Origin of the sequence: Neorhizobium sp. SHOUNA12A, from assembly GCF_023006505.1 — a bacterium.
Taxonomy (GTDB): Bacteria; Pseudomonadota; Alphaproteobacteria; order Rhizobiales; family Rhizobiaceae; genus Neorhizobium.
This window is the reverse complement of sequence record NZ_JALBGV010000040.1, coordinates 1-53,612: the sequence shown is the minus strand read 5'-3', so window position 1 is coordinate 53,612 and position 53,612 is coordinate 1. Positions and strand designations below refer to the sequence as shown.

The 53,612-nt window shown below is 58.4% G+C and carries 51 protein-coding genes and 6 pseudogenes; 34 read left to right on the top strand and 23 right to left on the bottom strand.

Going from position 1 to position 53,612, the window contains the following annotated elements; all coding sequences use genetic code 11:
• The 5 genes and pseudogenes from MOV63_RS18435 to MOV63_RS18415 all read left to right on the top strand — a co-directional run.
• Window positions 1–674 (top strand): annotated as a pseudogene (locus tag MOV63_RS18435) (alpha/beta hydrolase); the annotation flags it as partial.
• A gap of 257 nt (window positions 675–931) precedes the next feature.
• Entirely contained in the window at window positions 932–2,071 is a 1,140-nt protein-coding gene (locus MOV63_RS18430) for an epoxide hydrolase family protein (protein ID WP_040125206.1), read from the top strand.
• A gap of 62 nt (window positions 2,072–2,133) precedes the next feature.
• Entirely contained in the window at window positions 2,134–2,523 is a 390-nt protein-coding gene (locus MOV63_RS18425) for an ester cyclase (protein ID WP_040125208.1), read from the top strand.
• Window positions 2,524–2,563: 40 nt separating this feature from the next.
• The gene (locus MOV63_RS18420) at window positions 2,564–3,319 is read left to right on the top strand and encodes a YafY family protein (protein ID WP_040125209.1); all 756 of its coding nucleotides are present in this window, start codon (window positions 2,564–2,566) and stop codon (window positions 3,317–3,319) included.
• Window positions 3,320–3,331: 12 nt separating this feature from the next.
• Window positions 3,332–3,856, top strand: coding sequence for a nuclear transport factor 2 family protein (locus MOV63_RS18415; RefSeq protein WP_157885325.1), 525 nt, complete (start codon window positions 3,332–3,334; stop codon window positions 3,854–3,856).
• Window positions 3,857–3,901: 45 nt separating this feature from the next.
• On the opposite strand, the gene MOV63_RS18410 is transcribed toward MOV63_RS18415, so the two are convergent.
• Window positions 3,902–4,825, bottom strand: coding sequence for an AraC family transcriptional regulator (locus MOV63_RS18410; RefSeq protein WP_247035517.1), 924 nt, complete (start codon window positions 4,823–4,825; stop codon window positions 3,902–3,904).
• Between the two features lie 73 nt (window positions 4,826–4,898).
• Between MOV63_RS18410 and MOV63_RS18405 the strand changes: the two genes are divergently transcribed.
• From MOV63_RS18405 to MOV63_RS18395, 3 genes are all read left to right on the top strand, one after another.
• Window positions 4,899–5,633 carry an SDR family oxidoreductase gene (locus MOV63_RS18405; protein WP_247035515.1) on the top strand — a complete coding sequence of 245 codons (735 nt, stop codon included), beginning with the start codon at window positions 4,899–4,901 and terminating at the stop codon, window positions 5,631–5,633.
• A 187-nt stretch (window positions 5,634–5,820) separates the two neighbouring features.
• Complete coding sequence (locus MOV63_RS18400; RefSeq protein ID WP_405029351.1) at window positions 5,821–6,270, top strand: MarR family winged helix-turn-helix transcriptional regulator; 450 nt, start codon at window positions 5,821–5,823, stop codon at window positions 6,268–6,270.
• Window positions 6,271–6,274: 4 nt separating this feature from the next.
• Entirely contained in the window at window positions 6,275–7,090 is an 816-nt protein-coding gene (locus MOV63_RS18395) for an NAD(P)-dependent oxidoreductase (RefSeq protein WP_247035512.1), read from the top strand.
• Window positions 7,091–7,471: 381 nt separating this feature from the next.
• On the opposite strand, the gene MOV63_RS18390 is transcribed toward MOV63_RS18395, so the two are convergent.
• On the bottom strand, window positions 7,472–8,041 hold the full coding sequence (locus tag MOV63_RS18390) for a TetR/AcrR family transcriptional regulator (protein ID WP_247035510.1): 570 nt from the start codon (window positions 8,039–8,041) through the stop codon (window positions 7,472–7,474).
• Between the two features lie 90 nt (window positions 8,042–8,131).
• Here MOV63_RS18390 and MOV63_RS18385 point away from each other — a divergent pair, with 90 nt between their 5' ends.
• On the top strand, window positions 8,132–8,875 hold the full coding sequence (locus MOV63_RS18385) for an SDR family NAD(P)-dependent oxidoreductase (RefSeq protein ID WP_247035508.1): 744 nt from the start codon (window positions 8,132–8,134) through the stop codon (window positions 8,873–8,875).
• A gap of 459 nt (window positions 8,876–9,334) precedes the next feature.
• On the opposite strand, the gene MOV63_RS18380 is transcribed toward MOV63_RS18385, so the two are convergent.
• Window positions 9,335–10,660 carry a PLP-dependent aminotransferase family protein gene (locus MOV63_RS18380; protein WP_247035506.1) on the bottom strand — a complete coding sequence of 442 codons (1,326 nt, stop codon included), beginning with the start codon at window positions 10,658–10,660 and terminating at the stop codon, window positions 9,335–9,337.
• A gap of 103 nt (window positions 10,661–10,763) precedes the next feature.
• Between MOV63_RS18380 and MOV63_RS18375 the strand changes: the two genes are divergently transcribed.
• The 6 genes from MOV63_RS18375 to MOV63_RS18350 all read left to right on the top strand — a co-directional run bounded on the left by MOV63_RS18375 (window position 10,764) and on the right by MOV63_RS18350 (window position 16,725).
• Window positions 10,764–11,732 carry a nitrate ABC transporter substrate-binding protein gene (locus MOV63_RS18375; protein ID WP_247035504.1) on the top strand — a complete coding sequence of 323 codons (969 nt, stop codon included), beginning with the start codon at window positions 10,764–10,766 and terminating at the stop codon, window positions 11,730–11,732.
• A 60-nt stretch (window positions 11,733–11,792) separates the two neighbouring features.
• Window positions 11,793–12,680, top strand: a complete 888-nt coding sequence (locus MOV63_RS18370; RefSeq protein ID WP_247035503.1) for an ABC transporter substrate-binding protein — start codon at window positions 11,793–11,795, stop codon at window positions 12,678–12,680.
• Complete coding sequence (locus tag MOV63_RS18365) at window positions 12,677–13,603, top strand: amino acid ABC transporter permease (RefSeq protein WP_247035502.1); 927 nt, start codon at window positions 12,677–12,679, stop codon at window positions 13,601–13,603. Before MOV63_RS18370 ends, MOV63_RS18365 begins: the two co-directional genes overlap by 4 nt.
• Entirely contained in the window at window positions 13,600–14,379 is a 780-nt protein-coding gene (locus MOV63_RS18360; protein ID WP_247035501.1) for an amino acid ABC transporter ATP-binding protein, read from the top strand. The genes MOV63_RS18365 and MOV63_RS18360 overlap by 4 nt, the downstream gene beginning before the upstream one ends.
• 69 nt (window positions 14,380–14,448) lie before the next feature.
• Window positions 14,449–15,633 (top strand): M20 aminoacylase family protein, encoded by a 1,185-nt coding sequence (locus MOV63_RS18355; RefSeq protein WP_247035500.1) that lies wholly within the window; start codon window positions 14,449–14,451, stop codon window positions 15,631–15,633.
• Window positions 15,634–15,987: 354 nt separating this feature from the next.
• Window positions 15,988–16,725: a hypothetical protein gene (locus MOV63_RS18350; RefSeq protein WP_038543031.1), complete on the top strand. Its 738-nt coding sequence runs from the start codon at window positions 15,988–15,990 to the stop codon at window positions 16,723–16,725.
• Between the two features lie 6 nt (window positions 16,726–16,731).
• Here the strand turns inward: MOV63_RS18350 and MOV63_RS18345 are convergent, their stop codons facing one another.
• The 6 genes and pseudogenes from MOV63_RS18345 to MOV63_RS18320 form a co-directional block, all read right to left on the bottom strand.
• The gene (locus MOV63_RS18345) at window positions 16,732–18,159 is read right to left on the bottom strand and encodes an ISNCY family transposase (RefSeq protein ID WP_247035499.1); all 1,428 of its coding nucleotides are present in this window, start codon (window positions 18,157–18,159) and stop codon (window positions 16,732–16,734) included.
• A gap of 291 nt (window positions 18,160–18,450) precedes the next feature.
• Window positions 18,451–19,785, bottom strand: a pseudogene (locus tag MOV63_RS18340) (ISKra4 family transposase); the annotation flags it as partial.
• A gap of 161 nt (window positions 19,786–19,946) precedes the next feature.
• Window positions 19,947–20,435 (bottom strand): ureidoglycolate lyase, encoded by a 489-nt coding sequence (locus MOV63_RS18335; RefSeq protein ID WP_247035495.1) that lies wholly within the window; start codon window positions 20,433–20,435, stop codon window positions 19,947–19,949.
• Entirely contained in the window at window positions 20,432–21,478 is a 1,047-nt protein-coding gene (locus tag MOV63_RS18330) for an L-idonate 5-dehydrogenase (RefSeq protein WP_247035490.1), read from the bottom strand. The genes MOV63_RS18335 and MOV63_RS18330 overlap by 4 nt, the downstream gene beginning before the upstream one ends.
• 37 nt (window positions 21,479–21,515) lie before the next feature.
• Window positions 21,516–22,286, bottom strand: coding sequence for an SDR family oxidoreductase (locus MOV63_RS18325; RefSeq protein ID WP_247035488.1), 771 nt, complete (start codon window positions 22,284–22,286; stop codon window positions 21,516–21,518).
• A 13-nt stretch (window positions 22,287–22,299) separates the two neighbouring features.
• A complete protein-coding gene (locus MOV63_RS18320; RefSeq protein ID WP_247035486.1) occupies window positions 22,300–23,499 on the bottom strand; it encodes a mandelate racemase/muconate lactonizing enzyme family protein in 1,200 nt (399 codons plus the stop codon).
• A 172-nt stretch (window positions 23,500–23,671) separates the two neighbouring features.
• On the opposite strand from MOV63_RS18320, the gene MOV63_RS18315 reads away from it, so the two are divergent.
• The 7 genes from MOV63_RS18315 (at window position 23,672) to MOV63_RS18285 (ending at window position 30,507) form a co-directional block, all read left to right on the top strand.
• Entirely contained in the window at window positions 23,672–24,427 is a 756-nt protein-coding gene (locus MOV63_RS18315) for a GntR family transcriptional regulator (RefSeq protein ID WP_247035484.1), read from the top strand.
• Between the two features lie 24 nt (window positions 24,428–24,451).
• On the top strand, window positions 24,452–25,444 hold the full coding sequence (locus MOV63_RS18310) for a 2-hydroxyacid dehydrogenase (protein ID WP_247035483.1): 993 nt from the start codon (window positions 24,452–24,454) through the stop codon (window positions 25,442–25,444).
• Between the two features lie 61 nt (window positions 25,445–25,505).
• Window positions 25,506–26,309, top strand: coding sequence for a transporter substrate-binding domain-containing protein (locus MOV63_RS18305; protein ID WP_247035481.1), 804 nt, complete (start codon window positions 25,506–25,508; stop codon window positions 26,307–26,309).
• A gap of 73 nt (window positions 26,310–26,382) precedes the next feature.
• Entirely contained in the window at window positions 26,383–27,087 is a 705-nt protein-coding gene (locus tag MOV63_RS18300) for an amino acid ABC transporter permease (protein WP_247035479.1), read from the top strand.
• Entirely contained in the window at window positions 27,087–27,740 is a 654-nt protein-coding gene (locus MOV63_RS18295) for an amino acid ABC transporter permease (RefSeq protein WP_247035477.1), read from the top strand. The genes MOV63_RS18300 and MOV63_RS18295 overlap by 1 nt, the downstream gene beginning before the upstream one ends.
• A complete protein-coding gene (locus MOV63_RS18290; protein ID WP_247035475.1) occupies window positions 27,721–28,452 on the top strand; it encodes an amino acid ABC transporter ATP-binding protein in 732 nt (243 codons plus the stop codon). The genes MOV63_RS18295 and MOV63_RS18290 overlap by 20 nt, the downstream gene beginning before the upstream one ends.
• A gap of 507 nt (window positions 28,453–28,959) precedes the next feature.
• Window positions 28,960–30,507 (top strand): ISL3 family transposase, encoded by a 1,548-nt coding sequence (locus MOV63_RS18285; RefSeq protein WP_247035521.1) that lies wholly within the window; start codon window positions 28,960–28,962, stop codon window positions 30,505–30,507.
• Window positions 30,508–30,819: 312 nt separating this feature from the next.
• On the opposite strand, the pseudogene MOV63_RS18275 reads toward MOV63_RS18285, so the two are convergent.
• A pseudogene (locus MOV63_RS18275) lies at window positions 30,820–31,337 on the bottom strand (glycoside hydrolase family 19 protein); the annotation flags it as partial.
• A 132-nt stretch (window positions 31,338–31,469) separates the two neighbouring features.
• Here MOV63_RS18275 and MOV63_RS18270 point away from each other — a divergent pair.
• Window positions 31,470–31,670, top strand: a complete 201-nt coding sequence (locus tag MOV63_RS18270; protein ID WP_247035473.1) for a hypothetical protein — start codon at window positions 31,470–31,472, stop codon at window positions 31,668–31,670.
• 96 nt (window positions 31,671–31,766) lie between these two features.
• On the opposite strand, the gene MOV63_RS18265 is transcribed toward MOV63_RS18270, so the two are convergent.
• On the bottom strand, window positions 31,767–32,159 hold the full coding sequence (locus MOV63_RS18265) for a hypothetical protein (protein ID WP_247035471.1): 393 nt from the start codon (window positions 32,157–32,159) through the stop codon (window positions 31,767–31,769).
• 128 nt (window positions 32,160–32,287) lie between these two features.
• Complete coding sequence (locus MOV63_RS18260) at window positions 32,288–34,327, bottom strand: bifunctional diguanylate cyclase/phosphodiesterase (RefSeq protein WP_247035469.1); 2,040 nt, start codon at window positions 34,325–34,327, stop codon at window positions 32,288–32,290.
• Between the two features lie 356 nt (window positions 34,328–34,683).
• Here MOV63_RS18260 and MOV63_RS18255 point away from each other — a divergent pair, with 356 nt between their 5' ends.
• Together MOV63_RS18255 and MOV63_RS18250 are read left to right on the top strand one after the other, a co-directional pair.
• Complete coding sequence (locus MOV63_RS18255) at window positions 34,684–36,870, top strand: PAS domain S-box protein (protein WP_247035467.1); 2,187 nt, start codon at window positions 34,684–34,686, stop codon at window positions 36,868–36,870.
• A complete protein-coding gene (locus MOV63_RS18250) occupies window positions 36,867–37,283 on the top strand; it encodes a response regulator (protein ID WP_247035466.1) in 417 nt (138 codons plus the stop codon). Before MOV63_RS18255 ends, MOV63_RS18250 begins: the two co-directional genes overlap by 4 nt.
• A 49-nt stretch (window positions 37,284–37,332) precedes the next feature.
• On the opposite strand, the pseudogene MOV63_RS18245 reads toward MOV63_RS18250, so the two are convergent.
• The 3 genes and pseudogenes from MOV63_RS18245 to MOV63_RS18235 all read right to left on the bottom strand — a co-directional run bounded on the left by MOV63_RS18245 (window position 37,333) and on the right by MOV63_RS18235 (window position 39,379).
• Window positions 37,333–37,682: pseudogene (locus tag MOV63_RS18245) on the bottom strand (EAL domain-containing protein).
• A 233-nt stretch (window positions 37,683–37,915) separates the two neighbouring features.
• Window positions 37,916–39,001 carry a PAS domain S-box protein gene (locus tag MOV63_RS18240; RefSeq protein ID WP_247035464.1) on the bottom strand — a complete coding sequence of 362 codons (1,086 nt, stop codon included), beginning with the start codon at window positions 38,999–39,001 and terminating at the stop codon, window positions 37,916–37,918.
• Window positions 39,002–39,025: 24 nt separating this feature from the next.
• Window positions 39,026–39,379 carry a hypothetical protein gene (locus MOV63_RS18235; protein WP_247035463.1) on the bottom strand — a complete coding sequence of 118 codons (354 nt, stop codon included), beginning with the start codon at window positions 39,377–39,379 and terminating at the stop codon, window positions 39,026–39,028.
• Between the two features lie 138 nt (window positions 39,380–39,517).
• On the opposite strand from MOV63_RS18235, the gene MOV63_RS18230 reads away from it, so the two are divergent.
• Complete coding sequence (locus tag MOV63_RS18230; RefSeq protein ID WP_247035462.1) at window positions 39,518–40,510, top strand: IS481 family transposase; 993 nt, start codon at window positions 39,518–39,520, stop codon at window positions 40,508–40,510.
• A gap of 183 nt (window positions 40,511–40,693) precedes the next feature.
• Here MOV63_RS18230 and MOV63_RS18225 read toward each other — a convergent pair whose 3' ends face one another.
• Window positions 40,694–41,539 (bottom strand): class I SAM-dependent methyltransferase, encoded by an 846-nt coding sequence (locus tag MOV63_RS18225; protein WP_247035461.1) that lies wholly within the window; start codon window positions 41,537–41,539, stop codon window positions 40,694–40,696.
• A gap of 647 nt (window positions 41,540–42,186) precedes the next feature.
• Window positions 42,187–42,282 carry a class I SAM-dependent methyltransferase gene (locus MOV63_RS18220; protein ID WP_247035460.1) on the bottom strand — a complete coding sequence of 32 codons (96 nt, stop codon included), beginning with the start codon at window positions 42,280–42,282 and terminating at the stop codon, window positions 42,187–42,189.
• 51 nt (window positions 42,283–42,333) lie between these two features.
• On the opposite strand from MOV63_RS18220, the gene MOV63_RS18215 reads away from it, so the two are divergent.
• Window positions 42,334–43,815, top strand: a complete 1,482-nt coding sequence (locus MOV63_RS18215) for a pyridoxal-dependent decarboxylase (RefSeq protein WP_247035459.1) — start codon at window positions 42,334–42,336, stop codon at window positions 43,813–43,815.
• 102 nt (window positions 43,816–43,917) lie between these two features.
• Here the strand turns inward: MOV63_RS18215 and MOV63_RS18210 are convergent, their stop codons facing one another.
• Window positions 43,918–44,499, bottom strand: coding sequence for an NUDIX domain-containing protein (locus tag MOV63_RS18210; protein ID WP_247035457.1), 582 nt, complete (start codon window positions 44,497–44,499; stop codon window positions 43,918–43,920).
• Window positions 44,500–44,582: 83 nt separating this feature from the next.
• Between MOV63_RS18210 and MOV63_RS18205 the strand changes: the two genes are divergently transcribed.
• From MOV63_RS18205 to MOV63_RS18185, 5 genes are all read left to right on the top strand, one after another.
• Window positions 44,583–45,344, top strand: a complete 762-nt coding sequence (locus tag MOV63_RS18205) for a DeoR/GlpR family DNA-binding transcription regulator (RefSeq protein ID WP_247035520.1) — start codon at window positions 44,583–44,585, stop codon at window positions 45,342–45,344.
• Window positions 45,345–45,553: 209 nt separating this feature from the next.
• Window positions 45,554–45,889, top strand: a complete 336-nt coding sequence (locus tag MOV63_RS18200) for a hypothetical protein (protein WP_247035456.1) — start codon at window positions 45,554–45,556, stop codon at window positions 45,887–45,889.
• 58 nt (window positions 45,890–45,947) lie between these two features.
• On the top strand, window positions 45,948–46,394 hold the full coding sequence (locus MOV63_RS18195) for a GNAT family N-acetyltransferase (RefSeq protein WP_247035454.1): 447 nt from the start codon (window positions 45,948–45,950) through the stop codon (window positions 46,392–46,394).
• Between the two features lie 368 nt (window positions 46,395–46,762).
• Window positions 46,763–46,936 carry a hypothetical protein gene (locus tag MOV63_RS18190; RefSeq protein ID WP_247035452.1) on the top strand — a complete coding sequence of 58 codons (174 nt, stop codon included), beginning with the start codon at window positions 46,763–46,765 and terminating at the stop codon, window positions 46,934–46,936.
• 245 nt (window positions 46,937–47,181) lie between these two features.
• Complete coding sequence (locus MOV63_RS18185; protein ID WP_247035451.1) at window positions 47,182–47,460, top strand: hypothetical protein; 279 nt, start codon at window positions 47,182–47,184, stop codon at window positions 47,458–47,460.
• Between the two features lie 30 nt (window positions 47,461–47,490).
• On the opposite strand, the gene MOV63_RS18180 is transcribed toward MOV63_RS18185, so the two are convergent.
• The 4 genes and pseudogenes from MOV63_RS18180 to MOV63_RS18165 form a co-directional block, all read right to left on the bottom strand.
• Window positions 47,491–47,718: a hypothetical protein gene (locus MOV63_RS18180; RefSeq protein WP_247035449.1), complete on the bottom strand. Its 228-nt coding sequence runs from the start codon at window positions 47,716–47,718 to the stop codon at window positions 47,491–47,493.
• Window positions 47,719–49,367: 1,649 nt separating this feature from the next.
• A pseudogene (locus tag MOV63_RS18175) lies at window positions 49,368–49,601 on the bottom strand (IS630 family transposase); the annotation flags it as partial.
• Window positions 49,602–49,660: 59 nt separating this feature from the next.
• Window positions 49,661–50,799 (bottom strand): IS3 family transposase gene (locus MOV63_RS18170; RefSeq protein WP_247035447.1). Its coding sequence is split into 2 segments (ribosomal slippage): window positions 49,661–50,541 and window positions 50,541–50,799, totalling 1,140 coding nucleotides; the frame shifts between segments, so codons are not numbered across the junction.
• Between the two features lie 67 nt (window positions 50,800–50,866).
• Window positions 50,867–51,694, bottom strand: a pseudogene (locus MOV63_RS18165) (IS630 family transposase); the annotation flags it as partial.
• A 613-nt stretch (window positions 51,695–52,307) separates the two neighbouring features.
• On the opposite strand from MOV63_RS18165, the gene MOV63_RS18160 reads away from it, so the two are divergent.
• Both MOV63_RS18160 and MOV63_RS32625 read left to right on the top strand, forming a co-directional pair.
• A complete protein-coding gene (locus MOV63_RS18160) occupies window positions 52,308–52,718 on the top strand; it encodes a hypothetical protein (RefSeq protein ID WP_247035445.1) in 411 nt (136 codons plus the stop codon).
• A gap of 406 nt (window positions 52,719–53,124) precedes the next feature.
• Entirely contained in the window at window positions 53,125–53,250 is a 126-nt protein-coding gene (locus tag MOV63_RS32625; RefSeq protein WP_258719234.1) for a hypothetical protein, read from the top strand.
• 55 nt (window positions 53,251–53,305) lie between these two features.
• Here MOV63_RS32625 and MOV63_RS18155 read toward each other — a convergent pair.
• Window positions 53,306–53,612 (bottom strand): hypothetical protein (locus tag MOV63_RS18155; protein WP_247035443.1); only part of this gene is annotated, 307 nt, incomplete at its 5' end.

Sequence of the window (53,612 nt, the reverse complement as noted above, 5' to 3'; positions counted from 1 at the left end):
CCTGGGCGACACTCATGCAGCGGCTGAGCTACACCCGCTGGGTCGCCCAAGGCGGCGACTGGGGAGCCGGCGTGACCCATGCGCTGGGCCATCTGCGGCCAGCCGGGCTCGTCGCTGCCCACGTGAACTGGCAGTTGGTGGTTCCCGATAAGCTTCCCGATCATCCGACCCCTGAGGAGCAGCTTGCCATCGACGGCGTCAGGCGCTTCACCGGCGACGGCTACGGCTACTTCCGCGAACAGGCAACGCGCCCGCAGACCATCGCCTACGGCCTGGCAGATTCGCCTGTCGGACAAGCGACCTGGATCTACGAGAAGTTCCAGGCCTGGACCGATAACCGGGGAAACCCCGAGGATGCCCTGAGCATCGACCAGATGCTCGACGACATCTCGATTTACTGGTTCACGGGCACGGCGGCGTCCTCCGCTAGGTTCTACTGGGAGAACGCGCGGAACGGTCGCGGTGCTAATGCCGGCCGAATCGAACTGCCGATGGCGGCGACGGTGTTCCCGCATGAGATTTTCACGACGACGAAGGCCTGGGCTGAGGCGCTGTGGCCGAACCTGTTCTACTGGAACAAGGTTGATCGTGGTGGCCACTTCGCGGCCGTCGAGCAGCCCGCGATCTTCGCTGATGAGATGCGCAAGGCGTTCCGCTCGATCCGCAGCGGCTGATCGGCATACCGTTTGCTGAAGTGGACGCTCACGACAAAATAAAAGACGAGCTGACTGACCGATTCCCGCGCCTGCACTGTTTTACCCGCCAAGCAGGTCGAATAAGGTCGAACCGGCGCGCGTGACGAAATGTACGCTGCGCGATTGAGGCTAAGTCCCCGCGGCCTAGCTATTGTCCGATGAGACTCACGGTGTGCGCGAAGCCATCAACGAGGGCGATCCGCCCAATACTGGAGCACTAATTCAAGGAGGGAAAAATGGCGACGCCATTTACCATCCATATTCCCGATCAACGCCTTAATGAGATCAGGCGCAAAGTCGAAGCTTATGACTGGGATCAGCTGCCAGACGCCGGGGGCTGGCGATCCGGAATAGGCAAAGCGGATCTTCAGCGCCTGGTCAGGTTCTGGCTTGACGGATTCGACTGGCGCGAGGTCGAGCGTAGGCTAAATCGGCGTCCTCATTTCACCGCTGAGGTTGACGGCCAGCGCCTTCATTTTATCCACGAAGTAGGCGACGGGACCAAACCGCCCATCCTTCTTCTACACGGCTGGCCGGGGTCCTTCATTGAGTTCGAGCAGATGATCGATCCGCTCATCGCAGACGGCCATGACGTGGTCATACCGTCCCTCCCGGGCTTCGCCTTCTCCAACCCGACCACAGGCATCCTTGGTCCGATCCGGATTGCGGAGCTACTGCACAGGTTCATGACCGAGCTATTCGGCGAGCGGCGCTACTTTGTGCAGGGCGGCGATTGGGGCGCGGGCATCGCTACCCGAATGGCCTATGGTCGTCCGCAAGCATTGCTTGGCATCCACCTCAACATGGTCCCGATCACGGCCGCTGATGTGCGTCCGACGACGTCCGCTGAGGAGGACTGGCAGGCCCGTTTCGCTGCCAATTCCGATCGAGAGAGAGGTTACAGCCATGAGCAGGGTACGCGGCCCCAAACGCTAGGCGTCGCGATGGCAGACAGTCCCGTTGGTGCGGCGGCCTGGATCCTTGAGAAGTTCGGTGTCTGGTCCGACTTGCCGAAGCGCGATGATGGCAGCCCTGACCTATGGGAGCGCTTTTCCGAAGAGCAATTGCTGACCAACATTATGCTTTACGTGGCGCCCGCTGCGGTCGTGACTGCGACCTGGATCTATCAAGGCCAACGGGAAGAGGGTGCAGACAAGGTGCCCGCCGGGACGCGTGTGGACGTGCCTACAGGCGTCGCCGCGTTCCCTGACCCCGTCTTCATACCTCCGCCGCGATCGTACGCGGAGAAGACGTACAATATCGTGCGTTGGACTGAGATGACCAAGGGCGGTCATTTCGCAGCGATGGAAGAGCCGGAACTGCTGCTCGCGGATCTGCGTGCCTTCATCGCTAGTACTCAGGGACATCACCGTTGAGATCGGGATTTTTGCCACTAGCCCGCCGCACCATTCGCGAGACATCTGTGCGAGGACCGACAATGACCACAATTGATCTTGCAAACGTCTACCTCGGGTATATCGCCTGCCTGAACAGCCAAGATTGGGAAAATCTCGGACGCTTCGTCCAGGATGATGTTCGTCGCAACAGCACTATGCTTGGCCTGAGTGGATACCGGCGAATGCTCGAGGATAATTTCGAGCAGATGCCGGACCTCCATTTCGACATCCAGATCCTTGTCGCTGAACCGCCCCATATCGCGGCCCGGCTGTGGTTCGACGTTACGCCGAAAGGGCAATTTCTTGGCGTTCCTGTGAACGGTCGGAAGGTGGCCTTCGCGGAGAACGTCTTCTACGAATTCCGAGGAGGCCGAATCCAAGAGGTTTGGTCAGTCATCGACAAGGCTGGTATCGAGGGTCAACTTAGATAATCTCCTAAGAAAACGGCATTTGTCGAGAAAGAGCCTGTATATGTCGAGAACGGGGCGTCTATTTGAACTAATAAGCCTGCTACGAGCACGCAGGATGCCCGTTACGGCGCAATATTTGGCGCGTGAACTGGGTATCTCGCGGCGGAGCGTATACCGGGACATTGAGACGCTACGCTCGCTCGGAGCGCCTCTCGATGGACAGGCGGGTATCGGCTATCGTCTGGGAGAAGGCTTCTTTCTCCCGGAATTCGCGTTTTCATCGGATGAACTGGACGCGGTAATCCTCGGTTTAGGCTGGGTGCGGCAGCGCGCCGATCCCGCCTTGGCACAAGGCAGCGAGAGGGCTCTTGCGAAGATACTTTCCGCCAGAAAAAACGGCCCAGCGACAAATGATGCGCCACCTGCTCTCGTAACCGCGGCCTCGGCGTCGGAGCGCAAGGACCCTCCGCAGGTCGCTTTGTTGCGGGATGCCATCCGCCGGCAACACAAAGTCGCGATCAGCTATGGGGACACCCACGGCAGGTTGTCGGATCGGACCGTCTGGCCGATCGCCATCGTCTATTTCGATGATGTGCGCGTATTGGCGGCCTGGTGCGAACATAGATCGGCTTTCCGCCACTTCCGCGTCGATCGTCTGCAACTACGGACGGTTTCGGAGGAGCGCTACCCCGGTCGACGCCAATCCCTCGCGGCGCGGTGGCGGCAGCAGGATCGTGATTGGCGTTCGATGATGACGGTTTCTGACACGTCGAGGGGCTATCAATCGACGGGTGCAATCGCTCCACGCACCCTGTGAAAGGAAAGATAGATGGCCTTGCCCGGTTCGAACCCGATCGCGGCGCAACAGTGGGGCAGCGCAGTCCTGCGTTACGCAGTTATCCTGGTGAGTTTGGTGGTTTTACCAATCCCGGCTTCAGCACAGGCAGTTCCGGGTCCGGCGAAAAGAGAAGGATCAGCTATGACGAATCAAGAAGCCTGGAAGATCTACAAAAAATATCTAAGCGCTTGGAATACAACCTCGATCGAAGAGCGTTTGAAGATCGCCAACGAGGTTTTGAGCGAGAACATCGAATACCACACTGCAAGACATGACCTGACCACCGGTCGCTCGCTAGTCATCGAAGACATGGCCACGTTCCATGAGAGATTCCCGGGCGGACATTTCGAAATCGGCGATATCTCTTCGCACCACAATGTGGCTCTATTGACTTGGGTTATCATCCAGGCCGATGGCAAGGAGTTTGCTCGCGGAGGTGATCAAATCACAGTCGGTAGCAACGGACAGATCTCTAAAATAACGACCTTTGCGCCGTCTGTAAAAGATCCGAATTAATTTCTGCGAATTGAATTTGGCACTCGCGTCGCGCGTCTGCTTGCGTCACGATGCCGGGCCAGCTTTCGGAGGGCTTCCGAACTCGCGCTTAAAAGCGTGACCGAACGCGCTCTGGGACTCGTAGCCAACGCTCCTTGCTATAGTGGCAACATTCGCATCCCCCCTAGCCAGCGCCGTACGAGCAATGGTTAGGCGCCACGCCCGCAAGTAGGTGAGCGGCGGTTGACCTACGCGGCGGGCGAAGGCGGCGGAAAAAGCGGCGCGCGACATACCGGCGACGCTCGCGAGCCCGGCCACCGTCCAAGGCCGCGAGACATCCTCGTGGATCGCTTGGAGAACCCGACCTAGCCGGGGGTCTGAGAGCGCGCCAAACCATCCAATTCCGACTTGCTCGGGCTGGCTTGCGTAGGCGCGGATCGCTTCTACCAACAAGATGTCGGCCAGGCGTGAACTGACGACTTCTCCGCCAATTCTGTCTCGCTGGATCTCGTCGTTCATCAGATTGAGGATCGTTGCTATTGCTCCCGACGCAGGCGTGCCGCGGGGGACGAGCAAAAAGTCCGGCAGCATGTCGAGCAGGAAGTCTGCATTGTCAGCGGCAAAGCTGACCGTTCCTCCAATCCCTATTGTGTCATTGCCTCCGAAGCGGGCCACGTCGCAACCAGAAGCCCCATAAAAGACCTGTCCATCGATCGGCGTTTGTGCCGGGTCGCTCGCCACCACATAGGGAGTGCGTCCCAGCAGACCGACGTCACCTGCCTGCATCAACTGAGGCTCGCGTGAAGGCAGCAGCATCCAGCTTGTGCCGCGCAACACCGCAACGAACTTGAGCCGATCCATTGCGGGAAACGCGAGAGCCCATTCCCCCGCGGCCTCCATGCGCGTGCGCCGCGTCACCCTCGCACCAAGGACATCAAGCACATTCGATAGTGGGTCGGCCATCAATTTGGACGATTGCGACAACTTCATAGCCTAGGAAGCATAGATCATCTTGCCGCGCTTGGCTATTTTCTTCGGAAGAACTCGGCAATGGAGATCGGCAATGAGCGTCGAAGGCAAAGTCATCGCGATCACAGGGGCGAGCAGTGGCATTGGGTGCGCGACGGCGAAATTGCTGGCGAAACATGGCGCTTACGTTGTGCTGGGCGCCCGCAACGAGAAGGCCCTCGCAGCGATCACGGCCGAGATGACCGCTGCGGGCGGCAAGGTTGCGTTCCTAGCGACCGATGTCCGCCGCCGGCGCGATCTTGAAGCGCTTGTTGGATTGGCGGTCGAACGGGGCGGCAAACTTGATGCCATCGTTAACAACGCCGGAATTGGACCGATCTCGCGATTCGACGCGCTGCGTGTCGAGGATTGGGACGCAATGATAGACGTTAATCTGCGTGGCACTCTCTACGGGATCGCCGCCGCGCTGCCGGTGTTCACGCGGCAGGGAAGCGGCCACGTGATCAACGTCATCTCTACCGCGGGTATCAAGATACTACCGACGATGGGCGTCTACGCCGCGACCAAGAATGCAGTCCGGACGGTGACGGAAGCCCTGAGGCAGGAGGCGAGATCGAAGCTTCGCGTCACGGAGATATCACCGGGAATGGTAGCCACGAACTTCGGAGACTCGATTACAGACCAGGCAGTCAAGGAGGCCATCGGTAAACGCTTAGGAAATATCGCGATCCCTCCCGGTGCAGTCGCACGGGGCATTCTCTTCGCACTGGAGCAGCCGCCCGAAGTCGATGTCGGCAGCATAGTCATTCGGCCGACTGCACAGGACTGAGGAGCGGTGCTCGAGCTTCAGCGTTGAAGCGATGCCACTGGATGCGGAATTTCTCGTATCGGCGCGTCCCCAGGCTTGTTCGCAGCGACATCACCTTCGTCGGAGCAGCACCACACGACACTTGACAGTTCGTTCGGTACCTTGCAATATTCGCAAGCTACCAAACAAATGGAGGGACCTTGTCCTCATGCAGGACGAACGAGACGTCGAACATCTGACCGTGGGAGCATGGACAAAGCGATGCTATTTTGCGGGACGGGCCCTCATGGACGCGACCCTTCGTCCATACGATCTGGGTTCGACGCAATGGTACGTTCTCTGGCATTTGGCAAACGCTGGTCCGGCGGTGCAGCGCGATCTCGGACGTGCCCTTGAGCTCGAGCGAGCGACTTTAAGCGGGATCATCGCCACGCTCGTTCGCAAAGGCCTGGTCCAGCAGACCTCGGATGGAGAAGACCAGCGCCAGCGTCTTCTGACCCTGACGAGTTCAGGCGAGGCCCTGTGGCGCGAGCTCCCCGACCTCTCGTTTATCCACCAAGCCGCTTTTGACGGCATCGATGAGGCCGATCTGGCCGCGACGATGCGCGTCCTTCGATTGGCGACCGGGCGGCTACAGACCCTCTCACGGAAGGTGTGAGCTCATGACTATACTGATAACTGGAGCGACGGGCCTTGTTGGCGAGCGCCTTGTTCCGCGGCTGGTAGAAGCAGGTCTTGCTTGCCGGCTGCTGCTGCGGGCAGGGAAAACCTGCCCGCCGGGCGCAACGGCCATGACCGGCGATATTCTTGACCCTTCGACGCTGTCGGAAGCTGTTCGGGGTGTTTCGGCGATTGTGCACCTAGCCGCCGTCTTTCGCAGCCCGGATACGGATTTGATCTGGAGGAGTAACCTGGAGGGCACCCGCAATCTGATCGCCGCCGTGCAAGCCAATGCGCCCGACGCTCGGTTCATCATGGCGAGCACGTCGAATGTCTATAACAAGAACTCGACCCAGCCCGGCCGGGAGACAGATAGTGTTGAGCCGGAACAAGCCTACCCCGCCAGCAAGGTCGCAGCCGAGAAACTGCTGCGCGAGAGTGGCTTGAACTGGTCGATCTTACGGTTCCCGTTTGTTTATGGCGACGGCGACGGTCACCTGGAGATGCTGCCAAAGCACCTGGTCGCCTTCGGCTTCCATCCCGCCAATCGCATGAGCACGATACACCATCGCGATATTGCAACGGCGATGAGATTGGCGCTGGCAGGCGCCTTCGATGGCCGGATCGTTAACATATCCGATGAAGCGCCGACGACGGTCTATGAATTGGCGGGACTCGTGGGGCAAAAAATGGAACCCTCGGCCGAGGCAATGCAAAATCCATGGTACCTCCATGTTGATGCATCGCTCGCGCGGAGTCTTGGTTTCCGGCCGATCGTGAGGACGGTGTACCAGGCTGCGCAGGAAAAAATACTCTAGGGCAATAATGCATGTCCTGCAGGCGCCCGATTATGCTGCTTCGAAGCAACCGCTTCTATTGGCGCGCTGGCCGTATGCGGTCCCGGTTGATAGTTCGGGCCTGAGAAGCGTTCCCCCGTCGCGCGTCCTCGATCTGCTGGCGGCGACACTTTCTTTCGGGCCGAGACCGGCGGGGCCACGCCAGGCGGCAAGACCACTGACGGTGGGACGCACAAGTCGCCGGGCAATGGCGGGCCAAGTTGCGCCACGCCCGTATAGTCGCGTGGGAGCACTGACATCATAAGTGACCATCGCAATTACGGTCGGAACGACTTCTCCATAGGCAAGCCGAAGAAAGATCCAATCAAACAGCCAATGCTGGACCGGGATGCGCCGAAGAGGCTATTGCCGAGATCCACCGCGTGAGGCGACGCCACTTGTAAAGACGCTAACCAAATGCGCTATATGCGCTTCAGGCAAATTGTCCTGCTCTGTGGCGAGCGAGATTGCGGTCGCTACGCACACAAGATCATCGAAGCTGATGTCTGGTCGAACTGCCCCTGCCTTCTGCGCACTGTTCAACAGGCGAACGCCTTCGGCCGTGGTTGCGAGACATCCGGGCGTCCCGATTCTCATAACCATCCCGAGCGATGCTGCCAGACCACGATAGACGTTTGTGTGCTGAACGAGGTCTTCCAAATATGCGCGTAGAGCGTCCAAAGGATCAAGTTTGGATGCTCTGGCACGGCTCGCTTCCGCAAAAGCCAGAAATCGGGCGCTGTATGTGGCGGCCAAGAGGTCTTCTCTCGTCGGAAAGCGGCGATAAAGCGTCCCGATCCCGACCCCGGCGCGCTTTGCGACGTCGTCCAATGAAACGCCCGCGCCTCGCTCCAGAAAGACCTCCTCCGCTGCGGCAAGGATCCGCTCCTTGTTCAGCCGCGCATCGGCTCGCAATGGAGTTTCGTCCGCCAAAAAATCGACCTCACTGTGACTTGTAAGTGGAGGATATCTCCATATAGTAAGTGGAGCAATCCTCCATTTACTATGAAGCGAGCGAATGGCATGACGAAGCGATTTGAGAAGAAGGTCGTGGTGATCACAGGCGGGACCGACGGGATAGGCTTGGCAACGGCCAAGTTGTTTGCAGCAGAAGGTGCCCACACGTATGTCACGGGCCGACGGCAGAAACGCCTGGACGAGGCGCTAGAGGAAATCGGCAACGGCGCCATTGGCGTTCAAGGCGATGTCAGCGATCTCGCGGACCTCGACAAACTCTATGCAGAAGTAAAGCGTGATCACGGCCGCGTTGACGTGGTATTCGCCAATGCCGGCGTGTCCGAGTCCGCCCCGATCGGCGCGATTGAAGAAGATCATTTCGACCGGGTCTTCGATATCAACGTCAAAGGTATGGTCTTTACGGTGCAGAAGGCTCTACCGCTGATGCCTTCCGGCGGCGCTGTCGTGTTGACCGGATCGGGGGCGGGCAGCAAGGGCTTTGCCAACCTGTCCATTTATAGCGCGACCAAAGCAGCGATTCGCTCGTTCGCACGAACTTGGACGATCGACCTGAAAAGCCAGGGTATTCGTGTGAACGTCGTTTCACCCGGCATGGTCCTGACATCGGCAATGCAAACCTATCTGCAGAACAATGCCGGCGCTGAGGAGTGGATGCAGCAGGCTATTCCGTTCGGTAGGCTTGCCCAGACCGAAGAGGTCGCCAAGGCGGTGCTGTTTCTGGCATCGAACGATAGTAGCTTCGTTGGCGGCGAAGAACTATTTGTCGACGGCGGCTTCGTGGCAGTGTGAGAACCGAGTACCGGGACCGTCGAGACGTCTGGCTTCTATAGAACGGCGCCCCAGCACAGACCGGCGGCGCGAGGGGGTCGTTTTCGGCCGGCACATGCACCCGCTTGGGCAGACCTTGGTCACTGTCTCCGCCACAGTGTTGCTCAAAAGGAAGGTGGCCCTATTGAGACACCCCACCCGGGTGACGTCGAGTGGATCCCTCCTCAGGTGAAGCCGAAACGAGGAATTCGAACTCCGATTCCCGGCATCACCTGCACGGGCGTCACTGCTACCGGCCAGCGAACCACATGAATTGTGGAAGACCTTTTAGGTGCCAAAAGCCACGATATCCGCGCAAAGGCGCATTGGAACGCTGTGACGACCGCGCGTACCTACGTCATCAACAAACACCGCGTTCGGGCGGCAATGGAACATTGTGAGACCGTATGCCCCAGAGCTGTCAACGCATAGCGTGTGCAGCTACATAATGTGGGCGAGTGCAATCGCGTCAGCTACATCCTCGGAGCGCTCATCCAACATCGACGTTGCCACACGAATGTTATTGCTGTGAGCAATGCAGAATTTGCTTCCCGAGTTGACCGCAATGTTCCGGGCAGCGAGCGTAACCATTGCAAAGGGCTCAGAGACCACCGGCACCCACAAAGATAACCCGTCTCCATCTTCGATGGTTAGGCCGCGCACGCGCAGAGCGCTAGTGAGCATATCGCGTCGTTTTTTATAGATAGCCCGGGCAGATGCGATGCCTTCCCAAGTTTCCGGTTGGCGCAACAACCATGCGCCGGCGGCTTGAAGAACGCGGCTGGTCCAGGCGGCACTAAAACTACGATAAGACTGGATCTGTTCAACGATTGCCGCTGTGCCTGACAATACCGCCAAACGAAGATCGGGGCCGAGCGTCTTGGAAAACGAGGTAATGTGAATGACCCTATCGGGAAACTGCGCGCCAAGCGAATGACGCTCAACCCCCGAAATATCGGACATGCCGTCATCCTCAATTATGAGGGTGTCGCTGTCACGTAGTACTTCAGTCAGTTCGCCCAAACGTTGCGGCGTCACTGTCCGGCCGGTCACTGAATGCAGCCGCGGCTGAAACAGGAAAACGACCGGTTTGTAGCGCATCGCATCCTGGAGCGATGAGGGCAGCGGGCCGTACTCGTCACATTTCACAGGTAGTATACGTGCACCCTGATGCTCAAGAATATCGAGGAGCCGCATCGCCGTCGGTTCTTCGATGGCGACAGGCGCGCCGGGCGTCACCAGCGCATGAATAGCAGTATACACTGCATTATAACCGCCGTTGGTCGCAAGCATCGCTTCCGGTTCATAGGGCCATGTCTTGCGTACTTCGGCCTCCAGCTCCGGCAGAATACGGCTGCGCTCATAGCTGTTGAGGTTCTCTGCGGAAGCCCCGTATGCCAGCGCCTTCTCCAAAGTCGGCAGCAGCCTTGGGTCCGGAACGGCCATCGTCAGGTCGAGCACATCTGCACCGTAGTGGCCGGAACTCGCAAGACGCTCTGGCTTTGCGATGAAGCGGTCACCACTGACCCAGGTGCCGTTACGGCCCCTTCCTGTAATGATCTTTTGCCGTCTGAGTTCGCTCCAAGCTTCCGAAATCGTCGCCGGGCTGACACCGAGCGAAAAAGCGAGATCACGGATGGGAGGCAGCTTGGCGCCTACGGGAAGCGCCCCTGCCCTGATCAAGGCACTGGTTTCCAACGCGATTCCGTGAATTGTTCGATCGCTTAATTTTTCGGCAAACCAGATCGAATCGTAGGTGTCGCTCATTTTCTCACCAGTTTAAATGTTCAATAACGTAATAACATTTGATCATTACGATGTGAACATTTTAATCTCTCTTCATAAGCACTTTCCGACATGAGTATGTAGAATGACACTGGGCCTTCGAATTGCACTGCGTGACTGGGACTATATGACCCCGCTGATCCTCGGCGATGTCGCTTCCGACAAGCTCGACTTACGGGTGGACCGGATCGGAACGCTTGTGTCCCATCTCGGCAAGAGCCCCGACCACGAGGCCGCCGAGATTTCGTTCAGCCGCTATACCCAGCTTCGCCACGACGGCGATGACAGCGTCGTTGGCATTCCCAACTTCATCATGCGCGGCTTCCGCCATCGCTGCATCATGACCACTCGCGACAGCGATCTGACAACGCTCGGCCAGCTGGCCGGCAAACGCATCGGCGTCACCGGATGGCGCGACAGCGGCAACACGTGGACGCGTGCGGCTATCCGCCGCGAAGGCGTCGGGGTCAAGGATGCGATGTGGTATGCTGGCCGCCTGACAGAGGCACACCCAGTCACCGATCGCCTCGACGGCTTTGGCCAGCCCGGCCTGATCGAAGCCTGCCCCGGCGAACGCCCGATGGTAGACCTTTTGCGCGAAGGTGGGCTGGATGCGATCTTTACGCCCTTCATGCCCGATGGCTATTTCGAGCCTGGCTCACCGTTCCGTCAGGTGCTGGCCGATTTCCGCGCAGAAGAGCGCCGGTATTTCGACGATGTGGGATACGTTCCGGGCATGCACCTGATCGGCATCAAGGCTGATATCGTTGCCGAGAACCCATGGGTAATTGCCGAAGTCAGCAGACTGATCGACGAGTCGCAGCGCATGTGGACCACCAAGCGTCGCAAATATGCCGAAACCACGCCATGGATGTTCGACGAGGTCCTGAAAACCTCGCGCGAGCTGCCCAAAGGCTGGGATGCCAGCGGATTTGCCGCCAACCGCAAGATGATCGACGATTTTGCCAGTGAACTGCACGCGCAGGGCATCATGAAGCGCCACATGGCGCCGGAAGAGCTTTTCGCATTCGATACGGATGGCAGCCGGATCTGACCGGCAGCTGTAACGTTACTCTCTCAAGAAACGTAGCTTTGTAAAACAAGGGGAATGACCATGTCGCATAAGAAACTCATCGCTCTCGCCCTCGCCGGCGTAGCACTTGCGGGCGTCGCCAGGGCGCAGGACGCATCCATCAAACTGGACGTCAACAAGGCGCTCCACAATCGCCTGCCGGAAGACATCAAGTCCGCCGGCAAGATGATCTCCGTCAACAACGGTTCGTTCCCTCCCTACGAAATCGTCACCGGCACCGATATGACAGGCGCCAGTGCCGACCTGACCGATGCGCTCGGACAGGTTCTCGGCGTCAAGATCGAGCATGCGACTGTCGGTGGTCTGCCGGCCCTGCTGGCCGGCGTCAACGCGGGCCGTTACCAGTTCGCCTTCGGCCCGATCGGCGACTACAAGGATCGCGAAGCAGCAAGCGACTTCGTCGATTGGGTGCAAGAATTCGTGGTCTTCGCCACTCTCAAGGGCAATCCCAAGGGCATTGGCTCGCTGGACACGTCCTGCGGCCAGCGCATCTCGGTCATGGCCGGCGGATCCGCCGAACGGGTGATCAAGGCACAGTCGGACAAGTGCAAGGCTGACGGCAAGGAACCGGTGGAGGTCCAGTCCTATACCGATCAGCCGGCATCGATCCTGGCCGTCCGTTCCAAGCGCGCCGATGCCTTCTTCTCCTCACAGGCGCCGCTGACCTATTTCGTCTCCCAGGCGAACGGCCAGCTGGAACTGACCGGCGTCGGCCAGAAGAACGGCTTTGAAGACATCTTCCAGGGCGCCGTCGTGCCGAAGGGCTCACCGCTCGGCCCGGTGTTCGTCGATGCCATCAAGGTGCTCATGGACAATGGCACCTATGCCGCGATCATGAAGAAATGGGGCCTCGAGAACAACATGATCAAGCAGCCCGGCCTCAACCTTGGCGGGCAGCTTCCCAAATGAGCACCGCCAGCAACAACAACGCAGCGCCTTCGGGCGCCGCGGACTTCCGCGACGTGGCGACGGCTCACACGCCTTTCCGGGCTGGCCCTCTCGCCCTCCGGATCGTGATTGCGCTGGTCGTCGTCGACTTCGGCTGGATCATTGCCGCCAATGAAAACTTCGGCTGGCCGGTTGTTGCGCGGTATTTCTTCGATCCGACGGTTTTGAGCGGTCTTTACGTCAGCCTTGGCCTCACCGTGATCGCCATGATCCTCGGTGTCGCGCTCGGCCTGGTGATCGCTATTGCCCGCATGTCAGACGACAAACTGGCGAGTTCGTTCGCCTCGCTGTTCATCTGGTTCTTCCGCGGCACGCCGCTGCTCGTCCAGCTGATCTTCTGGTACAACATGTCGACGTTGTTTCCGGCGATATCGATTTCACTTCCCTTCGGTCCGACACTCATCAGTTGGGATACCAATTCTGTGATCACGCCGATGACCGCGGCGATCGTTGGCCTCGCACTCAACGAAGCGGCCTATATGGCAGAAGTCATCCGCGGCGGCCTTCTGTCGGTTGACCGCGGCCAGACCGAAACGGCGGAAGCCTTCGGCATGACCAAGGCGCGAGCCCTGCGGCGGATCATTATTCCGCAGGCGATGCGTTCGATTGTGCCGCCGACCGGCAACCAGCTGATCAGCATGATCAAGGCGACCTCGATCGTCAGCGTCATCGCCATGGCCGATCTGCTTTATTCGGTGCAATCGATCTATAACCGCACCTTTGAGATCATCCCGATGCTGCTGGTCGCGGTCCTCTGGTACCTGCTCATCACCTCGGTGCTGAATATCGGTCAGGGCTATATCGAAGCCTATTATGGTCGCAGCGACCGCCGCAATGGCGCCACGCCCAAGCTAGCAGCTGTCACAGAGGAGGCAAGCCATTGACCATCGTCGATATCACCAAGCCCCTCGTCCAGGCTCGTAATGTCCACAAGTCCTTCGACCGGCTCGAAGTGTTGAAGGGCATCGACCTCGACATTATGCCGGGGGAAGTCGTGGCCGTTCTGGGGCCGTCCGGCTCGGGCAAATCCACCTTCCTGCGCTGTATCAATCACCTCGAAGATATCCAGAAGGGATATATCGAGGTGGATGGCGAGCAGATCGGTTACCGCGTCAAGAACGACCGGCTGGAAAGACTGTCGCCCAACGGCATTGCCAGGCAGCGTCGAAAGATTGGCATGGTGTTCCAGCAGTTCAACCTCTACCCGCACATGACAGTCTTGCAGAACATTATCGAGGCGCCGGTCGGCGTTCACGGTCAGAGCCGCAAGGATGCCATCGAGAACGCCAAGGGCCTTTTGGAGCGCGTCGGTCTGTCGGAGAAGGCACATGCCTACCCGCGGCAGCTTTCCGGCGGCCAGCAACAACGCGTCGCAATTGCCCGCGCGCTGGCGATCAAGCCGAAGCTGATGCTGTTCGATGAGCCAACCTCGGCGCTCGATCCGGAACTGGTCGGCGAAGTGCTGGCGACCATGCGGGATCTGGCAAAGCAGGGCCTCACCATGATCGTCGTCACCCACGAGATCAGTTTTGCACGTGAAGCGGCCGACCGGGTGGTGTTCATGGACGGAGGGGTGGTCATCGAACAGGGAAACCCGGAAGACGTGATCGGCAACCCGCAGCATACGCGCACGCAGGCTTTTCTGTCGCGCTTCCTGTAAATCCTCCCCGACTAGCCCCGGCCGAAAGGCCGGGGTCTTTTGTTCAAAATCTTAAAGTCTGGATATTCCATGCCTAGCCAAGACAATCTCTACGCCCGCATCGCCGATTTCGAATCTATGGAAGCCGAGCTGAAGGCGACCCGCCAGCATCTCCATGCTCATCCGGAACTCTCTTTCGAAGAGGCCGAAACCGCCCGATACGTAGCCGAAAAACTCGAAAGCTGGGGTTACACGGTAACCCGCAATGTCGGCGGTCATGGGGTTGTGGCGACGCTCAAGAATGGCACCGGCACAAGGAGCATCGGTATCCGCGCCGACATGGATGCGTTGCCGATCGAAGAAGAGACTGGCGTCGCCTATGCCAGCACCGTGCCCGGCAAGATGCATGCGTGCGGTCACGACGGCCACACCACGGTTCTGCTCGGGGCCGCTGAATATTTGGCGCGCACCAAGCGCTTCAACGGCACAGTGACGCTGATCTTCCAGCCTGCTGAGGAAGCAGGCCAATTCAGCGGTGCGCAGCGGATGATCGCTGACGGCCTGTTCGAACGCTTTCCGATCGACGCTATTTTTGGCCTGCACAACCATCCCGGCATGCCGGCCGGCACGCTGCTCACCCGAGCCGGCCCAATGATGGCCGCCGGCGACACCGTCAAGATCACTGTCACCGGCAAGGGCGGACATGCCTCGCGTCCGCACCTGACCGTCGATCCGGTCCTTGTCGCCTGCAATCTCGTGATGACGCTGCAATCGATCGTCTCGCGCAATGTCGATCCGACCCAGACGGCGGTCGTCACGGTAAGCACCATTCATGCCGGAGAGGCATCGAACGTCATCCCTAATAATGCCAGGATTTCGATGAGCGTGCGCTGCTTCGATCCCGCGATCCGCGTTTTCCTCGAGGAGCGCATTCGCAAATTGACGGCAAGCGTTGCCGAAGGGCACGGCGCCACCGCCGAGATCGAATACGAATACGGTTATCCCGTTGTAGTAAATTCCGAGGAGGAGACGGCCTTCGCACGCGAGGTCGCCGAGGAACTGGTTGGCACCGACCATGTCTCGACCTGCCCGCCTCTGCCCGGCAGCGAAGACTTTGCCTATTTCCTTCACCATCGTCCCGGCAGCTTCCTGCGGCTTGGCAACGGCAAAAATTCGCAGATCCTGCATTCATCAAAATACGACTTCAACGATGGCAGCCTGACCACTGGCGCTGCGATGTGGGCACGCCTGGCCGAGCGTTATCTCAACGTATGAGGCCGTCTGAAAAATAGAGTTTCGCCTTGATGGGATTCGAACAGCGACCTCGGCAGACTTAATGCTTCAGACACTTAGGCATTCATGTGGCGGTGAAGTTGGAATGTCCGCGGTTGCGCAAAGTAGAAATGTCACTTTGGGCGCGGCGTCAGCCATTTAGACATGCGACACTCGACATCTCCACTGGCGCTGAGGCAAGCCCCCGACCGGACCGGCTGGCCAGGTTGCAAGGGAAGGGAGGGGGCGGGTGATAAACACCCCATTCGGCTTTAGCTTCCTCAGTAGCAATTGTTTCCTTGGCGGTTGATACTCGCTTGCGCCTGTATGTAGCAAGATAGGGATCTAAGCGGCACGATGCTTCCGGAAATCAAGTTGCAGGGTGACGTCGATGTCGCCGCGCTGTCACCACTTCTTCGCGGCATGCTTCTTTCCGTTGCCTATGCTAACGGTGAGGGTGGCATTGGGCTGACGGCGACCGGCGCCATGAACCGCAAGTTCGTGCATTGGGCCGCTGTGAACTTCCTCTGGCCCGACTTCACAGCAAAAGATCTCTACAGCATGAACAAGGTGCTCAATGAAAGCGACATGCCGCCGCTTTGGGTGGTGCGCGACATGACCCGTCATCTAAAGCTGCTGCGCCGGAGAAAGGATGTGCTGCTGCCAACCAGACGCGGCCGGGAGTTCCTGATGAACCCGCAAGCCTTCTTCGATCTGGTCGCCACGGATTACCTCTATTCCTATGTCCACGCCACCGAGCGGGAAGAGGAGGTCCAAGCGCGGTTACGCTGGTGGCGCATGTTCCTCAACCTTCTCAACATCAAAGCCAGAGAAGGTTGCACGCCATTAGATGTTGTGAAGATCCTCTATCCAGATCTGGCGCCTCTTTCAGAAACCGAAATGACCCTAGAAGCCTGGGAGTTAAAGTCCGATCTCCAGTATGGCGTCTTACGGCGCTTGTGCTGGCTCGGCTTGCTCTATGAAGCAAGAGAGGGGCTCACACTCTTCCAGGACGGATCCTTCCACAAGACGCCGCTTTGGTCCGCCTGCCTGCAATTGGAATCGGATACGCAGAGCGACATCGGCGTGCACTGACGATTTTTATTCCGCCGCTGGCTGCCTCAATAACGCTTTCTGACGCTTCGCAATCACCGCTGGATCGTTCATAAAATCCGTGCTCCGTCCCGGCTTGCGGCCACGCTTCTGATAGCCGTTTGCCGTGCTGCCGTCGCGAATGCCGAACATATGATCCGTTTGGCCCGTTCGGCGAAGACCGCTCTTGCTGCGCTGCTGTTCTCGGCCGGCCTGCAGCTCAGCGACGATCGACAGCACGTCGTCCAAACGCTTGTTCTCAACGACTTCGGATCGATGCACCGATCGCAACGTGTCGAAGGTTCTGTAGGGCAGGGCAAAGCTCTCGTGCATGATCTCGAGGCGGCCGTCCGGATAGTCGCAGACCACGACCTTCTTACCTGCCAGGGACCTGGAAAGGTCCGTCGGATCAAGAATGAACAGCACCTTGTCGTAGCGCAGCGTCAGGGCCTGCGACAGCGTGCGGACCTCCTTGCGGCACATGGCACCATCGAGGTTCTCATGATCGGCCAAAGGTCGGTGCACGTCTTTCGGATTGCGTGGCGGCTTGCCGAACCGCGAATTGAAATCCGCAATGAACTCAGGCGCATAGGCGTTGGCCGCCTCAATCGTATCGATGCCGCGAAGCCGCATCTCCTTCACCAACCGGTCCTGCAATGTCTGATTGGCACGTTCCACACGGCCCTTGGCCTGCGGAGTGTTGGCGCAGATGATGTCGATGTTCAACTCATAGAGCGCCCGACCGAACTGCGTCAGGCCACTCGTCCGGTCCTTCTCGGACGCATGGGTCGAACGAAAAACACCATGCTTGTCGCTGTAGAAAGCCAGCGGCTTGCCCCATTGCTGCAGATAGGCCTTGGTCGCGTGCAGATAGTCGAATGTGTTCTCCGATCCGGCAAACCGTAGATGCAAGAGCTTGCCGGTGGCGTCATCGATATAAACGAGTAGGGCGCATTTGGGGCCGCGGTTCTCGAACCACCAGTGATGCGACCCATCGATCTGCACCAGTTCGCCAAAGCAGTCGCGCCGGCCGCGTGGCTGGAAAACCCGTTTCTTGCGTTCCCGGCGCGAGATCCAGATGCCGGCCTCGGTCATCCATTGCCGCAATGTCTCCTTGGCAACAGAGATCCGGTGCAACTCGATCAGCTTCTCGCGCGCCAATGTCGGGCCGAAATCCAGATAGCGCTCGCGGATCAGATCCAGCGCCGCATTGCGGAAATCCTCGCTGTGACGCCGGTTGCTCGGACGTGATCGCTTCTTCGAAACGAGGCCGGCTGGACCATCCCGGTCATAGGCCTGCAACAGCCGATGGACCTGACTTCGACTGAGGTCGAGCAATTCGGCGGCCTGAACAACGCTCAGGCGTAGGTCAGGGATCTTCTGGATGACTTCGAGGCGATGCAATTCTTTCTGCGACATGGTGATCAAACAGGACATGACAACTCCAACCGCTCATGGTCTCGACCAGGCTGAAGATCATCATCCTTGCTCCCAACGTTGGCTTTGACCAGTGCGTCGAGAGGCGAGACTGTCGCATCTCTAACTGGCCCAACTGTCGCATTACTAAATAGCCGCTACATTCATGTGTGGCGTAGTTATTTTTATGGAACTGCTGTAGGAGGCAGACCCATGGGCGCTGAACAGGGAAGGCACGTTTAGCCCTGGCTGTCGGAACGGTGCCCGCAATCGATCGCGAAGTTCACCATTGATCTCGACCGCCCGAACCTACATGAGCATGTGAGCACCATTGAGCGTCCAGCGCATCTGTTGCTTCGTGAGCATCCGCTTGCCGACCAACGAGTTCACCGCTGACTCAGCGAGGGTGGTGGCGACACGAAGCCCGGCTCGGTAGCGCTTCCGTAGTTGACGATCGCACCGCGGTTCGATCGAATATAGGTCAAGAGTTGCGAACCGAGGCTGTGAAGCCCTTCGAGCGAGAAAACGTCTTCTTGCTGCGAGTGCTTCAGCCGTGCCAATAGCCCCTCGAGACTACGGATGGCGCGATCGACACGTCCGTGCCACAGACGCCATTTTACGGCTGTGATCTCCCTGTCGATGGACGAAAGGCTTTCGGAGAGACCGGATTGGGATCGTACCATACAGTCCGCGATCTGCTGCATGGTCCTGGACCCGCATGGCAATTTGGAACCAGTCGATAATATGAGTTGTCGGTTTTGGCAGAGCACGAGGCAGGCGCTTGAGGATTTCAGCGCCATCCGAGAGCACGATAACGTCGCCAAAACCGCGATATCCCTCCCGTCGAAGCGCATGCCAAGTTCGATCCCGGACTGCCCTCTGCTCGGTGTTGGCGGTGACGAAATAGCGGCCGCCGGCATCGCCCCTACCACCGCGACCGCATCGGCCTACAACAAGCTCGAAGCTTCGTGCTGAATTGGGTTCCGCGCTACGAACGTGGGCGGTGTCGATGCTGATGACGAACTCTTTGCGTCGATCACCAGGAAGCGGCATTTCGAGTTGATGTCACTCCTCCATCTTCCTTGTCGCGAGCCATTCTTCATTTGCAACATGGTTGTCGATCCGCTCGCCGACCCTGATGGTACGATTGCGCACGGTCGCGTGCGTCTCGATTGGCTCAACAGGGAGAAACTTGGCGAGTACATTCGCTGCCTGCCTGTAGGATATAACGCTTGCCAGCTGTGCCGTCAGTTCCATCAGCTCAGACGTCGCCCGATCGGGGCAGATTTCCTTCAGCGGCGCGAACGCACCCACCATGCCTGGATAGCAATCGCTGCACATCATCCAGCGGGGATTGCGAACCTTCACTGTGCCAAAGACGGTTCTGATGCGGCGCGTTGTGTAATCCTTGACCGCCCGGAACGTATGGCAATTCGGGCAGACTCGGCGATAAAGGGAATAGGTCTCGGCCTCATGGTTCACGACGGCGTTCTGCAGCGATTCCATAATTTTCTTGCCGTCCTCAATCGACAGGCCGAGGTCACCGTCAAACAGCCGCTCCCACCTCTTGTGGATGCGGACCTCCTTTCGGCAAATATCGCCGAACTCATTCTTGCCCTCGATCGTGATCTTCCATTCCACTGCCATCGTCGCCTCCTTCATCGAAGCAACCAAGATGGCCCGGCCGGCACTAACAGTTCATGCGCACCCCGGAAAAGTTACCGGTCTCGTTTTGCGTGGACCTCGCCGGACGTAGCGTCATCGTCCAATGGCGCGCCATATCGGCTGCGAACAACGAAAACCAATCCTCAGCCCGAGATCCAAGGCGCATTCGACACGGTGATCGGCGTGGATAGATCGTAAAGGACGGTATCGCCATCGGCGGAACTCATCATGGTCATGGCAAAATCGGCCGAGGCCTTTAATGGAGTTAGACGATGGTGCAGGACGCCACGATTGTAGGTGACGATCTGAGTCGGTTGGGCGACGAACGCTTTCAGCGTCGTTAGATTGGGCTCTCCGTCAGCACCGGTTTCGCAGACCACGACAAGCCACGGCGACATGTTGAGCGGCAAAAAAGTCTGCGCCGAATAAGGATGCTTCTCGAGGCGGGTTATTGTCAGTTGGCGGGGAACGCTCTCCACTTTGACGACTTGGAGGATAGGTTTCACGGCTGCGCCGATCGCCTCGTAGGCCGATGGCAGCGGCAGCAGACCAGAGAGATCGGACACGTCGCATACCGTGCCGAACGGTCGAAAAGCCTCTGCGGTCAGTGGTGCGGTGAGCAAACTTCTCATAACAGGCCTTCGCTGAAATCGAGCTGAACTTTCATGCTTCTGGTGCGATCGCTGGCAAGCTCAAATGCATCCTCCGCCGCCCTAAAGGGCAATGTCGCCGTTATCAAGGGCCTGACGTCGATGAGGTGTTGCCCCATCAGCTTGACAGCCTGCGCAAACTCGCTGTGAAAACGGAAAGTCCCTCGAAGCTGTAGTTCCTTGGCAACGATGGTATTTATAGGAAGCGTCATCTCGCCGCCCAGTCCAAGCTGCACAATGATGCCGCCCGGCCGAACTAGGTCCAAAGCGCCGGCAAGAGCAGCCTGATTGCCCGAGGCCTCGAACAAAACATCGAAGGAACCCTTGTCGGCACGATAAGGATCAAGCGCCTCGGCCGCGCTGGCAACATTGACTACCTGGTTCGCGCCGATTTGCCGGGCCAAAGAAAGCGGGGCTTCTGCGACGTCAGTCACCACGATCTTCGCTGCGCCGGCAAAGCGGGCAACGAGGACGCTGAGGATACCGATTGGCCCGGCACCGGTAATCAGCACTTTTTTTCCCAGCAATGAACCGGCCTGATGGGCTGCATGCAAGCACACTGCGAGCGGTTCGGCCATGGCCGCTTCGCCCATTGATAGCGTATCGGCGATCAAGACGGGCTGGGTTGCATGGACGACGACGGATTCCCGGAAACCGCCCTGCACAGGCGGCGAGCGCATGGCGCTTCCCATGAAGCGCATGTCGAGGCATTGATTCTGACGCCCTTCCACACAATATCGGCAGGTGCCGCATGCACGACTTGGATTGACCGAGACTCGCATGCCCGGAACCAAGTACGAAACCCCACTGCCAATCTCACTGACCACGCCTGCGAATTCATGGCCAAGCGCCATCGGTTCGCGGATACGGACGGTGCCGAACCCACCGTGGTGGTAATAATGCAGGTCCGACCCGCAAATCCCCCCCGTAGCCACCCTCACCCTCACCTCGTCATGCGCCAGGACGGATGACGCAACCTCTTCGATCCGCAGATTCTTCGGCGCATGTATGACAACTCCCAGCATGTCCTCTCCCTTCGATCTTCAAGTCTTCTAAGCGGGCTCAGAGCACGACCGACATTCCGCCATCAACGTAGATAATCTGGCCGTTGACATAGTCGGAGGCGCTCGATGCCAGGAAAACCGCAGCGCCGACCAATTCCTCCGGTCGGCCCCAGCGTTTCGCGGGGGTGCGTCCTTTAACCCAGGCATCAAAATCAGGATTGTCGACAAGGGCCTGGTTCATGTCGGTGAGCATATAGCCCGGACCGATAGCATTCGCTTGAATGCCATGCTGAGCCCATTCCGCCGCCATGGCCCGCGTCAGCATTTTGATGCCGCCTTTGGCCACGGTGTAGGGCGCAACCGTCGCACGGGCGAGTTCGCTCGTCAGGGACCCGATATTGATGATTTTACCACGGCCGCGCACGATCATTCGCGTCGCCGCTTCGCGACCTATCACGAAGGCGCTGGTCAGATTGGTGTCGATAACCCGCTGCCAGTCGGCGGTCTTGAGTTCGACCATTGGCTTGCGAAACTGGATGCCGGCATTGTTGACAAGAATGTCAATCGAAATCCCCTCGGTGTCGAAACGCTCAAAGGCTGCGATGATATCCGCTTCGGAGTTGACGTCGAACGTGGCGCCGTCAGCTGAATGACCGGCGTCCCGGAGCTCCGAAACCGCTTCTGCCACACGGGCGGCGTTGGTGCCGTTGATGATAAGGCGGGCGCCGGCGACGGCCAGTCCTTCTGCCATGGCGCGGCCCAATCCTCGGGAAGAACCGGTCACAAGTGCAGTTCGCCCATGAAGGCTGAAAAGTGGAACATTGGTCATGTCTCCCCTCCCCTTAAACGGAACTGCGACGCACGTGCAGATCCTGCCGCTCGAAAACTTGCGGCAGGAGATCGACCCCTAGGCCGGGGCCTTCCATAGGCAGGACGTAACCGTCCTTTATCACCGGGATCGTATCGACCAGTTCCTTGTACCATCCGGTATAAAAAGCCCGCACCGACTCCTGGATCAGGGTGTTGGGCTGGCTGAAGGAAGCATGGATGGCGGCGATGAACCCGACGGGACCTATACAGTCGTGAGGGGCGAACGGCCGGTGATAGGTGTCCGCAAGAGAGGCGATTTTGCGCCCTTCGGTCAGTCCGCCGGTCCAGCAAAGGTCCGCCATGACGATGTGCATGGCATCTCGGTCGAGCATGTCTTTGTAGGGGAAGCGGGATCCGAGCGTTTCGCTGGCGCAAACCGACACGGTCGTTGAGCGGGCAAATTCAGCCAGCGCCTGCGGCGAGTTCATTCGGATCGGATCTTCGTACCATGTCGGCTTGTATGGCTCCAGCGCCCGCGCGATCTGGATGGCGGTCGGAAGGTTCCAGAGCGAATGGAACTCGACCATGATCTCGATCCTGTCGCCGACGGCCTTGCGGATCTTCTCGAACGGCTCGATCGCCGTCTTCATCTGCGCCGGCGTAATATGGGCGCCGTAGTTCTCAATGGCCGCCGGGTCGAACGGCCAGATCTTCATGGCGGTAATTCCGCTTTCCAGCAGGCTTTCGGCCACCGCATCGGCGCGGTTCATGAAGCCGTCCAGATCTTCGTAGGGGCCACTGACATCGCCCAGGTTCCAGGTGGATACTGGCTTGATATTCTGCGAGCGTACATATTTGTAGCCCGCGCAGGTGTTATAGATTCGCTGTTTGTCGCGGCAAAGGCCTCCCAGCATCTGGTGGACCGGCTGGGAGCACACCTTGCCGAACAGATCCCACAGCGCAATGTCGATCGCAGAAGTTGCCCGCGATTCCACACCGGTGGAAGCCTGGGCCATGGGCAGGTTGGTCATCTCCCTGTGCAAGGCCTCGATGTTCAGGGGGTTCTTGCCCAGAAGGCGCATCGCCAGGGTGTCGTGAATATGTGCTTCGACCGCGCCGGCCCCGTAAAAAGTCTCGCCAAGGCCTATTACCCCGGCGTCCGTGTGGACGCGCACCCATAGAACATTAGCGAACTCGTCGGTCCGCAATGTTTCGAGCGAAACAATCTTCATCCTCTCCTCCTCCTCGTGCCGGGCGATGCCCGCGCACGTTCTGACCGATTGAAGCAACGCTTCCGGCTCTTCCGCATGAACGATAATATCGCTTGTAAAATTTCACAACATGTTTTAAAACATTTTTGAACGCAGAACAAAGTTTTGCCGTCGTGGAGGGAGGAGACCGTTCATGGCCAGACACAAAAGCAGGCCCCAGCTCGTGGTGGAAGGGGGAAAGCCGGCCCGTGCAAACCGGGTGAATTTTCTCGAGCTTGCCTATCAGAGGATCGAGGAGCTTCTTATCAATTGCGAACTGAAGCCGGGTCGCCAACTCACCCTTCAAGAGCTTCAGGATATGACGGGTTTTGGCCGCACACCTGTCCACAATGCCGTCAGCCGGCTGGCCGCTGATACTCTGCTGGTCATCCTCCCGCGCCACGGCCTTAGGGTCGCCCCTATCGACCTCTCCAGGGAGCGTATGCTTTTGCAGCTGCGGCGCGACGTCGAGCGTTTTGTCGTCAAGCTCGCCATCGAGCGCTCCAACCTATCGCATCGCAACCAGATGCTGCATATCGAGCGTGCCCTCAGGGAAAGACGAAGCAATATTACGCTGGATGAATTCAACGTGCTGGACCGGCGCATTGACGAGATTCTTCTGTCGGCTGCAGGCGAACCGTTTCTTGTCCACACGCTGCGCCCCCTGCACACGATCTACCGGCGCATCGGCTTCATTCACCACACCCACACGCTTGGAAAGCCCGACTTGACCCAGACGGTCGATTGTCATCTTTCGGTGCTCAACGCGGTGGCGAACCGGCATCTCGATACGGCTGTGGCAGCCACCGACGCTCTGATGGGATTCGTCGAATCGATGTTCGATGAGATGGAAGCAGGCATCGATCCTCGCCTTCTCGATTGCAGCATCGAGCCGATCTTCAGTCTTTAGTTTATCGATGGGGGAGGACTTCGTATGTCGCCAAGGATCGTTTTCCACGGTGAGAATGCCGCGTGTTTCAGCGAGGATTTCACCAGTTATGTCGCGGGGATCGGCGAAGTCGCGGTTCTGCCCGACGTGCTTAGCACCGAGGCGGAGCGCAGGATTTACGCGCAAGCCGAATTCATCGTCGGCGTCAAATTTGACGCGTCGCTGCCTACGCCCGAAAAACTCTCGCTGTTTCATGTTCCGGGCGCCGGGTTCGATGCGGTCGATCTGTCTCTGCTCCCGGATGGAGCGGTCGTCTGCAACTGCTTCGGCCACGATCCGGCGATCGCGGAATATGTCTTTGCCGCCATGTTGAGCAGGCACGTCCCGCTCCAGGCGGCCGATCGCAAGCTGCGAAACGGCGAATGGGCATACTGGTCCGGCGCTCCCGACCGTGTCCACGGCGAAATGTCGGGCAAGACCGTCGGCCTGGTCGGGTTCGGCCATATCGGCAAAGCCATTGCACGGCGCGCCAAAGCCTTCGACATGGGCGTCACCGTCGCTAATCGTAGCCGCGTCGAGACCTCCGATCTCGTCGATCGGTCCTTTTCACTGGACGAGCTTGTCCAGTTCTGGCCAACCGCCGATTTCATCGTGGTGTCGGTGCCGCTGACGCCATCCACCCGCAGCATCGTCGATGCAGCGGCCTTTGCCGTCATGAAGCCTGATGCGGTCATATTCAATGTCGGCCGCGGCCCGACCATCGATGAGCAGGCGCTTTTCGATGCGCTCAGGGACAAGCGGATCAGCGGCGCGGTAATAGACACCTGGTATGCTTATCCCAGCGCGGATGCGCCGATGAAACATCCGTCGTCGTTGCCGTTTCATCAACTCGACAACATCGTCATGACGCCGCACATGTCCGGCTGGACCAACGGTACCATACACCGTCGGCAGCGAACCATCGCCGACAACGTGAAGCTCCGGCTGGAGGGTGGCCGCTGCATCAATGTCGTCAGGGATGAGGTCCGGCGGAGTTGAAAAGACCGCCTGGGTTCGATCGACAAGTTTCCGAATAGCTCAATCAACAAGGGAGAGAGTGATGAGCTTCTTGCATTCCATGAAATCAGTGCTGGCCATGCTGGCGATATCTGCCGGCCTTATGGCGGCCTGCTCTGCCAACGCGCAGAGTGTCGACGATATCGTCAAGCGTGGCTCCGTCAAGATCGGGGTCCTGGTTGGGGCGCCGCCGTTCGGTTCCGTCGATGCGCAGGGCAATGCGATCGGTTACGACGCCGATGTCGCCGCTTTGGTCGGGAAATATCTAGGCCTGCCCGTCACCATGGTTCAGCTCACGCCGCCATCGCGCATTCCGGCCCTGGAGTCCGGAAAGGTCGACTTTCTGGTGGCAACGCTTGCACCAACCCCGGAACGCGCCAAGGCGGTGATGTTCACGATTCCCTATAGCGCGTTCCAGGTCGGCATCTATGCTCCCAAGACCGCCAAGATCGAAAAATGGGAGGATCTCAAGGGGATGACGGTCGGCGTCAACCGTGGATCGAGCGTGGAAAAGGAATTCGTCAGCCGCGAGAAGGAATTGGGTCTGACGATCCTGCGCTTCGAGGACGACGCAACCACGATGCAGGCATTGTTCTCCGGCCAGGTCCAGGCGATCGCTGGCCCGGATGCCCAGGCCAACGCGGCCATCCGCTCGCGCGGGGATACGACGACCGAGATAAAGTTCTTCTTCTCGATGCAACCGAATTCGATGACGGTCCGCAAGAACGCATTCGAACTGCATCAATGGCTCAACAATGCCATTTATATGATGAAGCAGAGTGGCGAACTTGACGCCATCGCCCGCAAATGGGTCGGAACGCCTCTACCTACCCTCCCCACCTTCTAGTCGCGCCTGTGACTTCCCGCGATCGGAGGCTCGGTTTCGGTCGCGGGCGGCAATTTTGGGAGGAGCCTGACCCATGGAATTTTCACTTCATTTCGAGTCCGTTTTCGCGGAGTCGGACCTGATCCTGCGCGGTATCCTGCTGACGATCGGATTGTCAGCGTGCGCCATAACGCTCGGCAGCGGCTTGGCGATTGTGCTGGTGGCACTGCGCGATCTTGGAAACGCGGCCGTTCGCCTGTTTGTCGATACCTATGTCGAACTTCTTCGCAACACGCCATTCCTCGTGCAGCTCTTCATGATCTTCTTCGGATTGCCGTTGCTGGGCCTGCGCATGTCCGGCACGCAGGCGGCACTTCTCGCGATGACGCTCAATCTGTCCGCCTATGCGACCGAGATCATTCGCGCCGGCGTGGATTCCATCCACAAGTCGCAAATCGAGGCCGGCCTGTCCCTGGCGCTGAGCCGGTTGCAGGTCTTCCGCTACGTCGTCATGAAACAGGCATTCGCGAAGGTGTGGCCAGCGCTTTCTAGCCAGTTCGTGCTGATGCTTCTGGCATCGAGTATTTGCTCATTCATATCGGTTCCCGAACTCTCGGGCGCCGCGGCAATCGTGGAGCAACGGACCTTTCGCAGCTTCGAAACCTACATCGTCGTGACGTTGAGCTATCTCGTGCTCGCCCTTGTCCTCAAGTTTGCGCTGATCTGGCTCGGCCATCACCTGTTCCACAGGAAGGTCGTTTCCATCCTGAACACTGCCAGCAAGGAAGGGATAGCCTGATGTCGACTTTCGGTTGGCCGGAATTTCTGTTCCTCTTGCGCTCGGCAGGTTGGTCGGTTGTTTTGACAGCCATCGCCCTTGCCTTCGGCGCAGTCGGCGGCGGGACATTCGCGATCATGCGGCTTGCCACCAACGCCGTGCTGCGCAATGTCGCCGCCGTCTATATCCTGACCATCCAGTCCATTCCGGTTCTCATGATCCTGTTCATGTCATATTACGGGCTGTCGATCGCCGGGGTTGAAATTCCGCCGCTTCTGGCAGCGTCCGTCTCGCTTTCAATCTATGTGTCCGCATATCTCGCCGAAATCTGGCGCGGTTCGATCCAGGCGGTACCGTTTCAGCAATGGGAAGCATCGGCATCGCTCGCACTCACCCGTGTTCAGCAGTACCGCTATATCATCCTCCCCCAGGCACTACGTATCTCCCTGCCGCCGACGGTTGGCTTCCTGGTTCAACTCGTCAAGAACACTTCCATCGTCTCCGTCGTCGGATTCGTGGAACTGTCCCGAGCCGGGCAACTGGTCAACAACGCGACGTTCAGACCGTTCGAGGTCTTTATGACCGTCGCGGCCATTTATTTCGCCATCTGCTTTCCGCTATCTCGCCTAAGCCGCTATCTCGAAAGGGTTCTCCATGTCGGTCGTAGCCATTGATCAAGTTCACAAGCGGTACGGCGCCCTTGAAGTCCTGAAAGGGGTTTCGCTGAGCGTCGAATCGGGCCAGGTCGTCGCCATCATTGGACGGAGCGGCTCCGGCAAGAGCACTATGTTGCGCTGCATAAATGGGCTCGAAGCGTTCCAGTCCGGCACCATCACCGTCGCCGGCCACGACGTCCGGCAAGAAGCGGCCAGGCTGCGCGCGTTGCGTAAGGACGTTGGTATCGTATTCCAGAGCTACAATCTCTTTCCTCATCTGACCGTTAGCCAGAACATCAAGCTGTCCCCCACGATTACCCAAGGCGTCAAACCGGCGGAGGCGGAAGCCATCGCGCGACGGGTTCTGGCCCAAGTGGGATTGTTGGAGAAGTTCGACGCATTTCCTGACATGCTGTCTGGTGGTCAGCAACAACGTGTCGCCATTGCAAGGTCGCTCGCCATGCGGCCGAAAGTGATGCTGTTCGATGAGGTGACCTCCGCACTCGACCCGGAACTAACCGGCGAAGTGCTCCTCGTGATGGAACAACTTGCGAAGGAAGGCATGACCATGTTGCTCGTCACGCACGAGATGAGTTTCGCCCGCCGCGTCGCCCATGTCACGGTTTTCATGCACCAAGGCAAGATCTGGGAAACAGGGCCGTCGAAGGAGCTTTTCGAAGATCCGCAGACGCCTGAACTGCGAGCCTTCCTGTCAAATGGGGTGAAATAGTCCGCCGGAGGTGGCGATTTACAGCAAGTCAAGCCAGCCACGGATCTCGTTCTTCTATCTCGTCCAGTAATCGCTGATTCACGATCAGCGGTTGCTGTCTGGGACAAAGCCGCGTCTGGGAGCGAACTACTGAGCCGAAAACGGAGCCGAAAATTTATGCCGAAGCCAGTTGCCACCGCCGAATCGACGGCCAGCGCTGAACTACCGTATATCTCTGCCTTTAATCTTCCCACGCATCCCATGACGACGTCCGATGACTGGCTCCAGGTCGGACAAGCGTGCCCTCTGTCGCCTTGAAAGGATATGAACCGCTGAGCCCAGCTCGCAATTCTTGTTAGATCTATACCAATGTCGTTTTGCATTTAATCGGGTTCTTCCTCACTTTGTGTGGTTCATCTGTCGTTAGCGAGGTTGTCGCTATGGGCGGGCATGCGAACAAATTCGAAATGGTCGCCCGGCCCAGGGGTCAAGATACTGGGTGTCGCGCTCACTGTTGACGACAGGTGGATTGTTTCCGCCGCTGGATCCGCGATCGGCATCTGCCCCGATTGTGGACGGCGAAGCCGAAGTAGGCATGGCTGGTCCCGCCGTAGTCTCCAGGATCTGCCGGTCCAGGGTCAGTCGGTGACAGTGAAACTCCTGGTGAGCCGCTGGCGATGTGCACATGGGGACTGCGCACGACGAACGTTCACCGACCGACTGCCGACGATCGCTGCTCCTTATGCGCGCCGGACGAGAAGGGTCGGGGAGATTGTCGGCTTGCTCGGCCACAGCGCCGGCGGCCGTCCTGGTGAGCGGTTGATGGAGCGGCTCGGCATGCCGGTCAGCGACGACACCATTCTGCGGCAGTTGAAGCGGGATGCTGCGGCGGCTCAACGCAGTTCCGAGATACGGGTGGTCGGTATTGATGATTGGAGCTGGCGGCGGGCGACGAGTTATGGGACCATCATGGTCGATCTCGAGCGACGCTCGGTCATCGACATACTGGATGATCGCAGCGTCGAGAGTGCCGCCAAGTGGCTGCGTGACCATCCCTCCATCGAGGTCGTCAGTCGCGACCGCTGCGGCCTGTATGCGCAGGCCACCCGTGAAGGCGCACCGAAGGCCAAGCAGGTCGCCGATCGGTTTCATCTGGTCCAGAACCTTCGCTCGGCCATCGAAGAACAGATGAGCCTTTCCGGGCGTGCCACCGGCAGGGCAATTCTTTCGGAGGACGCAATTGTTGACGCTGCGACGCATCGCCGGCGCGCCCGTCTTTCGCATAGGCAATCCCGCCAGGAAATATGCGACATGCTTCATGCTTTGCGCGAGGAAGGGCTGTCCTACAGCGAGATCGCCAGACGGACCGGCTATGAACGTCGCAGCGTAGCGAAGTGGCTCAAGTTCAAGATTCCGCCAGACAGGCGACGGTCGGCACTGAACCCCACATCGCCATGGTATTTCGAAGCCTTCCTTGCCCAATGCTGGAAGGATGGGAATCGGCGCGGACGGCATCTGTTTCATGACGTCAAGCAGCGCGGCTACACCGGCAGCTTCGCCAATCTGGAGCGGTTGCTCGGAGCTTGGCGGCGGGCCGAAAGGGGACAGGGCAATGATGTTCCGCCAGTCGCGTCGAAGCTGGAAGCGGTTCGAGATCCGGACACCGGTCATGCGATTTCGCCAGTGGTTGCCGCAGCGCTGTGCATCAAGCCGCGAGGCCTGCTGACGGACTGGCAGGCAAGGAAGGTCGATGCCCTGAAGCAGGGATCTGAGGCGTTCGCCGAGATGCGACGCCTGGCGATGCGCTTCAACGGCATTCTTCGCGGCAGGACATCGGTGCCACTGGATGCGTGGATCGACGATGCGATCGATTCCGAGCTCATTCCGATCATGCGGTTCGCTCGCGTCCTGCGCAGGGACCTCGATGCCGTCAACAACGCCATCGAGCTACCTTGGAGCAACGGACAGGCCGAAGGCCAGATCAACCGCCTCAAGACCCTCAAGCGCTCGATGTACGGTAGGGCAGGTCCCGAACTGTTGAAGGCACGAATGCTGCCACGGCTCCACACAAAGTGAGGAAGAGCCCTTCAGAATGATATTCACACATCCGGCGCCTTTGAGCCCGAACATCTGCAGATGCTCCCAGCAGGTCCTGGATAAGATCTGCGATCAGCGCGGTATTATCAAATCCTCCGGCCGAGCTGCGGACATCGCCACGGATGTGATCAATCTATTCCGGCTCGGGGTTCGGCGCGCGGATCATCTGCTTGCAAGGCTGTATCCTGCGGCCGACGCCACAAAGCCCAAGCCACCGAACGAGCCGCCACCACCGAAAAGGCCAAAGAGGCTGAACTTGCGTTTGACTTGCGTCTCGACCGCGGCGGGCACCACGGCCTTCTCTTCGGTCACCGGTGAGGCGGAGAAGGCCGCCATCTGCACCGAGGCTCCGGATAGAGCGAGGAGATCCTTATGAAGGCCGCGCGGATCTTGGGTCCAACGTCGCCGTCGACATCGAGCCCGCGTTCGGACTGGTAGCGTCGGATGTCCGCCTCGGTCGGCTGATAGCCGAGCAGGACGAGCGAGATCCGGCCGTAGTAGTCGATGCGGTCAACCAGACCGTTCTTGCCGCCGTTGATCTTCTTGGTGATCGTCTCGATGTCGTTCCGGTCTGCATAAGCGTTCAGGTTCCGGGTCGACCAATACCAGAGCGGGACAAGGCCTCCCCACGGATCGGTGTTGACGAAATCCGGCTGCGCAACGAAGTCAGGCGGATTGTAGTCCTTCGCCCGGCACCAGTCGCGGAAGGCCTCATAGTTCGCCTTGCCAGTGATCTGGGTGCCAGTCCTGCCGCGGTAGAGGTAACCGTCGCCATCAGCTGCCGGCGTGTTGCCGAGATCGGTGCGGGTAGCCGTAAAACTGAGCATTCGTCCGCCTCACCTTGGACGCATCCTGTTCGAGGTGAGTGGCAAAAGGGCTCGACGCCTTGCTTTTCAAAATGAACGGCTGCAACTTACACGGGTCAACCTTTGGAGGATGGGATGAGCAAAGCTGATGACGATCTATTGACGCGAGAAATCAACGCTTTTGCCGACCAGGCCGAGAAGCATACATTTTCCCACGGGGACATGGAAGCGATAGCCATGACGCTTAAGGCTCACTTCACCGATCGTTCGGTCGACGAGATCAAGGAGAAACTGAAAGACGTCTTCGGCGCTCGCGATTTAAGTTGGATGGCGTGAGTAAACCGGGCCTTAGCCCGGCTCACCTTATCGGGTGTGCGGGAGCGCTATGCCGCCTGCTTCCGGCGGGCGTCCCGCTGGCGTCTGCTTACAGCCTTAGCCTTCGGCGGTTGGAAAGGGCTCGCGCTTCCTCACGGTCTCTAAACTGAAGGCATTCGTTCTGCCGTCTTTAGAAACGACCTTTCCGCGTTGGATTTCGTGGATCTCGGAAATCCCTCGAAGCTTCATCACCAAGCGCGCGACCGCTTCGTCACTCGGTTTTGGCTGAATGACTGGATAGACCTCCCTTCCAATCCAAGAGATCGACGTGCATTGGAATTCGATGATGTGGTTCGGCATTCCCCGAGGTACAACGCCCACTTCACCAAAACGAAGATTGCCATAACCGTCAAGAAAACGCTCGGAGCAATAAGGATTAGGGCGGAGAGAACTTAAAAAAAGTAAAGGATTTGTCAGCCCGACCCTGATTGAACCAAGGTGAATTGCCAAGGACCTTGACCTGATTGGAGAAGCGACGAATAAGCGGTTCTCAAGACCAGAGGATTCCTGCTGCGAAGGCATACGCGAAAGCCGGATAGGACGAGACCGAGGTGCTGACGGCAATCATTGAGGTCTTTTTAGGATTGGTTGACTTCGATGGTTGCCGATGAGCGACGCAAGAGTGCCTCTACATGGCTGAGAGGTAAGGGCTTTCCGAACAAATACCCCTGGATTTCGGTACACCCGTGTTCCCTCACTCGATCGCGCTGGTCACCCGTTTCAACACCTTCCGCAGAGGTGGTAATGCCGAGGCTGGATCCCAGGTCGACCACTGCCTTTACTATGGCAGCGCAATCCTTCGAATTTCCAAGCTCTCGGATGAAGGATTGATCGATCTTGATTTTGTCGAAAGGAAAAAGCCGGAGATAGCTCAACGAGGAATATCCGGTACCGAAATCATCCATCGCGATCCGCACGCCCAGTCCCTTGATGTGGTGCAAGGTAGCCAGAGCCGCCTCACTATCGGTGAGGAGGACGGATTCGGTGATTTCTAGTTCAAGCTGACCTGCCGACAAGCCGGAATCTGCGAGGGCAGAAATGACCGTGTGGACAAGCGAGTGGTTTCTGAACTGAACTGGGGAGAGGTTTACCGCGACCCTTACGTGGGCCGGCCAGCTTGCAGCGTCCTTGCAAGCATGCCGCAACACCCATTCCCCCAGAGGAACAATCAAGCCAGTTTCCTCCGCCAACGGGATAAATTCAGCAGGCGAGACCAACCCCCTTTCAGGGTGATGCCAACGAACAAGTGCCTCGAACCCGATAATCTCCTCCGTTTTGGCGTTGACCTGAGGCTGATAATAGATTTCGAACTGGTTGTTCGCTATTGCCTGGCGAAAATCGACTTCAAGTTTACGTCGCTTCTGGATGCCGACATCCATCGCAGGCTCGAAAAAGCAGTAGTTGCCTCGACCGTTCGATTTGGCTTTATAAAGAGCGGTGTCAGCATTCCGCAGCAGACTATCGGCGGTGTCGCCGTCGTCAGGGGCTACCGCTATGCCGATGCTTACGCCGATGTGAATGGGCTGCCCTTCAATGTGGAATGGATCGCCTGCAGCATCCACAAGTCTCTGCGCAAGCTCCGAGGCACTTTCCCTCGATTGATTATTATCCTGGAAAACGACAAATTCATCTCCGCCCAATCGCGCGATGGTGTCGCCCTCCCCGAGGCAATTCGTCAGTCTATCTGTTGCTGACCTCAACAGAAGGTCGCCAACGGAGTGCCCCATGGTATCGTTGACTTCCTTGAAGTGATCGAGATCCAAACATAGCAGAGCGCTTGTTTTTCCGCTGTGCGCGAGGGCCCTGTCGATCTTCTCGCGCAACAGTATCCGGTTGGGCAAACCCGTCAGAGGATCGTGGCCAGCCATGTGTTTTATCTGCTCCTCGGCGCGCACGGAGTCGGTGCAATCCTCGTGAGTGGCGACGTAGCCGCCGTGTTCCATCGGATTGTGGGTGATCTTGATCACCCTGCCATCGCTCAGAAGTATGTTTTGGCTGGCGGCGGACCCCTTCAAAGCGGCCTCGACGACGACATCAAAATAGGCCTCTTGCTGAACGGGCTCGTTTCCGGCTGTCCGGCGATAGTGGAGAATCTGACTCAGAGGTGTTCCTGGACGCGTTAAGGTCTCGGGCAGATCATAAAGGCGTGCATAGGCGGCGTTGCACAGAAGAAGCCTTTTCTCAGCGTCGAACATGCACAGCCCGTGCGGCATGTTCGCCAGTGCGGACTCAAAGCGGCTGTTTTGAGCCGCCAGATCCTTTTTAAGGCTGGTCAGCACCGAAATATCGTCACAACTCATCAACCATCCACCTTCATCCAATGGTATGGAGGCAACAGAAATCGTCCGATCACCGATCGAGATCTCCTGATAGAATGAGCTTGAACGGGTGAGGAGATGCGTCAGCCAGGTATCCTCATCGTCATCCGGACTGGGCGGTTGGGAAAGGGCCGGGATCTCAGCGGCTATCTTTACCGCGCTGATACCCACTTCGATCGCGCCTTTTGGAGCCTGCAGCAAATCGGCGGCCCTGGCGTTGCACACCAAAACCTGTAGGTCTGCATCAAGCAGCACGACGCCTTGTTGCATGTTCTCCAAAGCGCGGAGCAAACTGAGCATGATTGACCTCTTGTAACGGTACACGTTATTGTAGAGCGCGTGCAGTGCGGTGACAACGGCTACATGCGCAAGCCGCATTTCCCCCTGACGTGTCGTCAGGCCCACTGTCAAAAGCTGGCTGAGACTCGCCTGCCTCCATGCTCGGGAAGGCCCTCATAGGAGCGGCTGCGAGGTTCTCAGACTGGAGGTGCAGCAACAGCTACCACAGTACAGGCTTCCCCAGCACTACGAGAATTGCGCTCCTCTCAAGGAACGAACCGCCGTCTCGGTCGTTTCTTTGGGTCATCTGATCTGCGCCTTGAGCGAAAGATCGGGGGTGCGGGGTCGCCCGAAGAGTAGCAGGTGCAGGATCGCGGATGTCGAATGTCGAAGAATTTCCCATCGCCGCTAGAAAGCTGAGCGAATATGACGCGTTGGTGGCGGCGCCGCCAAGCGTTTTTGATGCCATCCCGGGGGCAGTGTATCTTTGCGACCATGAAGGCTGGCTCATCCGTTACAACGCGGAGGCGGCAGAGCTTTGGGCGCGCGCGCCATCGCTCGAGGAGACCCCTGAGCGCTTCTGCGGCTCGCACCGTCTTTTCCTCCCCGACGGGGCGCCACTCCCACACGAAGTCTGCCCGATGGCAACGGCCGTTTTAAACGGGACCCCAACTCGCAATGCCGAAGTCATTATTGAGAGGCCCGATGGTTCGCGCTTCGTCGCCCTCGTAAACATCCGCGCCCTGAAAGACCACGAGGGCAGGGTTCAGGGAGCGATAAACTGCTTCCAGGACATTTCCGCGCAAAGGGCAGCAGAAGAGGAAGTTGGTCGAAAAGGCGCTGATCTCGATGACTTTTTCGAAAACGGCGCCATCGGCCTCCACATCGTCAGTGGCGACGGTATCATTCAGCGTGCGAACAAGGCGGAACTAGCGCTTCTGGGATACGCGTCCGAGGAATATGTCGGCCGCCACATAGCGGAGTTTCACGCCGATGCGCCCGTTATTGGAGACATCCTCCATAGGCTATCCTGCGGCGACAAGCTCGACCGGTACCCTGCGCGGCTGCGCGCCAAGGACGGCTCCATCAAACATGTGCTGATTACGTCCAACAGCCGTTTCCAAGATGGGAAGTTCGTTAGCACGCGTTGCTTCACGACCGATGTCACCGAGCTTTTCGAATCCGAGACCGCACGTCGCGAAAGCGAGGAGAGACTGGCGGCCACCTATGAGGCGGCCACAATCGGCATTGCAGAGGCGGATGCGCAAGGACGCCTGCTTCGCGTCAACGACGCGCTCTGCGGGATGCTGGGGCGCTCCCGTGAAGAGCTGCTCACCATGACCTTCTTTGACTACACTGAGGAGGAGGATCGGGAGGAAGATACAGCTCTCTATGCTCGTCAGATCAGCGGCGATCTCGACGCCTATACCCTTCGGAAACGGACGATCAGGCCCGATGGCACCAGAGCCTACCTTGACGTCCATAGTTCGTCGGTTCGAGATGAGGCCGGCGGCTTCCGTTATGGTGTGCGCGTCCTGCAGGATGTGACCGCGGCCAAGCAGATGGAAGACCAGATTCGCGCAAGTGAACAACACATGCGTGATCTGCTGGAGGCGCTGCCGGCGGCCGTTTATACGACCGACGCGGCAGGACACATCACCTTCTACAACAAGGCAGCCGTAGACATGTCCGGTCGCACGCCTCAACCCGGCGATATGTGGTGCGTCACCTGGCGCCTCTACAATGTGGACGGCAGTCCTCTGCCGCACGACCAGTGCCCGATGGCGGTGGCGCTGAGAGAGGATCGTCCGGTCCGAGGCGCGGAGGCAATCGCCGAGCGGCCCGATGGCAGTCGCGTTCCCTTCATTCCCTACCCCACGCCCCTTCATGACGGCAATGGCAATCTGATCGGCGCGATAAACATGCTTGTCGACATCAGCGAGCGCAAAAGGGCCGAGAACGAGCAGAAGATCCTCATCGATGAGCTCAATCATCGGGTCAAGAACACACTCGCAACCGTACAATCGCTGGCAGGGCAGACGGCACGACATGCTGACAGTTTGCAAGAGTTCGTAGAGCGGTTCGAGGCGAGGCTGCTTGCACTGTCGCGGGCCCACGATCTGTTGACCAGGCATCATTGGAAGGATGCACCTTTGGATTTGCTTGCTCAGGAAGTACTGACACCACTGGCCGGTGATGGCGCCGGCCAAATCGAAATGAACGGCCCCTCAGTCGTTCTCGATGCACGCACCGCCCTGAGCCTGACGATGACACTCAATGAACTTGCCACCAATGCCATTAAATATGGAGCGTTGTCATCGGAAGTGGGTACTTTATCAGTTAACTGGCACCTCCTGGAAGAGGCGGAGAACCAACCGAGGCTGGTCCTTGATTGGCTGGAAGTCGGCGGGCCGCCGGTGAGCCCCCCGACGCGCCGCGGCATCGGCAGCCGCCTGATGGAGCGTTGTATCGAGCGCGATTTAGCAGGTGAGTTTGACCTCGCCTTTGAGCCGGCTGGCGTCGCCTGCCGTATATCGGTCCCTGTCGAGGCGGTGAAGACATGAGCAACTATTCCGGACTGAAGGTACTCGTTGTAGAGGACGAGGGTTTCGTGGCCCTCATGATCGAGGACATGCTTGAAGATCTCGGCTGCGAGATCGTGGCGTCCGCAGCACGACTAGCGGAAGCACGTGCACTGGCTGCCACAGCGACGATCGATCTGGCGATATTGGACGTCAACCTGGCCGGTCATCCCAGCTTCCCCGTTGCGGAAATACTGCGCGAGCGCGGCATACCGTTCTTATTCAGCACCGGATATGGCCAGAGTGGCTTATCTCATGACTTCACAGACCAGCCGCTCATTGGAAAACCTTTTTCGATAAAAGAACTACAGGAAACGATCGCCCTGGTCCTGGGGTCGGCTACCACTTGGCTACAGAAATCAGGCAGCGCTCGTGAATTGAGGTTTGAGGGTTGACGCCCGCCTGTTCGTCGGGTTCGCGGCGATCAAAGCATAGACTGTCGTCTTACTTAGGCGGCAGCTGCCTTGCGCCCATCGGTTTTCCAACAAGGTACCCCTGGAGCTGATCGCACCCGGATCGGGTCAAAGCACCGGCCTGCTCTTGAGTCTCGACACCTTCGGCCGTCACTGGAATGTCCAGCGCCTTCGCAAGCGAAAGCGTTGCGTTTAGAACGCCTGCGCCTTCTTGTCCGCCAGTGCGATCACAAGTGACCGATCGATCTTCACGCGGTCGAATCCGAACTCGCGCAACGCCCCGATGCTGGCATAGCCGCATCCGAAATCGTCCAGGGCGAACTTTACGCCAACCGCTTTGAGCCTGGCGATCGTCCGTTTAGCTTGCTCTGGGTTTGACATCAGTACCCCTTCTGTAATCTCGAGGGTCAGCCGACGGGGCGCGAACGCCTGGTTCAGCGGATCTGCGCCTTCCGGAAAGGGCACAAAGCCGGAATTTAACGTCAGCACCAGCAACGGCATCTTGCACAACGGAAAAAGGAGAAAGCCGTTCCGATTAGCCCTTCCCCGGCCCTTCGGTTCGGAGGGCGCCGCGCTTGAAATCAAACCGGGACTTTATTTTCCGTTTAGCTCGCCTAAGCCGGAGCTGGCGCAGCAAAAGCGGCACGGGGCACTGAAAGTTTGATCAGAAGGCCGTCGGGCTGCCAATCTCTGGAAACGTCTGCATCGAGGGTGCGGATGATCATCTGTTCCAGCCTCGTGCCGAACCCTGCATCTTTCGGTTCCGCGTTGCTCGAAGGTCGTCCACTGGATTCGAGCCACGAGATCTCGAACCTTTCCTCGCCTGCGTCGAGCGTCACGTCCAATCGCCCCTCCGCATCGGATAGCGATCCGTATTTCACCGCGTTGGTGGCATATTCATGAAAGAGCAGTGCGAGGCTTGTCACCCTCTCGGCGCTGATCGGTGCATCTTCACCATGAAGGTGCCACCGCCCTCCCTCACCCTCATCGTACGGTGAAAGCAGGCTGGACAAAAGCTGGAACAGGGTCGTGGAACGCTCTTTGAATGCTTCGTCGCCTGTAAAGCTCGGCAATGTCATCTCATGTGCCTGCGAGAGCGCGACAAGACGGATTTTCATTGAGGAGGCGAGTTCGCTCGGCGTCTGGGCCGTGCGCGCCGCCAGCGTGATGATGCTGCCGGTGATGGCAAAAAGGTTCTTGACCCGATGATGCATCTCCCGAAGGAGAAGATCCTGGCGTTCGGCTGCGCGCTTCCGCTCCGAAATGTCACGGGCGATCTTCGAGGCTCCGATAATTTTCCCGTCGCTATTGCGGATTGGCGAGATCGTCAGCGAAATGTCGAGCAACGTGCCATCCTTACGACGCCTGATCGTTTCGAAATGATCGACGCGCTCCCCGGCATGGATGCGCGCCAGGATCGCAGGCTCTTCGTCAAGCCGATCCTCGGGTATGAGAATGGTAATCGGCTTTCCGAGGGCTTCGACGGCGTTGTAGCCGAAAAGCCGCTCTGCACCCTTGTTCCAGGTGGTGATGATCCCCTGAAGGGATTTGCTGACGATGGCATCCTCAGACGACTCGATGATGGCAGCCAGGAAGGCCGCTGCATCGTGTGCCGGTTTTATTGCTTCTGCGTCGGCTTCAGATTGCTTGGAGCGATAATCAGCTGCCTCGGCATCGCTGCTATCGTGTCTGTCTACCATCGGCGTCTTAACCCCAGGAGTTGGTCAAAAGACTTGAGCGGAGAGGCCGCTCTCCGGCGGGAACTTTAGCTGCCCGCTTGAAGAAATAAAGCCCCTTGGTGTCGCCCCGCCATTGAAAAATCGGTGGCGGCATAACCGTAGGGGCAACTGGGCCGGTAATCGAGTCGGACCCGGAGCAAGCCGTTTCCTGAGCTGTGGCCGTGCAACAAGCACGACCAGATTGGTCTGCGGACGGAACTGGATTACGGAAGGCCCAGAAGAAATCACGCCGGCGAAAAAGTCCTTGAAACCGCCGGGCGTTCGGCCGCCATTCTTGTGGATGATGACCCGATGCCGGCGCAGGTCGTCGAGCGCCAGGATCGCGGATGAGGCATCCATGACGGCCGAGGTTTCCGAGAGAGCGGTTTCCCAGCGGGCGGGACTCCAGGGTGCAGTCGTAGATGACACCGATGATCCTAGATGTTTGATCCCAGGCTTTGATGGGGCATTCTTGTCTTGCGAATCAAAGGATGCGCTATGGGCCAGGTTCTTCATGGGAGCGCCACGACGACAGAGGCAGTCCGTCGAGCGATACAGCATAGTCAAGAGAGCCTGAGGACGCTTTCGAAGCGTTACGGGATCAATCAGAAGACCGTTGCCAAGTGGCGGAAGCGGACCTCAGTCACGGACCTTCCGACCGGCCCGAAGGAACCGAGATCGACAGTTCTCTCGGTCGAGGAAGAAGCGGTCATCGTCGCTTTCCGACGTTATACCCTGCTGCCACTCGATGACTGCCTCTACGCGCTGCAGCCGACAATCCCGCATCTGACACGGTCTTCGCTGCACCGCTGCCTGCAGCGCCACGGCATCGGCCGTCTGCCGGATGTTGAAGGCGACAGGCCGGCGGTGAAGAAGTTCAAGAGCTACCCGATCGGCTACTTCCACATCGACATCGCCGAGGTGCGCACCGAACAGGGCAAGCTGCACATGTTCGTCGCCATCGACCGCACATCGAAGTTCGCCTTCGTTGAATTGCACGAGAAGGCCACCACCGCCATCTCGCGCGAATTCCTCCTACGCCTGATTGAAGCCGTCCCCTACAAGATCCACACCGTGCTCACCGACAACGGGATCCAGTTTACCACGCCCGGCGCTGGAGGGTCGGCTGTGCCGCTGATCAAAGAAGCGATCGCCAATGGCGAGCGCTTCTGGGCCCATGCCTTCGAATACACCTGCGCCACCAACGATATCGAGCACCGCACGACCAAGCCGAAGCATCCGTGGACCAACGGTCAAGTCGAGAGGATGAACCGAACCATCAAGGATGCCACCGTCAGGCGCTTCTACTATGAAAGCCACAATCAACTTCGTCAGCACCTCGCCGACTTCGTCGCCGCTTACAATTTTGGCCGCAGGCTTAAGACCCTCAACGGCCTCACGCCTTACGAGTTCATTTGCAAAGCATGGACTTCACAGCCCGAACGCTTCACCCTCAATCCGCTCCATCAAATGCCGGGACTAAACATCTAGACAGGCCTGCGGCGACAAGAGTGCCGCGTAACTGCCTGCCGACGCTTGCGGAGAGAGGCCGCCCGGCGGCGCATGACGATTATCCAGACTTGGCGTGGTGCCGTTGACTCAACCTATGTCCCGGGCATGATCGTGGCCGACGTTGGCCAGGACTTGGCGCTTGCCACCACTGCGAAAGTTGGCTCAGCGTTTCGGCACAGTGCCCAAAGTGAGCACCCACATTTCCCGATAGCAGAAGTCAGGGTCAGAAATCAGGCGCTCTGGCTCCTCGCCGATCACTCTCCACTGGCGGTGATCCGCGTCAGACAGGTTGCACGTTTGGGCGAGACCGGACAGGAATTCGAGATTGTTGCGGATGTACTGACGCTCCACCGACCTGAGCGGCTGACGGCGCTCCGCCAACGTTGTAATCGCAGAGACATTTTCAAGGCCGACGGTTCTAAACCAAGCCGAGACGCGAGTACCCCGCATGGCGCCGGAAATCTGCACATCGTCAGACAATGCGTCGAGCAAACGCCACACCAGCTTGGGATCCTGCGGCTGGTACTGCCACACAGAGATATCGACCTCCTTCACTGCAACCAGCCCGCCCCGCTTCACGACGCGACGGAACTCCTCGAGTGCTTTGGAGAGCTGCTCATCGCCAAGGTATTGAGTGGCGTTCGCGCTCCAAACCGCATCGAATGTTCCCGTTTCATACGGGAGCGCGGTCATATCACCGGTTCGCGCCATTATCGGGCAAGCAAAGTGCTCGCTTGCAATACGAGTTTCGATCGCCGCGACATTCTCCGGTGCCAGATCGAGAGCCTGGATATGTCCCTCGGCGCCGAGCAACTCAGCCATTGAGGGCAAAAAGACCCCATTGCCCGCACCTGCATCAAGCACAGACCAGCCGGCGACGAGGCCGGCAGAACGAAGCGTCGCTTCGTACTCTTCCTTGAGCGCCAAATAGTGGGCGTCGAGATGTCCGGAGCCGCTGAGCTTATGCCCGGCAGATGTACTTTTTTCGGAATCCGATGTGTCGCTCATCTTGATTGCCGCCTAGATCACAATGAAGAAGGTATTGCTCGTCTCGAAGCGATTGACGGGATGCTTCCGGAAGATAGCCTATCATGGTCTCCACCGGTAGCTGAAATGCACTCTCGGGGTGCTACCTATTCCGGGTGATTTCCTGGACAAGCTGGTCTGGCGGCGAAATGCCGGAGCCGGTGTCGCACCGAGGCCTTTACCTCCACAAGCGCCCTTCTCCCGACCGCCGTTATTTCGTGGCGGTATAATTTGGGCACTGATTTCGCCCTCGATCGATTCCCGCCCGAATGAGCGGCGAGCGCCGTTTCAACCGCCTCGGTCACTGCCTGCAGCCCGCCGCTTCACGCGTCAAGATTTCGCCGGCCAGTGGACTGCCCCTGGCAGTACCCAATCGCTGCGCTGGCTGCAGTTGTCGCTCGAGCCACCTTGGTCACAGTTACGGCAATCGCAGTTGAAACCTACTTCACGTTGCGCCACGATGGTCGCATTTGTATCACGATAGCCATGCGGCGCGCGCTCCATGAAGCACGGCGGGCCTTCTGGATAGCGCTCGGCGAGCACTGCCGTGGCAACGGCTACGAACGTATTGGCCGAAATCTGGTCCCAGACCGCAAACTGGTAAACACCGCCAGGCTTCAGAACTCGCCTTACCTCTCGGTAGCCTGCAGCTTATCGGGGAAGAACATGACACCGAACTGGCAGACGACGATATCAAAGCTGCCGTTCTCAAAAGGCAGCGCCAACGCGTTGACCTGAAGATCATCGGCACCATAGGCTGCTGATAGCGCGCGCGAATGGTGCCCGCAAAGACCTTGTCGGCGCCTGTCATCACAGCCTCGCCTTGTTGCGGCATGTGGATAGGAATAGGCTGCGCTCCTGAGCTATGGGATGATGGCATGCGTGCACTCCAGACTTCCGATCTGGAATTGGCTGACCTCATGAAGGAAGCGACGAAGCTCGCCGCCGAATACTGGGCTTCGCTGGAGGAACGGCCATCGTATCCGTCGACTAGCGGCACAGAGACCGCGCGCCTCTTCGATCGTCCATGGCCGGATGAAGGTCGCGGCGGGCAAGTTCTGGCCGACGTCAAGGCTATTGCAGAACACGTCCGCCCCTGCACCGGCCGCTTCTTCGGTTATGTCGCAGGTTCGGGCGAACCGGTTGGCGCAATCGGCGACTTTCTCGCTTCGGTGTTCAATCAGAACAGCACGTCCTGGCGCTCCGCTCCAGCTGCAGTAAGCATCGAGCGCGCCGTCATCGGTTGGCTTGCTGAGGCGGTTGGGTGCCAAGGCTTCTCGGGAAGCCTTTGTGGGGGCGGATCGATCGCCAACCTCATGGGGTTGGCAATCGCCCGGGAGCATATCCTCCCCGCAAACGAGGACGGCGCGCGGCATGGCGTGGTCTATGCGTCCGAGCAGGTGCACATGTCGATCCCAAAAGCCATGGCGTTGCTGGGCCTCGGACGCAAAAACCTTCGCCTCATCCCGGTCGACGCGGAATTCCGCCTGCAGACCGACGCGCTCAAGTCCGCTATCGCCAACGACCGAAAGGCGGGAAAATTCCCTATGGCGATCGTGGCCAGCGTCGGCACGGTGACCACCGGGGCGATCGATCCCCTTGTCGAAATCGCCGGCATCGCCGAGGCTGAAGGTCTCTGGCTCCACGTCGATGGCGCATTCGGCGTGCTGGCGGCACTGGCGGTTCCGGAAAAGTTCGTCGGGCTGAACCTGGCCGACTCGATTTCCCTTGATGCACATAAGTGGCTCTACCAGCCCATCGACTGCAGCTGCCTCCTTTATCGCGACCGCGATGCAGCCCGGAATACCTTCTCCCATACAGCGGACTATATCAGGATCCTCAACCAGGATCCCGACGAGGCCTTCGCCTTCTTCGAAGAATCGATCGAGCTATCCCGTCGTTTTCGCGCCCTCAAACTCTGGATGTCTCTGCAATATCACGGACGCCGGGCCTATCGTGAGGCCATTGGTCGGGACCTTGGGCATGCGCAGATGCTTGCGCAAGCCATTCACGCGCATCCACAGTTGGAACTGCTTGCGCCGGTGCCACTCAGCGCCGTCTGTTTTCGCCATCACGCCAAGGACAACGAAGCCATTCTACGCCGCGTGATCGCAAGGGGCCGTGTGTACCTATCCAACGCTTCGATCAACGGCGAGTTCGCGCTGCGTGCCTGCTTCGTCAATCATCGCACAAAACCGGAAGACGTTCATGAGATTGTCTCCGAGGTGATTGCAGCAGCAGACGAGCTGAACGCATAATGCAGGCGCTCAAGCGACTGTCGCTCGACCACCGCACATGATGGCGATGGGAGTGCTTGGAAACAGCTGCCATCCAGTGTCTGATACGCTCACATGAGCCGTTCATTTGAACACATGAAGGGCGGCATATTGGAGAAGCATGATCGTCTTGCCGTCCCGGATGCGTCCATCCCCGATCATCTCGAGCGCCTCATCTATCGTTGGTTCGAGGCGCTCAATGTCCTCGCCTTCGTCCACGTTCCCGCCACCGCTGGAGATCTGGTCCGCGGCTGAATAGGCGCCAATGAAAAAGTGCAGCCTCTCGGTCACGGAGCCAGGGCTCATGAAGGCATCGAAAATCTGGCGCACGTCGCTGACCCGATATCCGGTTTCCTCCTCGACTTCCGCCTTGATCCGTTCCTCCGGACTGGCATTGTCCAAAAGACCCGCCGGTGCCTCCGTCAGAAGATCGTCATGGCCATTGACGTAGGCTGGATATCGAAATTGCCGGGTCAGAAGCACCCTGCTCCGCTCAAGGTCGTAGAGAAGGATCGTCGCACCGTTGCCGCGATCATAGGTCTCCCGACTCTGCCTCTGCCAGGTACCGTCTCCCCGCAGGAAACTGAACGTCGTCTTCTTCAGAATGTACCAGTCGCTGGAGAGCGTGGTTACCTCTTCAACCTTCACTCGATCAGATATCGTCATGTTCGCCTCCGGTGCACATAATCGCACGATATTGCACGAATGTTACAAACGTGCAATAAGCGGCAAAACAGTGTGAGGCCATGATGCTGACGAGTGAGAGAAAAGCCCTTATCCTTGATACCCTTGGAACCACGGGCCGCGTGGTCGCGAAAGAGTTCAGCCTGACGCTGGGCCTCTCGGAGGATACGATCCGTCGCGATCTTCGCGAGCTTGCCGCGGAAGGTCTGCTTCAACGTGTTCATGGTGGAGCGCTACCGGCATCCAAAGCGCTCGCCGACCTTCCAAGCCGAAGGAACATTTCCGTCGAGGATAAGACGGCCATCGCGAAGGCGGCTGCGGCGATGGTCAGGAATGGCCAGATTATATTTCTCGATGGCGGGACAAGCACTGTTGCAGTGGCCCGCGCTCTTCCCACGCAACTGCATGCGACCGTTGTCACGCACAGCCCCGATATAGCGGTCGCACTTTCCGACCACCCAGGAATCGAAGTCGAGCTCGTCGGCGGCCGCATCTACAAGCACTCCAACGTGGCAGTGGGGGCCGTGGCGAGCGAGAGTATTTCTCACATCCGCGCCGACATCTTCTTTATGGGCGTAACCGGCATCCATCCTGACCATGGATTGACGACGGGCGACAGAGAAGAGGCGGCGATCAAACGGGCAATTAGTCGCCAGTCGGCGGAAACGATTGTCCTCGCGTCCAAAGAGAAGCTCGGCGCGGTCTCCGCGTACGACATCATCGGTCTCGATCAAATTGACGGGCTGATCGTGGAGAAGAGCTGCCCGGCCGGTCTCCTGGAACCTTACCAAATGCGTGGAATCTCGATTACGCGCGCTCAGGCTTGAGCAGACTGGTGGGATGTCGGCGCGGTCCCTCGCGCGCCCAGGCAATCCGGACCAGAGCGAACTGATGACGTCCAACTTTGAAATGAGTGAACCCCTTGTCTCGAAACATACTCTTCCTCTTACCGTTTTTTGCCTCTTTGCTCGCCGGATGCCAGAGCGCACCGCCCGTCACGCCGATCGGCTATAATGGCACCACCAAAGATGGGGTGATGACGGCCAGGCCGTTGACAGATGCCGAAATGGCCAAAGCGCTGAAATCGGCACAGCGTGCAAGCGACATGGCGCCGGCTATCGCGGCCGCTAATACCTTCGGAGGACTGGATCCAACCGGCATGACCCAAATGGCGGTGACTGCGGAAACCAGGCGACGCATGCAGGATTTCCAACAATACGTCCCCGGCATGATGGCAGCAAACGTCCAGCGGTTGGAGGCCTATTGCAAGACAAACCCCAAATTCGAGGCCTGCATCGAGTTTCGGAAAACCAAGGCCGAAATGAAAGCGCGCGGTCAGCGTATGCCGGACGGGTCTATTCCCCAGCCGTGATGGCGGCGGATTCCTTTAGTTACGGCTGACAAACGGCCGATGGATCTGGGAAAAGAAGATGGTGAACGTTCGCCAAGCAAAGACAACAGACATTCCGGCGATGAGCCGCGTGTTGACCGCCTCGATCACCTTCCTTTGTACTGACGATCATGGCAACGATTTGGGCCGCCTAAGCCAGTGGACGAAAAACAAGACCGAAGCAGGCGTCGGACAAATGATGGACAATCCGCATCAAACGCTCTGGATCGCAGAAGTCGACGGCGAGATCGCTGCCGTGGGGGCCGTCACGGACGATAGCATCGTCCTCAACTACGTAGCCCCCGAGCATCGTTTCCAGGGGGTGAGCAAGGCGCTATTGGCCGCGATGGAGGACACACTCCGCAACGCCGGCATATCACTCGGCAGGTTGGTCAGCACCAGAACTGCCTTGCGCTTCTACCTCGCTTGCGGCTGGTCAGATCTGGGACCCGGCGCTGGCGGAATCCTCATGGAAAAGGTGCTTTGAGAAGACCTTTTCCGCTGCTTATGCGTAAATTTTGCGATATCGGGCCGAGATGGGCACACCGAACAACACCTTCTGGTATGATAGCCAACTGGTGTCGCCACGGCTTCCCGAGTGGAATTTCCTTGCGTGCAGCAGCGAGAGGCGCGAAACGAAGCGCGCGGCGCGGCTTCGGTGACCTCCAATTGGAGCAGCCCGCAGGCCCGACGTAGTGATCACACGAGGCCTGCGTCGGGCTTCTTGGCAACCTGCAGATTGCCAGAATGCCTTTGGCTTGCCGCTCCACTTCAGGTCTCTACTTCCTCTCTATGTGCGACATTCCTTCACCAGCCGTCCCTACCGGCGACCAGAACCGCCACCTGTTCTGCCAGATGGCGATCGAGATCCCGCTGCAGGAGATCATCGAGGCCGCGGTGAAAGCCGGATGGGACGAGACCGAGGTGCTGGCGGCGATTATTGATGTGGCGGATAACCTGGTGCTGGCGGCCGGCGCCAACGCCGAGGTGGACGCGCTGCTGAAGGCGCTGAAACGGAAGCTGGAATGACCGCACCCAAAAAGGCCCGCCGAAGCGGGCCGAGTTCAAGGATATGCATGGAGTAGTCTGGAACGCAGCGGGACTCGGTGAAGTGCTGATGGATGGGAAGGGCCGCTGCGTCTGTTGCCCGAACTGCGACTGATGACGAACGTTCCGTCCCCTAAGCCGATATCCTCGTCGCCCCCCGATTTTGGGAGTTCCACCGTCACCGTAGAGGGCTATACCTATGAGGGTGATTCTCCGAGGGAGACGGTATGGAATTGGTTGTATATGGGTATCAGATCGTACCGGGCAGTGACGACTCTTTGGGCTTCGAGGCTTCTCTAGAGGACTGCCAACGCGAAGCCGTGGCGGAGCGTGAAGAACTTCGGCGGCATGATCCGGATCTAGAGCCATTGGGGGCGATGGCCATATATCGCTTCACTTTGGCCTGGCCTGATACCGACGGGCTGCTTGCGGTCTTGAACGACAAGACTTCGCTGCTCGACGCCATTGTTGTCGATCGCAAGCGTGTAGGTATCGTGGCCGACTGAAATTGCATGCTTTCTTTGCCACCCTGATTGCTACCATGTTTCCCAGCCGGAAACTGCCAGCAGCTCTCCGGTGAGACCAACATGATTGACTTGGTGGCAGAATATCCCGTGCAGCGATTGATGCTCTGCGAATGCAGCACCCATCGTGGCAAACAAGGTGGCGGGTAGCGCGCAGATCATCATGATAAGCAAAACTAGCCGCAAGGCCCCTTCCAGCGGAGTAAGCTTGGGTTGAATTACCGGTTCCTGTCGCTTCATGCGCCGTCCCCCTGTCATTGATCGACTCTTCGGCTGATTCTGCCGATTTGTCGATTACTTCCTGTGGCCGGAGCGGGCCTTGCATGTTGTGGGGGTAAAAGCCGTAATGCGGGGGCCTCATTACCGGGCGGCAGGAAGTGGAAAGCCCGCGTCAATCCCCGGAACCGCGGGCTTTCGCAGCCGGAGCTCTTCTTTGCTCGGCCTATTCTCGAAGCTTAGGACTTCAGCGCCGAGGTGATCAATTTCTCCGAAAGGAGTATCGACGTCAAAAGCGAAGGCGCCAGCGCCAGCTGCGCTCTCGGCAGTTCCAAGGATCTCCGTCGCGACCGCCAAACGATCTAGGGTCCCGTGCCGCCCGCTTCTGCAATCAGCGCGGTAGGACTGCTCACGGAACCGAGTGGAGCATCGGGCATTCACTGAATGTCGCGAGGGCAAATTTCCCCTCAAAAATGTTCGGCCCACGAACACGCTCTCGCGACACTCTTTCCTGGGTGGGCCGGCGCCACCAATCCCGGGCACCTGCGCTTTATACCCTTTCGCGACTCGCTTATATTCCAGCCATGGACAAGGTCGAGCGAGACAACCTCATCGTGAAGATGCGTGCTGATGGGAGGACCATCCCGTCGATTTCACAGGAACTAGGCTTGCCAACGACGAGGATCAAATTCGTCCTGCAAAATCACGCCTACTACATTGTCTCAACTCCGCCGCCGGAAGGGATGAGCATCCGAACCGCATACCTTATCCAGCAGGCTCTTGGCACTTGGCCCACATCTGCGAACGCCGAAGAGCTGGCTCACAGGAAGCAGGCACTCATGAGGGCATCGGGCACAAAGCGGAAAGATTGGCTTGATTTTGACGACTGGGTCATGCGAGTCCGTCAGTCTGGCGTGCGATAAGTGGGCGCCATCGTCCGGATTGCCGCAGATCCTCGCTTACTTCCCCAAAAGACTAAAATTTAGGCGCTGGTTTCAAGCGGAAAACGCATCGCGTATAATCGCCAAGAGTGCTGAATTGGTCGCAGGAATTGTTACCCACCGGTCCCGCCCTTGGATGCACCGGCGAGCCTGATACCTGACAATCGGATACCCGAGCATTGGGGTGCGCACCGACATGCGGAAGATGACGCCATCAATCGTTCGTTCAACCATCACTGGAAGCATTGCATTGCCTCGAAAAATTTCTCTTTCCAAGCTCGCAGATGGCATTTAACAAAGTTACAACCTCTGCAACCTTTTCCATAAAAACAACCTGAATTGCTCCGATGGCTGTCTGCGCTCACACCACTGGAGCGATGTTGGTGAGATTGCTTTGTCTGGTTATCCGCTGATGACGTCTAGGCCAAGTTCCTTGATCGCAGTAATAAAACCTCTTCGGACGTGGTCCTCCATTGTGACCCCTCGCAAGGCGTCGACAACTGCGTCTCTTGCCGAAATGAAAGCCGGGTCTCCGCGGCTGCGAAGGGAGCGATTGCCTCCATGGCCTCTCCGGCCGTTGAGATCAACTTAAGCGCACCGCTTCCGCCCTTGAGCAATATCGGCTTTTGCCAAGGTTTCCGGTCCAACATTCAACGTCCCACAATGTGTGCTTGGGCCCTTCTGGACTACAAGCTTGTGGGCGAGTTGGCCGCGACCTCCATTTGATGGCTCGGCCGCAACGATCTCATTGAGGTCGGCTTTCCAGACGAATGGCTTTGGTTCCTTATTGTGTTCTTTGATGAAGCGTTTGATGGCAACCTGCAGGTCGACGACGGAATGAAAGACACCGTGCTTGAGCCGTCGTCGGGTCAGTTTCGCAAAGAAGCCCCCGACAGCGTTGAGCCATGAGCAAGAAGTCGGGACGAAGTGGAAGGTCCATCGTGGATGCCGTGATAACCAGGCACTGAGCTGGCTCGGTTTGTCTGAACAGTACCCGGCGTTTGTTAAGTGGATTTCCGCCTTGGTTACGCCGCAGCCAGCATCGGCGTCAGCGCGTTGAAGTAAGCCTGATCCGGTGTCTGCCGGTCAAGCGATGAATGCGGGCGTCGTTGGTTGTAAAAGTTAATGTAACAACCAATCCCCGCCCGTGCCTGCGGGACATTCTCATAGGCATTAAGATAGATCTCCTCATACTTGATAGTCCGCCAGAGCCGCTCGACGAAGACATTGTCCCGCCATGCACCCCTGCCGTCCATCGAGATGGCGATTTCGGCCTTCTTCAGCACCGTCGTGAAGTCGGTAGAAGTAAACTGCGATCCCTGATCGGTATTGAAGATGTCAGGCTTTCCATACCGAGCAAGCGCCTCTTCGACCGCTTCAATACAAAAGGCCGTCTCCATCGTGATCGACAACCGCCACGACAGAACCCGGCGACTGAACCAGTCGACGACAGCGCAGAGATAGACAAATCCCCGCGCCATCGGGACGTAGGTCAAATCCATTGCCCACGCCTGGTTGGGCCTGGTGACCGCCAACTTGCGCAGCAGATACGGATAGATCTTGTGTCCTGGCGCCGGTTTCGAGGTGTTCGGGCGGCGGTAGATCGCCTCTATACCCATCTTCCTCATCAGCGTCGCGACATGAAGACGCCCTGTCACAAGCCCTTCTGCCTTCAAAAGCCCATGCAACATCCGGCTTCCGGCAAAGGGATAGTCGAGATGTAGCTCGTCGATCCGCCGCATCAGGGCCAGATCGCCGTCAGACACAGGACGGGGCGAATAATAAACGCTGCTTCGACTGAGGCCGAGAAGTTTCGCCTGACGGACAACCGACAGCTTATGTGCGCGGTTGATCATTTCTTTCCGCTCAGCAGCCCGGCTTTGCCGAGCGCACCGGATAAAAAATCATTCTCCAGCGTCAGTTCTCCGATCTTGGCATGGAGAGTTTTGACATCGACGGTGGGTGCCGCCGGTTCCGATTTGGCATCGTCGCCAAAAACGTCTGTCGCTCCCTCAAGCAGCTGGTCTTTCCATTGCTTGATTTGGTTGACGTGCACGTCGAACTGCTGGGACAACTCCACCAGCGTCTGCTCGCCCCTGATGGCGGCAAGCGCCACCTTCGCCTTGAAAACCGGGCTATGGTTCCGGCGCGGTCGTCTCGTCATGGTATCTCCTGTTTCCGGCATCTAAGCCAAAGTCAGGCAAGAATTCCACTTATACCAGCTGTCCGATTTTTCCGAGCCAGCTCTCACGGACCTTCGGTTGCTTGTGGGCAGCATAGTTGTCGAGAATGACATGAACGGCCTTGTCCTTCGGCAGTTCAGCCTCGATAGCATTGAGGAATCGAATGAACTCCTGATGCCGGTGGCGCTGCATGTTGCGGCCGATCACCGAACCATCGAGAACGTTAAGAGCAGCAAACAGGGTGGTGGTGCCATGGCACTTATAGTCATGGGTCATCGTGCCACCGCGGCCTTTCTTGATGGGCAGGGCCTGCTGTGTCCGATCAAGCGCTTGGATCTGGCTCTTCTCATCGACGGATAGGACGATGGCATGGGCTGGTGGCGAGATGTATAGCCCGACGACGTCATGCAGTTTCTCGGCGAAAGCCTTGTCATTCGATAGTTTAAAGCTGCGCCAGCGGTGCGGCGCAAGACCATGCTCGTGCCAGATTTTGACGACCGAAGACGCTGCGATCCCAACGGCTTTTGCCATCGCACGAACGGTCCAGTGGGTGGCTTCCTGTTTCGGCGTTTCCAGCGTCAGCGTCACCACTCGATCGACCAACTCGGTATCGAGTGGCGCTATGCCGGGCGGCCGGCTCTTGTCGCGCAAAAGACCATCCACCCCTTCGGCCATGAAGCGCTCCTGCCAGCGCCAAACGCAGGTCTTGGATTTACCAGTCGCCGCCATGATCGCGACGGTCCCGAGATCATCGCCGCTCATCAAAATGATCTTGGCCCGCCAGACATGCTTCTGCGGCGAACTTCCCGCGGAAATAATCGCCTCAAGCCGATCCCGGTCGGCGGACGAGACTTCAAATATGATCCCTGTACGCATGCGGTATCGTCGCACACCGCATGCCGAAAGGAATCCCAGACCGGACTCCTTTGTCTCGATCAATCCACTAGGTCCGCCATGAATTGCGCGGATGGAAAGTGCTCACGAAATCGAGGGGCGATCAAGTTCGCCTGCAGACTAGCCAGGCGGCCGGGCGATCCATCGGCGATCGCTTCGCCGATGCTTCCGCAAGGTTTCCCACCAAAGCCGGGCCTCCTTCAACAGGGGCGGTAAAACCGGGATTGCCACTACCACCAACATTACCCATTCCGTCTTTGTCATCTTCCAATTATCCCCGAGCAACACACTCCATTGAGAATAAAGGGGCGTTGGTCGATGGGGATATTAAACGATGATGGAATGCAGGCTGATTTGCGTATCTCGCTGATTTTCCTTCGTCTGGGGAATTCTGCGCTGCCGAAACGAATGATGAACATCCCCGCCGCCGAAACGAAAGCCGATCCCTACTCATGACGCCATGGCGGGTGGAGTGCGTTCTAAAGCTTCGGACTTCTCAAGCGATCTTCATCATCCGGAACCTTTTGCCACTCATGGTGATTGGAAATGTGGCGCTCCGCCAACGGCGGAAAGATGATGCCATCGGGAGGATGAGTTGAACGCTAACATTTCGGCTGCAATGCGCGCCGTGCCATCTGAAGCTAGAGAGGCCATCATCAACGTTCGGGGCCACTGGCCCCTATTGGTGGTCAGCCTGGCGATCGCCACCGCGGTCATCGCGTTCCTAAACTACGACGAATTCAGCGGGCTTCTCGTATCACTGGCAATCGGTTTGGGCATCGTGATGTTCTGCACCGCGACATTGATTGCCGGGATTGCAAGCTGGCTGTTTTTCACCGGCCTGCTCTGGAGGATGTCCGAGGCGCGGAAACCGCGACGGCCAATACGGCGACTGGCGGACGATGATATACCGAGGCGGTTTTGGTTCTCCGGCTTTTTTGCCACTCTGCTCTGGATTGTCCCGCTCTACGCTTTGACCTTGGGCTTGGTCTCAGCCATTCAGTAGCAGCCACTGTTCAACCCAGATCAATCTTTCTTAAATCCCAGAGTGAATTTTAGTCGAGCTCGACCCAGGGAGTGAGGACACCGGCGCCTGCCCACCAAGCCGTTGCGGATAGTCGAGGCGGTCGGCGACCTAGGGAGCGAGAAGATCACTTCTAAGCCGGACAGGATGCCGGCGGGGATCATCGCCCGGATCGACCACGGGCGCTTGAGCACCCGACGCCAGTCGGCTACGAGTTTCATGGGCGATGTTCTTTGAGGTTGGAGGAACGCATCCTTTAGGCGTAGATGGCCCACTCTAATCGATTTTGGTTTTCCGACGCTGGAACAGCCTTCGCCCGCCTTGGTTTCTGGTGCCGAGCACATGCTCGCCACATCGGGCCGTGAGGCACCCGCATAGGGAGGATCACATGCATACGTTCGTCACGTTTTTCGCCGCATTGCTGATGATACCCGCCAAGATCATTTTTGAGGCAAAGGCTCCGGAGAAGCCATTAACGCCCGAAAGGCTGATAAGAATGGGGGCCGGCAATTGATGCCCCAGCGTCCGCCGCGCATAGGCCAAAAGGTGTACTCCGTTTGGGTGATGCACTAAGCTAGAAGTTGTGAGATAGTCCCCCTCGCCAAGAGACTGTTGAGGGCTCGAACGGGAAAAACGGGCGAGCCCTCTTCTTTTTGAACCTGTTTGTCTTGCGTCGGGTTGAGGGCCTGCATCCTGGCGGACCGGCGCAGGCCCTCGCGCAAACCTAAATTTTCCGAGCGGATTAGCGTATGCTGTCGAATTACGGTAAGCGCGAATTTCTCCGCACCTTCTGTATTTGAGTGAGCTTTGGCATGTGGTGTCCACTTAAAAGAGGTGGACACCAAGTTATGGATGAAGGTCAAAAACTCGCGGTAC

What these genes read in the sequence shown, in the direction of transcription:
- MOV63_RS18300 (WP_247035479.1), top strand. Translation starts at nt 26,383, where the DNA reads ATGGAATTTTCACTTCATTTCGAGTCCGTTTTCGCGGAGTCGGACCTG.
- MOV63_RS18355 (WP_247035500.1), top strand. Translation starts at nt 14,449, where the DNA reads ATGCCTAGCCAAGACAATCTCTACGCCCGCATCGCCGATTTCGAATCT.
- MOV63_RS18395 (WP_247035512.1), top strand. Translation starts at nt 6,275, where the DNA reads ATGACTATACTGATAACTGGAGCGACGGGCCTTGTTGGCGAGCGCCTT.
- MOV63_RS18405 (WP_247035515.1), top strand. Translation starts at nt 4,899, where the DNA reads ATGAGCGTCGAAGGCAAAGTCATCGCGATCACAGGGGCGAGCAGTGGC.
- MOV63_RS18205 (WP_247035520.1), top strand. Translation starts at nt 44,583, where the DNA reads ATGCTGACGAGTGAGAGAAAAGCCCTTATCCTTGATACCCTTGGAACC.
- MOV63_RS18430 (WP_040125206.1), top strand. Translation starts at nt 932, where the DNA reads ATGGCGACGCCATTTACCATCCATATTCCCGATCAACGCCTTAATGAG.
- MOV63_RS18215 (WP_247035459.1), top strand. Translation starts at nt 42,334, where the DNA reads ATGGTGCCCGCAAAGACCTTGTCGGCGCCTGTCATCACAGCCTCGCCT.
- MOV63_RS18410 (WP_247035517.1), bottom strand. Translation starts at nt 4,825, where the DNA reads ATGAAGTTGTCGCAATCGTCCAAATTGATGGCCGACCCACTATCGAAT.
- MOV63_RS18260 (WP_247035469.1), bottom strand. Translation starts at nt 34,327, where the DNA reads ATGCTCAGTTTGCTCCGCGCTTTGGAGAACATGCAACAAGGCGTCGTG.
- MOV63_RS18345 (WP_247035499.1), bottom strand. Translation starts at nt 18,159, where the DNA reads ATGTCCTGTTTGATCACCATGTCGCAGAAAGAATTGCATCGCCTCGAA.
- MOV63_RS18425 (WP_040125208.1), top strand. Translation starts at nt 2,134, where the DNA reads ATGACCACAATTGATCTTGCAAACGTCTACCTCGGGTATATCGCCTGC.
- MOV63_RS18320 (WP_247035486.1), bottom strand. Translation starts at nt 23,499, where the DNA reads ATGAAGATTGTTTCGCTCGAAACATTGCGGACCGACGAGTTCGCTAAT.
- MOV63_RS18180 (WP_247035449.1), bottom strand. Translation starts at nt 47,718, where the DNA reads ATGAAGCGACAGGAACCGGTAATTCAACCCAAGCTTACTCCGCTGGAA.
- MOV63_RS18255 (WP_247035467.1), top strand. Translation starts at nt 34,684, where the DNA reads ATGTCGAATGTCGAAGAATTTCCCATCGCCGCTAGAAAGCTGAGCGAA.
- MOV63_RS18195 (WP_247035454.1), top strand. Translation starts at nt 45,948, where the DNA reads ATGGTGAACGTTCGCCAAGCAAAGACAACAGACATTCCGGCGATGAGC.
- MOV63_RS18420 (WP_040125209.1), top strand. Translation starts at nt 2,564, where the DNA reads ATGTCGAGAACGGGGCGTCTATTTGAACTAATAAGCCTGCTACGAGCA.
- MOV63_RS18240 (WP_247035464.1), bottom strand. Translation starts at nt 39,001, where the DNA reads ATGGTAGACAGACACGATAGCAGCGATGCCGAGGCAGCTGATTATCGC.
- MOV63_RS18325 (WP_247035488.1), bottom strand. Translation starts at nt 22,286, where the DNA reads ATGACCAATGTTCCACTTTTCAGCCTTCATGGGCGAACTGCACTTGTG.
- MOV63_RS18270 (WP_247035473.1), top strand. Translation starts at nt 31,470, where the DNA reads ATGAGCAAAGCTGATGACGATCTATTGACGCGAGAAATCAACGCTTTT.
- MOV63_RS18210 (WP_247035457.1), bottom strand. Translation starts at nt 44,499, where the DNA reads ATGACGATATCTGATCGAGTGAAGGTTGAAGAGGTAACCACGCTCTCC.
- MOV63_RS18185 (WP_247035451.1), top strand. Translation starts at nt 47,182, where the DNA reads ATGGAATTGGTTGTATATGGGTATCAGATCGTACCGGGCAGTGACGAC.
- MOV63_RS18250 (WP_247035466.1), top strand. Translation starts at nt 36,867, where the DNA reads ATGAGCAACTATTCCGGACTGAAGGTACTCGTTGTAGAGGACGAGGGT.
- MOV63_RS18310 (WP_247035483.1), top strand. Translation starts at nt 24,452, where the DNA reads ATGTCGCCAAGGATCGTTTTCCACGGTGAGAATGCCGCGTGTTTCAGC.
- MOV63_RS18190 (WP_247035452.1), top strand. Translation starts at nt 46,763, where the DNA reads ATGGCGATCGAGATCCCGCTGCAGGAGATCATCGAGGCCGCGGTGAAA.
- MOV63_RS18370 (WP_247035503.1), top strand. Translation starts at nt 11,793, where the DNA reads ATGTCGCATAAGAAACTCATCGCTCTCGCCCTCGCCGGCGTAGCACTT.
- MOV63_RS18235 (WP_247035463.1), bottom strand. Translation starts at nt 39,379, where the DNA reads ATGGATGCCTCATCCGCGATCCTGGCGCTCGACGACCTGCGCCGGCAT.
- MOV63_RS18350 (WP_038543031.1), top strand. Translation starts at nt 15,988, where the DNA reads ATGCTTCCGGAAATCAAGTTGCAGGGTGACGTCGATGTCGCCGCGCTG.
- MOV63_RS18230 (WP_247035462.1), top strand. Translation starts at nt 39,518, where the DNA reads ATGGGCCAGGTTCTTCATGGGAGCGCCACGACGACAGAGGCAGTCCGT.
- MOV63_RS18365 (WP_247035502.1), top strand. Translation starts at nt 12,677, where the DNA reads ATGAGCACCGCCAGCAACAACAACGCAGCGCCTTCGGGCGCCGCGGAC.
- MOV63_RS18335 (WP_247035495.1), bottom strand. Translation starts at nt 20,435, where the DNA reads ATGAGAAGTTTGCTCACCGCACCACTGACCGCAGAGGCTTTTCGACCG.
- MOV63_RS18380 (WP_247035506.1), bottom strand. Translation starts at nt 10,660, where the DNA reads ATGAGCGACACCTACGATTCGATCTGGTTTGCCGAAAAATTAAGCGAT.
- MOV63_RS18295 (WP_247035477.1), top strand. Translation starts at nt 27,087, where the DNA reads ATGTCGACTTTCGGTTGGCCGGAATTTCTGTTCCTCTTGCGCTCGGCA.
- MOV63_RS18385 (WP_247035508.1), top strand. Translation starts at nt 8,132, where the DNA reads ATGACGAAGCGATTTGAGAAGAAGGTCGTGGTGATCACAGGCGGGACC.
- MOV63_RS18415 (WP_157885325.1), top strand. Translation starts at nt 3,332, where the DNA reads ATGGCCTTGCCCGGTTCGAACCCGATCGCGGCGCAACAGTGGGGCAGC.
- MOV63_RS18315 (WP_247035484.1), top strand. Translation starts at nt 23,672, where the DNA reads ATGGCCAGACACAAAAGCAGGCCCCAGCTCGTGGTGGAAGGGGGAAAG.
- MOV63_RS18225 (WP_247035461.1), bottom strand. Translation starts at nt 41,539, where the DNA reads ATGAGCGACACATCGGATTCCGAAAAAAGTACATCTGCCGGGCATAAG.
- MOV63_RS18375 (WP_247035504.1), top strand. Translation starts at nt 10,764, where the DNA reads ATGACACTGGGCCTTCGAATTGCACTGCGTGACTGGGACTATATGACC.
- MOV63_RS18200 (WP_247035456.1), top strand. Translation starts at nt 45,554, where the DNA reads ATGACGGCCAGGCCGTTGACAGATGCCGAAATGGCCAAAGCGCTGAAA.
- MOV63_RS32625 (WP_258719234.1), top strand. Translation starts at nt 53,125, where the DNA reads ATGCATACGTTCGTCACGTTTTTCGCCGCATTGCTGATGATACCCGCC.
- MOV63_RS18305 (WP_247035481.1), top strand. Translation starts at nt 25,506, where the DNA reads ATGAGCTTCTTGCATTCCATGAAATCAGTGCTGGCCATGCTGGCGATA.
- MOV63_RS18290 (WP_247035475.1), top strand. Translation starts at nt 27,721, where the DNA reads ATGTCGGTCGTAGCCATTGATCAAGTTCACAAGCGGTACGGCGCCCTT.
- MOV63_RS18400 (WP_405029351.1), top strand. Translation starts at nt 5,821, where the DNA reads ATGCAGGACGAACGAGACGTCGAACATCTGACCGTGGGAGCATGGACA.
- MOV63_RS18330 (WP_247035490.1), bottom strand. Translation starts at nt 21,478, where the DNA reads ATGCTGGGAGTTGTCATACATGCGCCGAAGAATCTGCGGATCGAAGAG.